Annotated in this window: 48 protein-coding genes, 1 tRNA gene and 1 riboswitch (2 of these 50 only partly in view); of the genes, 20 read left to right on the top strand and 29 right to left on the bottom strand. The window is 45.3% G+C overall.

The genetic code is table 11. The features are described from left to right. Positions 1 to 138: the 3' portion of a tRNA dihydrouridine synthase DusB gene (gene dusB / locus FN124_RS09345; protein ID WP_142684463.1), read on the top strand. Its footprint begins 930 nt before the window's first position; 138 of the gene's 1,068 nt are visible here — the last part of the coding sequence; the start codon falls outside the window, past its left edge; it ends in the stop codon at positions 136 to 138. A gap of 44 nt (positions 139 to 182) precedes the next feature. Continuing rightward, positions 183 to 752 (top strand): NUMOD4 domain-containing protein, encoded by a 570-nt coding sequence (locus FN124_RS09340; RefSeq protein WP_142684462.1) that lies wholly within the window; start codon positions 183 to 185, stop codon positions 750 to 752. 109 nt (positions 753 to 861) lie between these two features. On the opposite strand, the gene FN124_RS09335 is transcribed toward FN124_RS09340, so the two are convergent. Then, positions 862 to 4,152, bottom strand: coding sequence for an AAA domain-containing protein (locus tag FN124_RS09335; protein WP_142684461.1), 3,291 nt, complete (start codon positions 4,150 to 4,152; stop codon positions 862 to 864). Between the two features lie 87 nt (positions 4,153 to 4,239). Between FN124_RS09335 and proC the strand changes: the two genes are divergently transcribed. Next, positions 4,240 to 5,037 (top strand): pyrroline-5-carboxylate reductase, encoded by a 798-nt coding sequence (gene proC, locus FN124_RS09330; RefSeq protein ID WP_142684460.1) that lies wholly within the window; start codon positions 4,240 to 4,242, stop codon positions 5,035 to 5,037. On the opposite strand, the gene FN124_RS09325 is transcribed toward proC, so the two are convergent. From FN124_RS09325 to rimP, 6 genes are all read right to left on the bottom strand, one after another. After that, positions 5,034 to 5,528 (bottom strand): SixA phosphatase family protein, encoded by a 495-nt coding sequence (locus tag FN124_RS09325; protein WP_142684459.1) that lies wholly within the window; start codon positions 5,526 to 5,528, stop codon positions 5,034 to 5,036. The two genes, proC and FN124_RS09325, sit on opposite strands and share 4 nt — an antisense overlap. Before the next feature lie 210 nt (positions 5,529 to 5,738). Beyond that, the gene (locus FN124_RS09320) at positions 5,739 to 7,466 is read right to left on the bottom strand and encodes an amidophosphoribosyltransferase (protein WP_260607380.1); all 1,728 of its coding nucleotides are present in this window, start codon (positions 7,464 to 7,466) and stop codon (positions 5,739 to 5,741) included. A gap of 277 nt (positions 7,467 to 7,743) precedes the next feature. Beyond that, the gene (locus FN124_RS09315; protein ID WP_185937140.1) at positions 7,744 to 9,129 is read right to left on the bottom strand and encodes a peptidylprolyl isomerase; all 1,386 of its coding nucleotides are present in this window, start codon (positions 9,127 to 9,129) and stop codon (positions 7,744 to 7,746) included. A gap of 217 nt (positions 9,130 to 9,346) precedes the next feature. Beyond that, entirely contained in the window at positions 9,347 to 13,114 is a 3,768-nt protein-coding gene (infB, locus tag FN124_RS09310) for a translation initiation factor IF-2 (RefSeq protein ID WP_260607379.1), read from the bottom strand. Continuing rightward, on the bottom strand, positions 13,101 to 14,348 hold the full coding sequence (nusA, locus tag FN124_RS09305) for a transcription termination factor NusA (protein WP_142684456.1): 1,248 nt from the start codon (positions 14,346 to 14,348) through the stop codon (positions 13,101 to 13,103). Before nusA ends, infB begins: the two co-directional genes overlap by 14 nt. Positions 14,349 to 14,364: 16 nt before the next feature. Then, positions 14,365 to 14,829 (bottom strand): ribosome maturation factor RimP, encoded by a 465-nt coding sequence (rimP, locus tag FN124_RS09300; protein ID WP_260607378.1) that lies wholly within the window; start codon positions 14,827 to 14,829, stop codon positions 14,365 to 14,367. 166 nt (positions 14,830 to 14,995) lie between these two features. Between rimP and FN124_RS09295 the strand changes: the two genes are divergently transcribed. The 3 genes from FN124_RS09295 to FN124_RS09285 all read left to right on the top strand — a co-directional run bounded on the left by FN124_RS09295 (position 14,996) and on the right by FN124_RS09285 (position 15,979). Continuing rightward, complete coding sequence (locus FN124_RS09295) at positions 14,996 to 15,292, top strand: DUF2752 domain-containing protein (protein ID WP_185937139.1); 297 nt, start codon at positions 14,996 to 14,998, stop codon at positions 15,290 to 15,292. Positions 15,293 to 15,302: 10 nt separating this feature from the next. Beyond that, complete coding sequence (locus FN124_RS09290; protein WP_142684453.1) at positions 15,303 to 15,653, top strand: TM2 domain-containing protein; 351 nt, start codon at positions 15,303 to 15,305, stop codon at positions 15,651 to 15,653. An 83-nt stretch (positions 15,654 to 15,736) separates the two neighbouring features. Continuing rightward, a complete protein-coding gene (locus tag FN124_RS09285) occupies positions 15,737 to 15,979 on the top strand; it encodes a hypothetical protein (protein WP_142684452.1) in 243 nt (80 codons plus the stop codon). 28 nt (positions 15,980 to 16,007) lie between these two features. Here the strand turns inward: FN124_RS09285 and FN124_RS09280 are convergent, their stop codons facing one another. After that, entirely contained in the window at positions 16,008 to 16,637 is a 630-nt protein-coding gene (locus tag FN124_RS09280) for an HAD family hydrolase (RefSeq protein WP_142684451.1), read from the bottom strand. 101 nt (positions 16,638 to 16,738) lie between these two features. Between FN124_RS09280 and FN124_RS09275 the strand changes: the two genes are divergently transcribed. The 7 genes from FN124_RS09275 to FN124_RS09245 all read left to right on the top strand — a co-directional run bounded on the left by FN124_RS09275 (position 16,739) and on the right by FN124_RS09245 (position 23,735). After that, positions 16,739 to 16,812: transfer RNA gene (locus FN124_RS09275), tRNA-Ile, on the top strand. Between the two features lie 152 nt (positions 16,813 to 16,964). Continuing rightward, the gene (locus FN124_RS09270) at positions 16,965 to 17,261 is read left to right on the top strand and encodes an Arm DNA-binding domain-containing protein (protein ID WP_142684450.1); all 297 of its coding nucleotides are present in this window, start codon (positions 16,965 to 16,967) and stop codon (positions 17,259 to 17,261) included. Positions 17,262 to 17,394: 133 nt separating this feature from the next. Next, positions 17,395 to 18,222 (top strand): tyrosine-type recombinase/integrase, encoded by an 828-nt coding sequence (locus FN124_RS09265; RefSeq protein WP_142684449.1) that lies wholly within the window; start codon positions 17,395 to 17,397, stop codon positions 18,220 to 18,222. Positions 18,223 to 18,439: 217 nt separating this feature from the next. Next, positions 18,440 to 20,818 (top strand): DEAD/DEAH box helicase family protein, encoded by a 2,379-nt coding sequence (locus tag FN124_RS09260; RefSeq protein ID WP_142684448.1) that lies wholly within the window; start codon positions 18,440 to 18,442, stop codon positions 20,816 to 20,818. A gap of 453 nt (positions 20,819 to 21,271) precedes the next feature. Then, positions 21,272 to 21,592, top strand: a complete 321-nt coding sequence (locus tag FN124_RS09255) for a hypothetical protein (protein ID WP_142684447.1) — start codon at positions 21,272 to 21,274, stop codon at positions 21,590 to 21,592. Positions 21,593 to 21,639: 47 nt separating this feature from the next. After that, a complete protein-coding gene (locus FN124_RS09250) occupies positions 21,640 to 22,152 on the top strand; it encodes a hypothetical protein (RefSeq protein WP_142684446.1) in 513 nt (170 codons plus the stop codon). 386 nt (positions 22,153 to 22,538) lie between these two features. After that, positions 22,539 to 23,735, top strand: coding sequence for an IS256 family transposase (locus FN124_RS09245; RefSeq protein WP_142684445.1), 1,197 nt, complete (start codon positions 22,539 to 22,541; stop codon positions 23,733 to 23,735). Positions 23,736 to 23,997: 262 nt separating this feature from the next. Here FN124_RS09245 and FN124_RS09240 read toward each other — a convergent pair whose 3' ends face one another. The 3 genes from FN124_RS09240 to FN124_RS09230 all read right to left on the bottom strand — a co-directional run bounded on the left by FN124_RS09240 (position 23,998) and on the right by FN124_RS09230 (position 25,720). After that, on the bottom strand, positions 23,998 to 24,669 hold the full coding sequence (locus FN124_RS09240; RefSeq protein ID WP_142684444.1) for a DNA-3-methyladenine glycosylase family protein: 672 nt from the start codon (positions 24,667 to 24,669) through the stop codon (positions 23,998 to 24,000). A gap of 51 nt (positions 24,670 to 24,720) precedes the next feature. Beyond that, a complete protein-coding gene (locus tag FN124_RS09235) occupies positions 24,721 to 25,221 on the bottom strand; it encodes a methylated-DNA--[protein]-cysteine S-methyltransferase (RefSeq protein ID WP_260607377.1) in 501 nt (166 codons plus the stop codon). A gap of 94 nt (positions 25,222 to 25,315) precedes the next feature. After that, positions 25,316 to 25,720, bottom strand: a complete 405-nt coding sequence (locus FN124_RS09230) for a hypothetical protein (RefSeq protein ID WP_260607376.1) — start codon at positions 25,718 to 25,720, stop codon at positions 25,316 to 25,318. Positions 25,721 to 26,169: 449 nt separating this feature from the next. Here FN124_RS09230 and FN124_RS09225 point away from each other — a divergent pair, with 449 nt between their 5' ends. The 3 genes from FN124_RS09225 to FN124_RS09215 are packed head-to-tail and all read left to right on the top strand — an operon-like array spanning position 26,170 to position 31,593. Beyond that, complete coding sequence (locus tag FN124_RS09225; RefSeq protein WP_142684442.1) at positions 26,170 to 26,901, top strand: ImuA family protein; 732 nt, start codon at positions 26,170 to 26,172, stop codon at positions 26,899 to 26,901. A gap of 1 nt (position 26,902) precedes the next feature. After that, positions 26,903 to 28,405 (top strand): Y-family DNA polymerase, encoded by a 1,503-nt coding sequence (locus FN124_RS09220; protein ID WP_142684441.1) that lies wholly within the window; start codon positions 26,903 to 26,905, stop codon positions 28,403 to 28,405. 14 nt (positions 28,406 to 28,419) lie between these two features. Further along, positions 28,420 to 31,593, top strand: a complete 3,174-nt coding sequence (locus FN124_RS09215; RefSeq protein ID WP_142684440.1) for an error-prone DNA polymerase — start codon at positions 28,420 to 28,422, stop codon at positions 31,591 to 31,593. Positions 31,594 to 31,609: 16 nt separating this feature from the next. Here the strand turns inward: FN124_RS09215 and FN124_RS09210 are convergent, their stop codons facing one another. The 8 genes from FN124_RS09210 to FN124_RS09175 form a co-directional block, all read right to left on the bottom strand. Beyond that, entirely contained in the window at positions 31,610 to 33,091 is a 1,482-nt protein-coding gene (locus tag FN124_RS09210) for an FAD-binding oxidoreductase (RefSeq protein ID WP_142684439.1), read from the bottom strand. A 308-nt stretch (positions 33,092 to 33,399) separates the two neighbouring features. Continuing rightward, positions 33,400 to 35,859: a glycoside hydrolase family 31 protein gene (locus FN124_RS09205; RefSeq protein ID WP_142684438.1), complete on the bottom strand. Its 2,460-nt coding sequence runs from the start codon at positions 35,857 to 35,859 to the stop codon at positions 33,400 to 33,402. 140 nt (positions 35,860 to 35,999) lie between these two features. After that, the gene (locus FN124_RS09200) at positions 36,000 to 37,538 is read right to left on the bottom strand and encodes a RagB/SusD family nutrient uptake outer membrane protein (RefSeq protein WP_142684437.1); all 1,539 of its coding nucleotides are present in this window, start codon (positions 37,536 to 37,538) and stop codon (positions 36,000 to 36,002) included. Positions 37,539 to 37,561: 23 nt separating this feature from the next. After that, positions 37,562 to 40,513: a SusC/RagA family TonB-linked outer membrane protein gene (locus FN124_RS09195; protein ID WP_142684436.1), complete on the bottom strand. Its 2,952-nt coding sequence runs from the start codon at positions 40,511 to 40,513 to the stop codon at positions 37,562 to 37,564. A 393-nt stretch (positions 40,514 to 40,906) separates the two neighbouring features. Then, a complete protein-coding gene (gene susR, locus FN124_RS09190; protein ID WP_260607375.1) occupies positions 40,907 to 42,508 on the bottom strand; it encodes a SusR family glycan utilization regulator in 1,602 nt (533 codons plus the stop codon). A 192-nt stretch (positions 42,509 to 42,700) separates the two neighbouring features. After that, on the bottom strand, positions 42,701 to 43,144 hold the full coding sequence (locus tag FN124_RS09185) for a copper resistance protein NlpE (protein WP_142684435.1): 444 nt from the start codon (positions 43,142 to 43,144) through the stop codon (positions 42,701 to 42,703). Between the two features lie 34 nt (positions 43,145 to 43,178). Next, positions 43,179 to 44,333 carry an esterase-like activity of phytase family protein gene (locus FN124_RS09180; protein ID WP_142684434.1) on the bottom strand — a complete coding sequence of 385 codons (1,155 nt, stop codon included), beginning with the start codon at positions 44,331 to 44,333 and terminating at the stop codon, positions 43,179 to 43,181. Positions 44,334 to 44,593: 260 nt separating this feature from the next. After that, positions 44,594 to 44,746: a lmo0937 family membrane protein gene (locus FN124_RS09175; RefSeq protein ID WP_142684433.1), complete on the bottom strand. Its 153-nt coding sequence runs from the start codon at positions 44,744 to 44,746 to the stop codon at positions 44,594 to 44,596. 258 nt (positions 44,747 to 45,004) lie between these two features. On the opposite strand from FN124_RS09175, the gene FN124_RS09170 reads away from it, so the two are divergent. Continuing rightward, on the top strand, positions 45,005 to 45,460 hold the full coding sequence (locus tag FN124_RS09170; protein WP_142684432.1) for a ferritin-like domain-containing protein: 456 nt from the start codon (positions 45,005 to 45,007) through the stop codon (positions 45,458 to 45,460). 401 nt (positions 45,461 to 45,861) lie between these two features. Here the strand turns inward: FN124_RS09170 and thiH are convergent, their stop codons facing one another. The 7 genes from thiH to thiS all read right to left on the bottom strand — a co-directional run bounded on the left by thiH (position 45,862) and on the right by thiS (position 52,011). After that, on the bottom strand, positions 45,862 to 46,992 hold the full coding sequence (gene thiH / locus FN124_RS09165) for a 2-iminoacetate synthase ThiH (protein ID WP_142684431.1): 1,131 nt from the start codon (positions 46,990 to 46,992) through the stop codon (positions 45,862 to 45,864). Between the two features lie 30 nt (positions 46,993 to 47,022). Beyond that, positions 47,023 to 47,796, bottom strand: a complete 774-nt coding sequence (locus tag FN124_RS09160; RefSeq protein WP_142684430.1) for a thiazole synthase — start codon at positions 47,794 to 47,796, stop codon at positions 47,023 to 47,025. Then, a complete protein-coding gene (locus FN124_RS09155; RefSeq protein WP_142684429.1) occupies positions 47,784 to 48,416 on the bottom strand; it encodes a thiamine phosphate synthase in 633 nt (210 codons plus the stop codon). Before FN124_RS09155 ends, FN124_RS09160 begins: the two co-directional genes overlap by 13 nt. Further along, positions 48,413 to 49,165: a hydroxymethylpyrimidine/phosphomethylpyrimidine kinase gene (locus FN124_RS09150; RefSeq protein ID WP_142684428.1), complete on the bottom strand. Its 753-nt coding sequence runs from the start codon at positions 49,163 to 49,165 to the stop codon at positions 48,413 to 48,415. Before FN124_RS09150 ends, FN124_RS09155 begins: the two co-directional genes overlap by 4 nt. Continuing rightward, complete coding sequence (locus FN124_RS09145; RefSeq protein ID WP_142684427.1) at positions 49,141 to 49,830, bottom strand: thiamine phosphate synthase; 690 nt, start codon at positions 49,828 to 49,830, stop codon at positions 49,141 to 49,143. The genes FN124_RS09150 and FN124_RS09145 overlap by 25 nt, the downstream gene beginning before the upstream one ends. Positions 49,831 to 49,868: 38 nt before the next feature. Continuing rightward, entirely contained in the window at positions 49,869 to 51,725 is a 1,857-nt protein-coding gene (gene thiC / locus FN124_RS09140; RefSeq protein WP_142684426.1) for a phosphomethylpyrimidine synthase ThiC, read from the bottom strand. 82 nt (positions 51,726 to 51,807) lie between these two features. Continuing rightward, the gene (gene thiS, locus FN124_RS09135; protein WP_142684425.1) at positions 51,808 to 52,011 is read right to left on the bottom strand and encodes a sulfur carrier protein ThiS; all 204 of its coding nucleotides are present in this window, start codon (positions 52,009 to 52,011) and stop codon (positions 51,808 to 51,810) included. A gap of 51 nt (positions 52,012 to 52,062) precedes the next feature. Continuing rightward, a riboswitch (TPP riboswitch) is annotated at positions 52,063 to 52,173 on the bottom strand. A gap of 63 nt (positions 52,174 to 52,236) precedes the next feature. Here thiS and FN124_RS09130 point away from each other — a divergent pair. Next, positions 52,237 to 52,713 carry a lipocalin-like domain-containing protein gene (locus FN124_RS09130; RefSeq protein WP_142684424.1) on the top strand — a complete coding sequence of 159 codons (477 nt, stop codon included), beginning with the start codon at positions 52,237 to 52,239 and terminating at the stop codon, positions 52,711 to 52,713. Here FN124_RS09130 and FN124_RS09125 read toward each other — a convergent pair. From FN124_RS09125 to dnaN, 3 genes are all read right to left on the bottom strand, one after another. Further along, positions 52,710 to 52,961, bottom strand: a complete 252-nt coding sequence (locus FN124_RS09125) for a hypothetical protein (protein WP_142684423.1) — start codon at positions 52,959 to 52,961, stop codon at positions 52,710 to 52,712. The two genes, FN124_RS09130 and FN124_RS09125, sit on opposite strands and share 4 nt — an antisense overlap. Before the next feature lie 55 nt (positions 52,962 to 53,016). Beyond that, a complete protein-coding gene (locus FN124_RS09120) occupies positions 53,017 to 53,850 on the bottom strand; it encodes a sterol desaturase family protein (protein WP_142684422.1) in 834 nt (277 codons plus the stop codon). A 335-nt stretch (positions 53,851 to 54,185) separates the two neighbouring features. Continuing rightward, positions 54,186 to 55,304, bottom strand: coding sequence for a DNA polymerase III subunit beta (gene dnaN, locus FN124_RS09115; protein ID WP_142684421.1), 1,119 nt, complete (start codon positions 55,302 to 55,304; stop codon positions 54,186 to 54,188). Positions 55,305 to 55,690: 386 nt separating this feature from the next. Here dnaN and FN124_RS09110 point away from each other — a divergent pair, with 386 nt between their 5' ends. Further along, positions 55,691 to 56,950, top strand: coding sequence for a pyridoxal phosphate-dependent aminotransferase (locus FN124_RS09110; protein ID WP_142684420.1), 1,260 nt, complete (start codon positions 55,691 to 55,693; stop codon positions 56,948 to 56,950). Between the two features lie 553 nt (positions 56,951 to 57,503). Next, a protein-coding gene (locus FN124_RS09105) for a TetR/AcrR family transcriptional regulator (RefSeq protein ID WP_185937137.1) crosses the window boundary here: on the top strand, positions 57,504 to 57,671 show its 5' portion. It continues 438 nt past the right edge of the window; only the first 168 of its 606 coding nucleotides appear in the window; it begins with the start codon at positions 57,504 to 57,506; its stop codon lies beyond the right edge, outside the window.

Genomic DNA, 57,671 nt, shown 5'->3' with positions numbered 1-57,671 from the left:
GCTGAGATTGAGGAAGTACTAGACGCGGTTGTGTTACAATACAAGGACCATATATTCGAAAGGGCTGCTCCACAGTTAGCTGCACACGATTTTCTGCCGGCTGATAATGAAATGGCCGGTTGTAACGTTTACGGATAAACGGATGAACCCCGGGATATAAAAAAATAAAAAATTACTTTCACATGACCACAATTAAAAATCTGAAAAATGAAGTCTGGAAAGACTTACAGATTAAAAACAAATCTGCCCTGCGTAAAAAATACGCTGTTTCAAACATGGGGAGAGTGATCAGTTATCATGAAAGTACCGAAGATGGTAAGCTGCTCACGGGGTCTACCGTGGAAGGCTATACGGTATTAAACGTAAAGCCGGCAGATAGCTACCAGTCACTCTACCTGCACCGGGAAGTGGCCAAACTTTTCAGTAAAAAAGGAGGACGGGCACATAAGTATGTGATTCACCTGGACTATGATAAAAAGAACAATAAAGCCTCCAACCTCCAATGGGCCACCAAGGAGGAAATGGAAGAGCATCAGCAAAAGAGCCCGGCTAAGCTGGCCTACAAGGAAAAGCAGCGTAATCGTGTAAAAGGGCTGAAATTAAACGTTACTAAAGTTAAGAGTATCAAACGCCTGCTCAGTAAACCTGGCAAGAAAACAATGAAGCAGATCGCCGAACAGTTCGATATCAGCGAAATGCAGCTCTACCGTATCAAAAGCGGGGAAAACTGGGGGCACGTAACACTGGATTAAAGCCTGGTTTGCCAGGACTGATCATATATGATGTTGTCTGACAATGGCCATACTAATCGTATGGCCATTGTTACTTGGCTTAAGCCGGCTTTACGTATAGCAGCTCCCGTTAGAGTGCTCCCCGTATCATTTCTCCTAACACTTTCCGGTAATGTATGCTATCCTGCAGTACTGGTTCATAACCCAGCAGTATCACCTGTTTTCGTGCACGCGATAACGTTACCAGCAGCTTCCTGTCTACCTCTATATCCTCTTCCTCCCATTGAAACTGCCCCAGGCATTGCAGTGTTTGCACCTGCGCAGCATGATATACTGCCAGCGATACAATGATAATATCGTTTTCGGAGCCCTGGAACCGCTCTACAGTATCAATATTAATATCCTGCAGCACTTCATCATCTGCAATCAGCTCCCGGATAAGGCTGATCTGTGTGCGCCAGGGCGTTACTACCCCTACGGTGTCTTTACTGAAGCCCGCGCCGTAACGGGCTTTCAGGTGATGCAGCAGGGAAGCTACCCACTTTGCTTCGGTTCTATTCATTTTGGAGCTTGCCTCGTATGGGCTGCCAATAAATATTTTTCTTCCTAAAGACAGGATCCGCTCCCAGCCCAGGTGTTCATGAACGGGAAACGGGTCAAAACCGGCTTTCTGTTCATCCTTGCCGGAAGATAGTTGTCCTGCGTAATAATGATTGACCAATGCCGCAATGCTGTCGTGCATCCGGAAGTGCGTGTTTAGCATGCCCCAGGCATGACGCCAGTGGCTTGTTTTGCAGCGTTGTATCAGTCGCTCAAAAATAGATGTCCGCAGATCACGGATGCCCAGCTCCTGCAAACAAGGGGCTTTCACCTGGCAAAACCAGGCTTCCTGCGTTACAACCGGGGGTAACTGGTTCTGATCACCTATCAGGATAAATTTCCGGAAAGGCATCAGCAGTCCCAGCAACTGCGGCTCTGTTAACTGAGAGGCTTCATCCACAATTAAGGTATCGGGAGGAATCCCCATCATCGTGAGTTGCTCCAGCCGTGTAGCCATAGTAGCCACAGTGGCTACAAATACCCGGTGCCCCGTGATATAATTCCTGGCATCGTCCAGTGATCCTTCCATGCAATATTGCCGCAACATAAGCGCAGCATCGGAATTTCGCCCGCCCATACGCAGGTGCCTGATATCTTTTGCCGCCAGTTTATGGCATATTTCTTCTACTGCCTTGTTGGTAAAGGCAACAATGATCACATAGTGATCCCGTTTTACCATCTCTCCTACTATGGTAGTAAGCATGGAAGATGTTTTACCGGTACCTGGTGGTCCCTGCAACAGGTAATAATCCTGCGCCTCCAGGGCCTGTTTCACAATCTGTTCCTGGTTAGCGTTAAACATGGCCGGTGTGGGGTGCTGCAGAGGGTACCATCGTGGCGTGGTAAGTCCCAGCAGCATATTGGTACGCTCCCGGTACAACGGGGAGATCACATGAAAAAGCGATGCTGTGGCTGTCCAGTAGTTGGATTCATAAATGTCGTGTTCAATGATCCATTCATCAAATTGCCGGAAGAAATCGAGGGTCATCTGACGGTTATTCAGGGAAAATGCCAGCTGGTTTTTTCCCAGATCCTCAATCCTGCCTTTCAGCAGCTGTTGTTGTAAAGGTTGTAATTCTGAGCTGGTACGCGGATAAATAATAGCCGTATCTCCCTTGCGGAAATTGTGGCTAACGGGCACGACTATATCAAAAAGCACGGAGCTGTTAACCGAATCAAATTCCCGGAACCGCAGCCCGGGGATGATATTGAAGCGCGACAGCTTATCTTTTTCCTGTTGCAGCCACAGCGCAGCAAAACCGTCGGCATCTTCCTCCCGGTTAATCTCTGAAAACATGCCACACTTTGCCTGCAGGTATTCCCTTAACATAAAAGCAAGGAACTCGTGGTAATAAGCTTTGGCTACGGGCGGTGCTGTTTGCCATGCCTGTTCAAAGGTGGTGAAATGAGCTGCACTGAAGGAAGGCAGGCCCTGCGCAGCTGCCGTAGTAATAGCGGAAAGTACTTCAAACTCCCCTCCTGCAAGTCGCAGCAGCATGGCTACTACCTCATTGCGTAACAGCAGCAGGTCGTTTTCCGTATGGTGTGTACTGCTTACATTACGTAATGGAGAGGTGGTTGCGGCGGAGTACAGGATGGCTGAACCGCCCTTCCGATGCCGTCCAAAGGCTGAACGCAGCAGTAGGTTATACCCTACCACCTGCATTTCATGATTCTTCCATGTATTGAAATCGGGACATTTCCCGCTTTTCAGCTCAAAAATTTCCTTCCGGTATTCGTCGCTATCGTCTTCTGCCATCAGGTCCAGTCGCCCTTGTAATCCGTATTGGGCGGAGAAGAAGGTGGGTTCTATTCTCACCGGTTTATCCTGCAGCTCCTTTACCGTATTGTGCAGGTTACCCCAGTGTAGCTGCCGGATATCGCGGAACATTTCATTGATCTTCTCCCGGCCGTAGGCGGCTGCCTGTAGTACGTTTTCAGCCACTGCCTCTACAAATGAGCTTTTGAAATCTATGTCCCGGTTGCGGAGCATTTCGTCCAGCAGGGCATTTACCAGGTTCCCCTTGAATGCTGCGGGGCTGGAGGCCTGGGGAGTAAGTTTTTTAACAAGATATAATAACCGGTTGGGTCCTTTATGGGTAAAGCACTCGGCCAGGTCGCTGATGTCTATGAGGAGGTCGGGTTCCAGGACCACCTGGCTTTCGCTGGTAGTCGTATATTCGTGACCGTTAATACCCTGCCGGCAGTGAAGTACATGAATGGTGTCGTATGGGCGCAGTAAGCCATGCAGGGATACAACCGCAGCAGGATCCATGTGTTCCAGCAGGAGCTGGAAATCGCCCTGTTCATCATTTTTAACATCCAGCAACAGGGTATATTTACCCAATGTATTGGTATTGAGCGCGCCAACGGCAGTTACCATGCATTTCAGCAGGGTGAGGCTGCCCGGGCGGTGCTGCCAGGCAAGCGATAGTTTGTGTGAGCCCGCAGGGGCATATAATGCAGTAAGTTCAGGCGGCGGAGTGGCCTGGTAACACCATGCTACAGATTCCGTAAGGGCTTTGATACACAACAGGTGTTCTGCCTCCTGCAGGGGAAACATTCCCCTTGTAGCTTTGTTGGTGAGTATACGGAGTGCAGTCAGCTGCTGGTGGATATCCGGGGGAACAGTTTGCCGGTCGAAATAAAACTGCATGCGTGCAAACAGGTTCCCGAAAGAACGGGTCTCTTTCCGGGTCAGATCCCGGAAAAGGATTTCCAGGATCTGTTTATAATGACGGGTCTTATCTTCCGTATCTGCTAAACTATGGGCTTCTTTTATCCTCGCGTAAAACGCAGCTGCTGTGTGTAATGCCTGCATGCTGCAAGATAATGAATCGTTGCCGTTTGCATGGATGCGGCATTTGTTATACCTTTCTTACGATTTATAATGTAATCTTCATTTTTTATGTCAGCCAAAAAAATAGCCATTATAGGTGGAGGAAATCTGGGCTCGGCCATTGCCCGTGGATTGCTGAAGAGCGGATTTTCAAAGGCCGGCGATATCATTGTTACCAAGCGTAACACCACTACCCTTACAGATCTGCGTGACGCAGGTGTGCAGATAGAAACGGATAATGATATTGCCATCCGCGGAGCGGAAATAATTGTGGTAGCGTTAAAGCCCTACAATGTGCGGGAAATATTGCAGGAGTTCAAAGGTTCCTTTGACCCGGCAAAGCATATACTGATCAGCGTGGTGACCGGTGTAAGCATCGACGATCTGGAGCATGTGGTGCCCGGTATGCCGGTGGTAAGAGCCATGCCTAATACGGCTATAGCCATACAGGAATCCATCACCTGTATTTCTCATAAGCATGCCACAGAAGAACAGATCCGGTATGTGAAAACCATGTTCGACCAGCTGGGAGCTACGGTAATGATAGATGAGAAGCTGATGGATGCTGCCACCGTGCTGGGCGCCTGTGGTATTGCCTTTGCGCTTCGCTTTATCCGTGCAAATATCCAGGGAGGTATTGAAATAGGTTTTGATGTGCGCACCGCCAGTTTAATTGCTGCGCAAACAGTAAAAGGGGCAGCGGAACTGCTGATCCGGGAAAACCGTCATCCTGAAGAGGAAATTGATAAGGTAACTACACCCAAAGGCTGTACTATTGCCGGTTTGAACGAAATGGAACATCAAGGCTTCAGTTCTTCCCTTATAAAAGGAATAACAGCATCTTACGATAAAATTGTAAAAGACTAGTCTTTACGGGGGTACTCGAAGAAGAGGAACTTCTTCTTTGCCAGGTCAAAATCTTTCCAGTTATCGGTATCTGCCTGGATGCCAAAGATGCCGGTAGTAGGTACATTGTCGATCCTGATCTCTTCAGTGAGGTAATTGGCAAAATCGGTGATGCCGGGGTTATGGGCAAAGATGGCCACAGCGCTGAAGTCGTCGTCAATTTTGGTGATTACCTTGAGGAAAGTGGCAGCATAGCAGAGATAAAGTTCTTCTTCTAGCAGGATAGCCTGTTTGGGATAGTGCCATTCACTGGCCATTATTTTAGCGGTAGACCTGGCTCTTTTTGCAGGGCTGGAAATAATCAGTTCCGGCACCATACCCCTTGTAATGAGGCGTTGTGCCATTTCGGGCGCATTTGCTTTTCCCCGTTTATTGAGGGGCCTGTCAAAATCATCCATGTCCGGATCGGTCCAGCTGGATTTAGCATGACGTATAAGTAGTAATGTTTTCATGGGCTGAAAACCTATAATTAACTATAACGAAAATACAGATTTTACAGGAAGTTAACTTGTTAGACTTATACTGTCGGAATGGGTGGGGTTATTTAAGATAAAATTAACATGAAAACAAATAGTCATTCAAATAATAAGAGATCTGATCGTCCGGTTCAAAAGATAGATTTTTTGAATGCCGGATGACCAGATCCCTGGCTATTTACACGATTAATATCCTCTTTCGTTCTTGCCTTCCATATAGTTCATGAATGCTTTATTCACAACACGGTTACCGCCCGGGGTAGGGTAATTACCGGTAAAGTACCAGTCGCCCAGGTTATTCGGACAAGCTTCATGGAGGCTTTCGATAGATTGGTAGATTACTTCTATTTCCGCTTTAATACCGCCCGGATTAAGGATTTCGGCAATTTTAGCAGAAATCTGTTCCGGAGTAAATGGCTTATAAATGTTCTTCACTACGTTTTGCGCGTGAAGGGTATTGGTGCGTTGCAGTTCTTTGCAGAGGCCGTAGGCTTCATTCAGGATATGTTCCTTACCATGATCTTTCAGGAGGCCGATGGCAGCCTGGAAGGCCACAAAATCACCCATTTTGCTCATATCTATACCATAGCAGTCAGGGTAGCGGATCTGTGGAGCTGATGATACAATGATGATCTTTTTGGGGCCCAGGCGATCCAGCATCTTCACAATACTTTCCTTCAGGGTGGTACCGCGAACAATTGAATCATCTATCACTACCAGAGAATCAATGCCTGGCCTTACCTTACCATAAGTAATATCGTACACGTGCTGTACCATTTCGTTACGGCTGGAGTCTTCAGTGATGAACGTGCGCATTTTCACATCCTTGGTGGCAATCTTATCGATACGGATACGGCGGTTCACCATTTCGGAAAGCTTTTCCTCATCGAAATCGTTACCCCAGGAGAGGATACGCTCTACTTTTATTTTGTTGAGATAAGCTTCCAGTCCTTTTAACAGGCCATAGAAGGCTACTTCAGCGGTGTTGGGAATAAAAGAGAAGATGGTATTTTTGAGGTCATTGTCGATGGCCTTCAATACGGTGCCGGATAAGTGCCTGCCCAGATCAGTACGTTCCCTGTATATTTTTTCATCATTGCCACGGGAGAAGTAAATCCTTTCAAAGCTGCAGGCTTTACGTTCTTTGGGTTCGAGGATCTGCTCAATACTGTAGTCGCCGTTGTTTTTCACGATCAGCGCTGTACCGGGCATCAGCTCCAGCACTTCATTTTCACCTACGTTAAAAGTGGTGCGGATGGCAGCCCTCTCAGAGGCGGCCACGATCACATCATCATTAATATAATAGTAGGAAGGGCGGATACCATGCGCATCACGGATCACGAAAGCGTCTCCCGAGCCGATCAGGCCGCAGGTGTGATAGCCGCCATCGAACATTGAAAACGACTGTTGCAGGATCTTTTTGATATCCAGGTCGTCGCTGCCTTCATTGTCTTCTTTGGCGAGGAAGTGATGCACTACTTCCAGCATAGCCGCCAGATCGCTGTTTTTATGTACTTCTCCGGGTTGAGCCTTGGAGAATTCAAACAGCTCATCCGTGTTTATCAGGTTAAAATTCCCTGCCATAGCCAGGTTGCGGGCAGGAATGGTATTGTAACGTACAAATGGGTGGCAAAGTTCTACGTTGTTTTTACCCTGGGTGGCGTAGCGGATATGACCCATCATGAGCTCACCGAGGAAACGTACATGGCCTTTCATCAGGCCGGGGTATTTGGTGATTTCCGGTTGATATTTTTCTATCTCCTGGATCTCATCCCGCACTTTCCCGAAAATATCCCCGATAGCCTGGGGAGCCGCACTGCGGATACGGTGCATAAAGGGAACGCCGGGCTCGGTGTTCAGTTTCACGGTAGCTAAACCAGCGCCATCCTGGCCCCTGTTGTGTTGTTTTTCCATGAGCAGGTATAGTTTGTTCAGCCCATAGAAAACACTCCCATATTTTTGTTGGTAGTAGGAAAACGGTTTTCTTAACCTTATAAATGCCAGACCGCATTCATGTTTGATCGCATCACTCATGGCAGAAAATTGAAGTCGCAAAGGTACGCCAAAAAAGGAGAAAACCAGAAAGCTATTGGTAAAGCTATCAGCCTTTGCCTATTCTGTATCAGATCAAAAAAAACGGGGACAAAAGCTTTCGCCCTTCTCCCCGCTTTAATGAATAGCTTTATGATTATTATTGTTTGGCCAAGCCAGCCATCCATTGGCTGATGTGGTTACACTCTTTATATTGATCATCCACATGTACATAGAAAGTGGGGATCTTTTCGATGAGCCATTTGTTAATGGCTTCCGCGCGTTTGATATCCAGTGTTCTTTGCTGGATGCGCGAATAATCGTCGGTAAGATTTTCCCGGTGAGGCTGGGTGCGTGTTTTCAGGTAAACGATCCGTACTGCTGCACGGCCATTTTCGTCCGTAAACTGCACCGGTGCTGAAATCTGGCCTGGCTTCAGGGTATCCAGCATCATTACAATATCTCTTTCTGTAGGATCATCCAGCTGATCAATAGTGATCAGGGTGCTTCCATCTCCGGTTTTAGACTGCATCATGCCGCCGTCGAATTTGGCACTTGGCGCATCACTGTATTTTGCTACAGCTTCAGAAAAGGTGATTTTTCCCGCCAGGATACTTTTACGGATGGAATCCAGTTTAGCAGTATTGGCAGCCAGGTCCGATTTGGTTACAGCTGCTCTTACAAGGATATGCTGTACTGTAACATTATCGCCGGAGCGTTTCAGCATCATGATCAGGTGGTAGCCGTGCTGCGACTTCACAGGAGAAGACATTTCCCCTTCTTTCAAACGGAAAGCAGCTGCCAGGAAGTCGGGATCCCAGGTGTTTTTATCATTACGGTTCAGGGTGTATACGCCTTTGTTATCCTTTACGCCCGGATCTTCGGAGTACAGGATAGCCAGGGAGCCGAAATCTGATTCTTTATTCTGAACACGTTTTTTGAAATCGAGGATGCGATCTATGGCGTACTGGTCCATTTCTCGGGTAGCCTTTGGCTGTAATACCAGGGTACCTATTTCCAGTTCGGACTCGTAAAAATGGAGACTGTCTTTAGGAATAGCATCAAAGAAGCGTTTTACTTCTGAGGGTGTTACCTTAACCGGCTCAACGATCTTGTTGCGCATTGCCTGGGCCAGTAAACCTTCTTTAATAGGCTGGCGGAAGCGTTCGCGGAGCTGGTAAATGGAATAGCCGGTAATTTCCTTCATTTTCTCTTTACTGCCGTACATTGATTCAAAATACCGGATACGGTTTTCCATCTGGGCTTCCACATCGCCATCGCTCACGGGTAAGCTGTCTCTTTCCGCCTGTAACACCATCACTTTCTGGGAAATCAGCATTTCCAGTGTTCTGCAGGCTGCGTCCGGCGGCAGGTTGCCATCGGGCGAGTTATGCTGCTGGTCGCTGAGCGCTCCGTCCATATCGGATTTGAGGATAATTTTATCTCCTACAACGCCGATAATCTTGTCTGCCACCAGTTTTTGCTGGGCCGTAGAAGCCTGCCATAACAGCAAAGCGCCTGCGGATAATGCTAAAAGTTTCTTCATACAAAAGCGGTAAAAACCAAAAATAACCATTTAAAAGTCAGTAGTATAGGGAAAGTCGATGGATTTAACAAAAGTTTAGATAAGCTGCCGCCTTTTAGCCATAAGCATCTTAGCCAAAAAAAGCGAAGAAAATAACGATGCCAGGTTTTGCACGATGGATCATTATTTTCTTCGCTGTATGTTATCTTAAAGCGGGGTAGCAGAAGGCTACCAGCTTTTATAAAGTTCTCTTCACTTCTACTTCTTCGAACCCTTCGATGTAATCGTTAGGTCTCAGATCGCTGTATCCGCGCACGCTCAAACCGCACTCCATATTGGCGGCCACTTCCTTCACGTCATCTTTATAACGTTTCAGGGAGCCGAGTTCGCCGGTGTGAACCACGATACCGTCGCGCACCACGTTGATACGGGTGTTTCTTGTCAGCTTGCCATCAACAACGAAGCAACCTGCCACGGTAACCTTCTCGAATTTGTAAGTTTCGCGCACCTGTACGTTGCACACCACTTTCTTCTCGATTTTTGGTTCCAGCATACCTTCCATGGCGCTCTTGATTTCATCGATCGCGTCATAGATGATGGAGTAGTTACGGATCTCGATATTTTCTTTTTCCGCAAGCTTGGCTGCCTGGGAAGAAGGACGTACCTGGAATCCGAGGATGATAGCATCGGAGGCGGTTGCCAGCAATACGTCGGATTCTGTGATCTGACCTACTGCTTTGTGAACAATGCTGATCACGATTTCTTCGGTAGACAGTTTTTGCAGGGAGTCGCTCAATGCTTCCACGGAACCATCAAAATCGGCTTTGATGATGAGGTTCAGCTGTTTGAAGTTACCCAGTGCCAAACGGCGGCCGATTTCATCCAGGGTGATATGTTTCTTGGTACGGATACCTTGTTCACGAACGATTTGTGCCCTGCGGTTAGCTACTTCTTTAGCTTCGGACTCATCGGAGTACATCTTAAATTTCTCACCTGCCTGTGGCGCTCCATTCAAACCGAGTACCTGTACTGGCATGGATGGTCCTGCTTCTTCCATTTTCTGGCCGCGTTCGTTGAACATGGCTTTGATTTTTCCGAAGAAGGAACCGGATACGATGGTATCGCCCTGACGGAGGGTACCATTCTGTACCAGGAGGGAGGCAACGTAACCGCGGCCTTTATCCAGGGTAGCTTCCACGATACTTCCGGAGGCTTCACGGTCGGGATTGGCTTTCAATTCCAGCAGTTCTGCTTCCAGCAATATTTTTTCGAGGAGCACATCGATATTTAACCCGCTTTTCGCAGATATTTCCTGGCTCTGGTATTTACCGCCCCAGTCTTCCACCAGGAGGTTCATGCCGGCCAGCTGTTCTTTGATCCGTTCCGGATTTGATCCTTCCTTATCCACTTTATTGATAGCGAATACCATTGGCAGACCGGCAGCCTGTGAATGGGAGATGGCTTCTTTGGTTTGTGGCATGATGGCGTCATCAGCAGCGATCACGATAACAGCGATATCCGCTGCTTTGGCACCACGGGCACGCATCGCGGTAAACGCTTCGTGACCGGGAGTATCGAGGAAGGTGATCTTTTTACCGCTGGCTGTTGTTACCTGGTATGCACCGATGTGTTGGGTGATACCACCGGCTTCACCGGCTACCACATTCGCACTGCGGATATAATCGAGCAAGGAGGTTTTACCGTGATCGACGTGACCCATGATAGTTACAATCGGTGCACGTGGAACCAGGTCTGCAGGATCATCTACTTCATCTTCATCATCAGTTTCCTCTGCATCTTCCAGACCAATGAATTCAACTTCATATCCGAATTCGCCGGCAACCAGTTCTATTACTTCCGCATCGAGGCGTTGGTTGATAGATACCATGATACCGAGGCCCATACATTTAGAGATTACTTCTGCGAAGCTTACATCCATCAGGTTGGCCAGTTCGGATACAGAAACGAATTCTGTTACCTGGAGTTTGCTTTCTCCGTCGCCCTGGTTAATTTTCTGATTGGCTCTTTCCTCGCGTTTTTCCCTGCGGTGTTTGGCTTTCACGTTTTTACCGCGACCGCCGCCACCGAGTTTGGCCATTGTTTCCTTGATCTTATTCTGGATCTCGTTCTTATCGATTTCTTTTTCTTCGGTAGTACGCTTATCCTCGCCGCGGTGCTGACCTGGTCTGTTGAAGTTGCCGCCCTGACCTGGCCTGTTATAGCCACCGCCTTGTCCGGGTCTGTTACCTCCACCTTGTCCGCCGCCCGGACGATTGTAACCGCCGCCCTGACCGGCAGGTCTGTTAGCACCACCTGGACCACCTTGTCCGGCAGACCTGTTATAGCCTCCGCCCTGGCCCTGTCCGGCAGGTCTGTTGTAGCCACCGCCGCCGGTACCTGTGTTGGCACCACCGCCTGGCCGGTTGTGGGTCCGGTTATCGCCCTGAGGACGATTACCGCCCTGGTGTCCGCCGCCGCGGTTATCATGGTGGGGGCGGTTGCCGCCTTGTCCGCCATGCTGATGCGGGCGATGTTCGCCGGGAGCGCCGCCTTCTTTGCGGTCGCCTTCTTTAAAGTCTTTAGGCTGAACAGGTTCAGGTTTCTTTTCTACGATGATACGCTTGCGTTTGCGTTTCTCGTCCCTGCTAAAGTTGCTGTTCTTATTATTATCGCGTCTGTCAGACTGAACTGGCAGCTCAATTTTGCCGATTACTTTAGGGCCGGTTAATTTTTCGGCCTGAATATTTTCAATCACAGCAGCACCTGAAGCCTCGTCCTGTCCCTGTGAGGCGGCCGGAGGGGGTGTAGGTGGGATGTTTTCGGCAGTAGAGGGTTTGCGATTTTCCGGTTTTACAACATTTTTAACAGGAATTTGCGCCGGTTCTTTGACTGCAGCGGGTTTTGCCTCTTGTAATACTTCTTCCACTTTTTTAACTACAGGTTTATCTTCAACCGGTGCGGCTTTTTCCGTTTTGTCTGTCGTATCGGTTTTGTCTGTTTTCGCTACTTTCTCTGCCGGTGTAGTGGTTTCGGCTCTAGGGGCCTGTTCCACTTTATCAGCCTTGTCAACTGTTTTTTCAGTTGGCGCTGCAGTTGCCTCTTGTGCAGGAGCAGGTTTAGGTTCCGGTTTTTCAGCAACTGGAGGAGCAGGGGTAACCGCAGGTTTTTCTTCTTTTACCGTAGGTTTTTCTGCTGCCTGTTGCGGAGCCGGGGTTTCTTCCTGGTCCTTTTTGGCAACTGGTTTTTTATTGCGGTTTAATGCGTCCAGATCGATAGTGGTGATTACTTTAGGGCCGTTTATTTTCGGCGACTCAGCTTTCTTCACTGTGTCTGGTTCTGCCGGAGGAGGCGTTGCCGGCGCTTTGGGAACTTCCGCAACAGGGGGAGCTGTAACAACGGGTGGTTCAGGCTTCGGTTCAGCTTTTTCCTTTGCGGGTGGCGGAGTTGCCGGGGCAACGTTCGCCTGTGGTTGTGGTTCCGGTTTAGGGGTTTCCTTAGCCGGTTCCGGTTTAGTTTCAGGCTTTGCTTCCTGTTTGGGAGCAGCAGCCGTCTCTTCTTTTTCTTTAGTGGTATTCTTTTTAGCCGCCGCTTCCGCTTCCTCTTTTTCTTTCTTCTTCATCGTTTCTAACACGCTTCCTTTAGGCAGGGCTATCTGGTCGCTTTTGCGCTTGTTAGCCTTGTCCTGCTGGAACTCCGACTGCAGTGCTGTGTACATAACAGCCGTAAGACGGGCATTTGGAGAACCAAAGCCGTCCATATCAAAGCCTTTATTGCCAAGGAAATCGATGAGGGTTTCCTTACCAATATTAAACTCTTTGGCTGCAGCCAGCAATCGTGGTGTGTTGTTTGTTGTTTCAGGCATATCGTATTTCGGGCCTCCCCTGTTTCCCGTTTCTTCAAAACGGGATGTTTTTTTACGTTTAAACAATAACTCGAAAAAATCAATTCCCTTTCTAATAAGGCCTTTACCTGGGAAGGGTTGTGGCTCGGCTTTATTCTTTGTCAAACTCTTCCTGTAATATTCTTCTTACATCCTGCACTGTCTCTTCTTCCAGATCGGAACGGCGAACCAGTTCTTCAACGGTCAGCTCTAATACGCTGCGGGCAGTGTCACAACCTATTCGTTTAAGCTCATCTATTATCCATTCTTCGATTTCATCCGAGAATTCTTCCAGATCGATATCAAATTCTGACTGTTCCTGTGCTTCATCACGGAATACATCAATTTCAAAGCCAGTCAGTTCGCAAGCCAGCTTTATGTTTACTCCTTTTTTACCGATAGCCAGTGATACCTGGTCGGGATTAAGGTAAACGGAAGCGTATTTGTTCTCATTATCCACTTCCATGCGGCTGATCCGGGCAGGTGTTAACGAACGCTGGATCAACAATTGAATGTTGGTGGTAAAGTTAATGATATCTATGTTTTCATTTCTCAGTTCGCGTACGATTCCGTGTATGCGGCTTCCTTTCATACCCACGCAAGCCCCAACCGGGTCTATACGGTCATCGTAGGATTCAACAGCCACTTTGGCTCTTTCACCCGGTTCGCGAACAATTTTCTTGATAACAATCAGCCCGTCAAAGATCTCAGGCACCTCAATTTCCAGCAATTTAGCCAGGAAGGATGGATGTGTACGGGAGAGAATGATGAGTGGCGCGTTGTTTTTCATTTCAACTTTCTTCACCACTGCTCTTACGTTCTCCCCTTTCTTGAAATAATCTGTGGGGATCTGTTCAGATTTAGGCAAAATTAACTCATTCCCCTCATCATCAAGCAATAAAACTTCTTTTTTCCAAACCTGGTATACTTCGCCATTTACAATTTCACCTGCTTTATCAGCATATTTCTTTACCAGGATGTTCTTTTTGAGGTCGCCGATACGGGCAGATAAAGTTTGCTTTGCCGCCAGGATAGCCCTGCGGCCAAAGTCCATGATCTCTACTTCCTCATATAAATCCTCTCCTACCTGGTAATCCGGCTCTACCAGGATTGCTTCAGAATAGGCGATCTGAGCGTTGTCATCTTCTACTTCCCCATCATTTACAATGGTTCGACGGCGTAATATTTCAAGGTCACCTTTTTCGGTATTTACAATCACGTCAAAATTCTCATCTGAGCCATATTTTTTCCGCAGAAGCGTTTTGAACACATCCTCCAGGACCTTCATCAACGTAGGACGGTCAATGTTTTCCGCCTCCTTGAACTCAGTAAATGACTCAATCAGGTTAATACTAGCCATGTTTAGTTGTTATATTTTAAAACACGATGCACACCTTTGTGTGCTTTATTTCATTAAGTTTTAAATCAGTTGACTTTTTTTCTTTCTTCTTCCCGATCAGTTCCTCGATGTTAATAGCATCCTCGGTAACCGTTTGCAGGGTACCTTCCTTTACGGAGCCATCCAGCAGGGTAACTTCCACTTTCCGACCAATATTTTTAAGGTATTGTCTGTGCAGTTTGAGCGGTTCATCCAGGCCTGCGGACGAAACTTCCAGGGAGAAATCATTATTCGGGAACAGCTCAGCCGCTTCCAGCAAAGGATATAACTGGCGGTTGAATGATACCAGCGTAGCCACCGGCACCCCTTTATCCCCGTCTAAAAAGAGCTTGATATTGTTAGTGGGCTTAATTCTGATGTCTACCAAAAAATTGTCGGGATCATTCACCAGCAGTCCTTCTGCCATTTCCCGGATCGTTTTTATCACGTGTTCGTTTGCCATACAAAAAGCGCGAAGGGGACAATATCTCGTCCCCTTCGTTTGAATCATTTTTCCTCATACAAAAGTAGGATTTTATTTTGATTGAAAAACTATTTCTTTAACTTGTATTTAAATATTTATGGGAGATGCACCACCATCTTTCATATATGTTTTAAAAATATCTGACGTGGCAACCCCTTTCTGGCGAAAAATAAATATTGAGCTGCTGGCATGGCCCCTGGGCCTCACCCTTCTGTATTTGATGACTCCTGATGAAAATGCCGGCAGTTTATGTCTGTTTAAAAATATCGGGATCCCCATTTGCCCTGGCTGTGGATTAGGCCATGGGATCCATTATTTTTTACATGGGCAGTGGAGCGCTTCCATCCATCATCATTGGTTTGCTCCCCTGGCAGTAGCTGTGCTGCTGTACCGCATAGTACAACTGGCAAGGGATCAATATGCTGATTTCAAACAATTATAAACCCAACACTATGAACGATTTTTCATTTGCGATGCTCCCCGGGATCGAAACCGAGGAAATGATGTGGCTACAGGAGCTTACCAAGAGCTACTCTGCGGAGAACAAACAAAGATTCCTGGCAGTATACCAGGGCAGACGCAAAGATCCACAAACGATTCTTATCTGCAGCCTTATCGGCTTCCTGGGCTTTGCGGGTGTTCAACGCTTCTTGCTGGACCAGATCGCCATGGGAATTGTATACTTTATCACCCTTGGTTTTTGCGGTATCGGTACTATTATAGATGCCATCAACGCCCGAAAAATGGCGTGGCAGTTCAATAAGAAAGAAGCCCTGGCATCCGCGGCCCTGCTCGGACTTTAATCTCCTCCCGAAAGTTAAAAAAACCTTAAAATGAGGTGATTTTCAGGAAGTCGGAATGTATATTCCGCTACCTTCGTGTCATTATGTTAAGATTTTTTGTTTCTATATTTCTGGCCTGGCTGCTCTACAAACTGGTATTCGACCTGATCATACCAGGCTACAGGGTTACCAAGCAGGTACGCAGACAAATGAGCGATATGCAGGATCATATGCGCCAGCAGTATGAACAGCAAAATGGCGGGCAATCCGGCACTCCGCCCCCTCCTCCTCAGCAACCAAAAAAATCTGATAAAGGGGATTACATCGATTTCGAAGAAATTAAATAGAAAAGGGCCGGTAGATCACCGGCCCTTTTTATAAAGCCTTTTGGGGCTGAAAAATATCCATGATCGTCCGCGGCGCCTGCAGGTGGATGGTTTGTAATCCGACTGCCTTCGCCCCTTCTATATTCGGTAACGTATCATCTATAAATAACGTTTCCTCCGGCAACAGCCCGTTTTCCTCCATTACCATGAGGTATGATTCCTTATCCGGTTTGCGGTGACCCATCAGATGGGAATAGTAAGCCTTATCGAAAAAGCTGCCCAGCGAAGGAATGCTCCTGCTCTCCTGCAATAACCGGTTGAAAGCTTCCAGGTGGATGGCATTGGTATTACTCAACAGATACAAATTATAATGCTGCCGCAATTGTTGCAGTAACTGCAGTCGCTGTAAAGGAAAATCCAGTAACATAGCATTCCATGCTGCTATTATCTGTTCGTGGGTACCCCCCTCAGGTACATGCTGCTGCATTTGGGCCAGAAATTCTTCCACTGAAACATGCCCTGTTTCCAGGCTGTTAAATAAGCTGGAGCCATGAAACTGTGAATACAGCTCATTAAAATTCTTTACTCCCAACTGAGTAAATGCCTCACTGGTAAGCTGGTAATTGATGTTCAGGATAACGCCTCCCAAATCGAAAATAATATTCTTTATGCCTTGCATGGCACAAATTTATTAATGATAGCTGAAATTTTTTTAGGTTAATTCAATAAAATAATTAATTTTGCCGTCCCCTGAAAAGGGGAATTTAGTTTTTCGGAACGGGTCCTATAGCTCAGTTGGTTAGAGCACCTGACTCATAATCAGGGGGTCCCAGGATCATGCCCTGGTGGGACCACTTAAAAAGGTAGCTGAAAAGCTACCTTTTTTTATGCCCTGAAATCTCTGCCAGTAGGCATTTTACAGCATTACAACTTTTGCAGAATCCTATATTTCATATTATAAGATGATACCATAAAAGTGACCTGAATTTTCAATTTGGGTTTCAAAATGGGTATCAAACCAAAATCCCCAAGAGGGGAAATTAATATAGAAAACTACAGGGGTAGAATAAGATTAAGATGGAGGTACAATGGAAAAAGATACCTATTGAACCTGCCTTATGCCTATTCTCCTGAAAATATGCACCATGCTACAGTTAAAGTAGCAGAAATTGAGCTGGATATTATGAAGGGCTGTTTTGATACTTCTTTGGAGAAGTATAAGCCCCAAAAAATTAAGCCAGTAACAGTATTACCTGAAAAAAAAGACAACCCTTCCTACCCCTGCTATAGCCTACCTTCATGAGTTATCAGATAAATTTAAAGACTGGACAAAGAATATCAGGAATATCAATATTGACCATTCTGTTGATTATTATGGGGTTTACAAGGTGCTGTTAAGGTGGGTAAATATTCCATTGGGAGAAATCGCAGTCACCATGAATGTAGAGAAGTGGTCTGTATCCACTTACAACAGGAGGCTAAATATGCTTTCTGCATTTTTCACATGGTTGAAGGATTCAGGAATAATTGCCAGCAACCCACTTTTGTATGTAAGTAGCAGAAGGGTTAATGGACAGGAAAAACAACAGAACAAGAAGAATGAAAGGAGAATCCCATTATCAGAGGAAGAAATAGCTGTTTTTCTGGAAGCAATCAGGCTGGATACCCATTGTCATAAATGTTCTCCTATTAAACACTCATTTTATTACCCTTTTCTGAAATTCATTTTTTTAACTGGGGTAAGGAATGCAGAAGCAGTAGGGTTAAAAGTAAAACACATCAACTTTGACCTCAATACCATAGAAATATCAGAAGCCTTTGCCAGAACAAATAAAGGTACACACCATGCAGCAAGGATAAGCAAGGATACTAAAGCAGGGAATGTGAGGTATCTCCCTATGACTGATGAACTAAGAGAGTTGTTGTTAACACAGGTGAAGGGCAAAAATCCTGATGATTTTGTATTCCCTTCTCCTAAAGGGTTATCCATTGATGACAGAATGTTGCAGAGAAGGGTTATTAAGCCTTTGTTAGTACAACTGAAATTTGGAAATAGGGATTTATATGTAGCAAGGCATTGTTTTGGAACCAGAGCAGTACAGCAAGGAATGCCATTAACAGATGTGGCTTATCTGATGGGGCATACCACCATTAAAACAGCAATTAATAACTATGTTGATGTAAGTAAGCCTGCTGTAGCGCTGCCTAAAACCTCCTTTAAGTCTCCTGATGATTTAAAAATTATGGCAAATGGAGATAGTTAGTATCATTTTGAGTATTCCATTATTGCTGCTTATCTGTTGGGGATTGGGTGCATTGTTGGGTGTAGTAATACCTGATTTAGAACAAAGTCCTGTGGAACAGATTGTAGCAGGGTTTATTATTCTAATCTTGATGGGGTTAATTATTAGCCTATAGTTGTAAATCAAAGTTTTAAGTATATTGGGTGCTAATTTTATTATCCTAGTACCCGATATACTTATGGAAACTACCAATAGCCCTGTGCATTCAAATAAATTAGTAAAGAATCATTTCCGAAATCAGGCATTAACCTTCGACTTAAAAAATACACCAATAGACTATTTTAAACTGGAAAAAGACCTTTTCAACCATGAGGCAGATAATTTCACTGTTTCAGTAGAAAAGGTGAATTTTGGCACTGACAGGTATTTAGAAGTGGATAAACACCTTGAACCATTCGACTATACAGGCAAAGACACTACAGTTTTTAACTTTCAAACTGGCAGAGGGAAAAGCAGTAATTTTTATGACCTCATTGAGAAATATGTTGAAGGTGGCTATTATGTTATTGTCTGTAGCCCCTTCCAAAAGCTGGTTGAAAAAGACTATACAGCATTAAAAGCAAGGTTATCAGAGAATAATGTTTTTAATTACCTGCTATTGAACAATGATGAAAACCTGACAGAGAATGATTTTAGGCCAATTGTATCAAAGAAAGTACAGGTTATGACTATAAATTGCCTGTTACAAAACCCCGGTAAGAATATACAAGATCAAGCACTTGTAAAAAGGAACTACCTAAAGCATATAAAGCAATACCTCACAGACCTTGACAAGAAAGTAGTTTTATTCTTCGATGAGTTACATGATTCTATAGAGCATTTCAAAAATGAGTTCCTTCGTAACCTATTTAGCTGGAAAGACTTGATACACAAATGTTTCGTTTCAAGTGCTACTTATAATTTCGCATCTATACCTGTCATTCAATATCTTTCAGTTCTCACTGATTGCAAGATTAAAATTTATGAAGCAGACAGGCAGCAGATTGCACCTCTTGCTAACCTTCATTTGCATATTACTTCTGTACCATATGGGAGTAAATACCTATCCCCTCTGAATTATATCAAAACCTGTGTAGATCAGTATAAGAAGCAAGGCAGGAAGATCAACATACTGACTGGCCACAAAACACTTATCACAGAGTTACTTAACACCAAGAATGATGATGGGTTAGCAGTTGAAATCAGGGCTTTATCCCCTAATATTCTTACAGGAGAAACCAATAACAGTTTTAGCACCCATAGCCATAACATAGGCACTGCATTTAAGACAGGTATTGATTTGAGAGAAAAAAATTCTGTGTTAATAGTCGTCTTACCTGCTGTTAAGGGAGATAATAAGGCTAGTTATGGCATTTTCACAGATGGGGCTTCTGCACTTATTCAGGCAATATCAAGGGTAAGGAATGGAGGGGATATACACATTTTCATGTATGAACCTCCTGTAATAATTGATATAGAAAACCATAAGAACAGTATTTCCCCCATACTTATAAACGACAAAGCAAGTGTTTTACCCTACACCTGCAATGCTGTTCTTGATAAGCTAATAGAAGCAGAGGATTTTAAAGGTAAGAGAGCAGTTGAAGGTGATAGCTTACTAGATCAGATAAGGCAGGTAGCACCAGAAATTGGGCTTTCTGCTTATACGATTAATAATTATCTACTGGATAACAGTACATTACATGCAGTAAATAAATATCCTTCTATTGGTAAGTTTCTTTCTCCTTATGTTTTATGGGCTGCAATTAATAACCAATTTGGGAATGCCCAATTACGAAGTATAACCTATCAAACAAGGCACTATCGTGAAATTAGGCTTAATGAGAAACATAAGGTAGCTGGTTTAATGGCATTACTGGATGCTGATAAAATGGCTCATCTAAAAAAGTTGTCCTATTCAGATGGATTAAAGGCATTGCCCAAGTGCCTTGAGGCCAGTGTGGTAAAAGAAAAGAACAGTGAAGGAATACGGGCAGAGGTCTATTTTATTAATCAAATATATCATGGCAGCAAACTTTGTAGCATATCAACCTTTGGCACTTATTACAGTAATAGGAATTTATACTTCCAAACACTTCATTTCATTAAAACTGGCAGTACTGCTGAAATAGAGAAGGATGAATACATAAGAACATGTGTTGCGAATGCTGCAAATTCCAATGGCAAAGGGGAATTACTTGAACTTTTGGGCCTTTATAAACAACTGGCAGAAGTTAAGAACAGATTTATTGAGTTTGTAAGGAGCCAGCTAATACAACATTCAGGGGAGTTTCTATTACATAAAGATTATGACCAACAGCTACCAGATGACCTTTACCATCAATCAAAGGAACTTATGGCTTCTCTAAAAAGTATTGATCAGGTATTAGCTAGATGTTTTAACTTTTATCAGACCAAAACTACGCCCACAAAGAAGTCTATTGCAATGATACTTGAAATGTTTACTAATATCACAGGTACTCAAAAATCATACAATGGGGAGAAAGGGAAATATTATTTGGTCAATGAACCTGTAAGCAATGATAGTTTTTTGAAAGGCATTAATTTTCTTGTATAGGTATAAAAGTTTAGACAGGTTTATTACTAACTATAAGATTGACCTATCATAACCCCTGTAAAATAGCTATAGTATTGGTTTGGCATAAAATTTCTGCAATACACTATATAGAATATTGTAGTTTTTTTAAGCCAGTCTGGCTGTCAGTCTGAAAAGAATAGAGTTTTAAGCCTGATTTGAATATTGAATTTACCTGTCTTGGGTATAAGTTGTTACGGGAGGGTACGCTTTTAACTTATGGTGTAAGACAGTCAGACAGAAAATATATAGGGGATTGACTGCCTACTATTTGTTTCTTATTACTTTTAGCAACAGAAGTTGTAAAAGTTCATGTATGGCTGATCTTCACAACTTCTGCCTTAAAACATATAAAATACATTGGAAAGCAACAAAAGTTGTAGTGGTGACCCTAAAGGATATTACACATAATTTACTTACTATAAAACAATACCTATGAGCAAAGAAACTATTGGAGCATTTACATTCAGAAATGAAGGTGATGGGTGCTTGACTTCAAAATACCTTGAACACGCAGAGGCTACACCTTATACAGAATGTTGCAAGAGAGAAAAAGGTTCAAACGATGTATTTGAAGGTGAATATAAAACTACATGGCTGCAAATTGATGGAAACTATACAGCTAAATTGTCTATCAATAGGTCAGGTGATGTTTATCATCTTTATTGGTCAGATTTAAATAGTGGCTCAATAGTATATGAAGGCACTGCCATGCTATTTGAAGGTAGCCTAGTGGGCACTTATTGGAATCCTTGACCTTAGTATATAACTTTTATAAGAATTACTTAAATCCTAAAATCGCTATGAAAATTAAAATTTCTCCTGAACATTGGGTAGATAGGTTTATACGATCTGCAACTAATGGAAGAAGCGTATCAGGTAAAGCAAGAAGGATGGTAGTAGTCCTTCTCTTACTGATCTGTTTTGGAGGGTTAATTTATTCTCTCCTTTGTACTTATACAGGAATTATTGCAATCCCCAAATATAAAAAGGCTAAGGAACTGTTAGAGTTATCCCAAAGATTAGATCACAATTCCTATGAGTACCATTCCATTTTTGGATGCTATCCAATGCGAGAAGGAACAGAAGTAGTTAGCTTCGATGCAAAACTATGGGAAGAGTTGGGTATTAATAATCCAAGCTCTTTAGACTGTGGAGTTGAAGAGGTAGCTTATGTCAAACAAAAAGGGCAGCTATTGAAGTTAACAACACTACCAATACTGGTTATATCTACAGTTGTACTATTTGCATGTATCTGGATAGTACTGAAAATAGCATTTTGGGTAATTAACGCTGATAAAGTAAAAGAAGGATAGTGAAAGAAGTAAAAAAATGTCAACCAGAAAGCATAAAGTGTATGTGACTGGTTGACTATATTCCTCGTGAGACTGTAAAATAAACTGTATTAAAGGTCTGAAATTATTTTTAACCTTTGACACAGTTCATTTTACAGTCTCGGATCGTATTAAGGTTAGTTACCCTACAAAATTCCTATCTAATTGCATTACCTAAATGAAGTTCCTGTTGAAGGAAAAGCAACCAGTAAATTCAACTTCAAATTGGTTGATATGATCTCTATGTTGGCTGCACAAATAATAAGAACCGGTAATTGCATAATCTTAGACACTATCTCATAAACTGTGTAAATATTAAAAATCGGGGTTTAGCTCTGATTTTTTAATTTTAAAGCATATACAGTTTTATGAAGACAGAAGATTTTTTATCAGACGACTTTCTGAAGCAGTTTAAAACAGCAGATCAGCTAAACGATTTTCTTGCCCAGATTCAGAAGCGGGGTATTGAAAAGATGTTGGAGGGAGAGCTAGATAGCCATTTGGGCTATGACAAGCATGAACATAATGATAGTGCCAATAGCCGTAATGGCTATGGTAAGAAGAAGATTAAGACCAGCTATGGTGAATCTGAGATAAAAGTTCCCAGAGATCGTGATGCTAGCTTTAATCCTATGATCATCCCTAAACGCGAAGGGATGGCTCAGGGCCTGGAAGAGGTAATTGTGTCCTTTTATGCCAAGGGAATGAGTGTGTCCGACATCGAAGAGCAAATAAGAGAAGTATATAAATTTGACGTTTCCACGGCCACGATCAGCCGCATCACCAGCCGGGTGACAGAAGATATTGTCGCCTGGCAAAACCGGCCATTAGAACCGGTTTATCTCATAGTCTGGATGGATGGCATTGTGTTCAAGGTACGGGAGAACAGCAAAGTGGTGAATAAAACCGTCTATATCGCTGTCGGCCTAAAGCGGGATGGCCTCAAAGAAGTCCTGGGAATGTGGCTGGGTAAGAATGAATCAGCTGCCTATTGGATGACTGTACTTACAGATCTGAAGGCCCGTGGCCTGGAAGATATTCTAATTACAGCCACGGATAATCTTAATGGCTTCACTCAGACTATCAAATCGGTGTTCCCTCAGTCTGCAACTCAGGTTTGTGTCGTACACCAGATACGTAACAGCTGCCGCTATGTAGTCTGGAAAGATAAAAAGGAGTTTACCACCGATATGAAGGATGTTTATGCTGCACCAACCAGACAGGCTGCCATGGCTGCTCTTGACGCCCTGGATGTTAAATGGAGTACAAAGTATGCATACGCCATCAAAAGCTGGCGCGAAAACTGGGAAGACCTGACTGTCTTTTTTGACTTTCCCATGGAGATCAGACAGATCATCTACACGACCAATCTCATCGAAAATCTGAACGGTAAAATTAGAAAATATACCAAAAACAAACTATCCTTCCCTACTGATGAAGCTGTCCTTAAATCAGTATACCTGGCTTTACGGGAAGTATCAAAAAAATGGACCATGCCCATTAGAAACTGGGGCATGGTCCTAAATCAGTTTTTAACTATTTTTGATAAAAGAGTGAGAATCTAATTATTAATTTGATCCCCGATTTTTAAGTTTACACACTTATTGAAATAGTCCCTAATCTTACTTAGTAATCTTACTCTATTACAGTAGATTCTTTCTGGAATATTAATTACTTAAGATATTGCCCAATACGTTTTCTGGACTTTTAATAAGAGCTTTAGATTAAAGCTTATCCAACAGATCCCCATATTATCTTCTACAGTGCTGCGTCATAGTTTATAGCTTTTGACAGTGTTTATTAACAGCGTAGAAAGCCATTAGAAATTTACATTACCACCGCTTTCTTTATTTTCTCCACTTCAGCATTATAATCTTTCACACGCAACGACAGGTAATAGTGCCACAGTATCATTGTAGCAACGGTACGGTAAGGCTGCCACGATGCTGATATTTTAAGCAATTGTTCCGGGGCAGTGTCTTTAGGTAGTTTTTTTACTTTCTTAAGTGCATTTACGGCTGCCAGGTCTCCGATAGGAAAAACATCTGCCCGCTGGAGTACGAACATCAGGTAAACATCGGCGGTCCAGTTGCCGATCCCTTTCAGGGCCACCAGGTTTTTACGCACTTCTTCATCAGGAAGGGTTTCCATCGCCGGAGGACTGAATTCCCGGCTTTGAATGGCCTGGGCTAAGGAACGGGCATACAACATTTTCTGGCGACTGAAATAACATGCCTTTAGTTCCTCATCTGTTAGTTTAAGTAGGTTGACAGGTGTTATTTTAGTGAGCTTTTCCCGTAATTTATTAAGTGCCGCCAAGGCGGAGGCCAGAGATACCTGTTGCTCCAGTATGATATGTACCAGGCTTTCGAATGTATTAGACCTTGTCCACATTGGTGGGTAGCCATACGTTTTTACTATAAAGGCTAATTCCGGATCCTGCCGGCATAGCTCATCACAGATGGAGTGAAAGTTTTCCGTTGAAAAAGTATGCAACACTTGTATTGGGTTTCCGGAAAGATAGTATAAACTCCGAACCTCAGCAAGTAACTAGAATAATGTTGGGTTGACTTTATTTTCTAACTGAAGTAAAAGATTCTTGTTAGCCAGTCCTCCCGCAAACCCGGTTAATTTCCCTGAAGCTCCTATTACGCGGTGACAGGGAGCAATAATAGAAATTGGATTTTTGTTGGCAGCGCCTCCCACAGCACGCACAGCTTTCGGATCGCCAATTTGTTTTGCGATCTGCCCATAAGTTCTCGTTTCACCGAAAGGTATTGTTAACAGTGCCTGCCATATCTTTTTTTGAAATTCAGTTCCCGAAAAATCCAGTTCAATGGAAAAGGAAGTACGTTTCTGCGCAAAATATTCATTGAGTTGTTCTTCTGCCTGGCAGAGCACAGGGTGATGTATATCAGGTATGCTGTTGCTGATTGGTACACGGCCTGGAAGATCATTTTCCCACAACACCGCTGCCAGGCCTTTATCACCCGCTATCAGGGTTAGCTGTCCTACAGGGGATGCCATTGTTTTATGATAATATGTCATCATTTTATTTTTTTTAGTGAGATAGATATCGCTCTTGTTCAGTGCACAAATTTACTGTCAATGTGTACGTAAAAGAACCCGTTTCTTGCGCCTCTGCCTAAATCGCCATCTGGGGAATATACCCTGCTCTGAAAGTATTTACTATAGATGGTGGCGTTAAAACAGATAATTTGCCGCCTTCAGGCAAATGCATTTCTGTTGCATAACCAAAAGGAGACCATAAATAAAGTAATCCTTTCTTAAGAAGATAGGGAGCTCCTTCTATACTCACAAAAGTACCATCAGGCAATGCCTGCGGGTTTTCTTTATAAGTAACTTTTAAATTATGTTTATCTATCCGTTCTGTATGAAGTATTTTATCTATTTCCCCGATCAGTGTTTTTTCATTCAAACCTTTACCAGGATTGCCTTGAAGCCACAGTGATTTAAACTGTTGAGCAGCCGCTTTGCGACATTCAAAACAAGGCCGGTGGCCTGCTGCAAAAGAGGTGGCCTCATCCATAAAGAAAAGCTCTGTATACCTGTTGGGAGCCATTACTGTTCTCCTTCTGTTTTTAAATGCCAGTACGCAGGTGATCCAGGTTTTTATTTTATAAGAACGGATAATTTCCTGATGCTCATTATGTAAAAGCCCCCGGTTGCCCATGAAAAGGCCCCTGGCTGCTGTTTTAATGATATTACCAAATGGATCAACTCTGTTTTGTAACATAATGATGTGCTTTTTCTGATCGGGTAATAAATTACATTTTTCGAAACGAATAAAATAAAGCGATACAGTAATTACTAACGTTAACGACGATACGAAATATCTTCTGCTGCTTCCTGCTATTGGTTATTAAAATCGTTACTATTATTTAATTGCGCATTGCTGGAAATAATATCACCAAATTACTAATTATTTTAGTAATATTGCTAAATAAATTAGTTTTAATATTAAAACAGCTGTTGACTATGCCCGCAGAAAGAGCAGCTATCATTGCTGGCCTGCAAAAGGATATTCTCCTTTTACAAGGCTTTAAACAAGCCAATAGTACGAGTGTGGATATGGGGCTTGGGCGGATCACAGCAGCTTTTCCAAATGAAACATTTCCAACCGGTGTGATACATGAGTTTGTGAATACTGAAGCAGAACATGTTGCTGCTACCGCAGGATTTATAAGCGGATTGCTGAATACATTAATGAAAAGTGGCGGCGCCTGCATATGGATCAGTACCTGCCGTACACTTTTCCCTCCGGCATTGAAAGCTTTTGGTATAGCGCCTGAACGGATCATTTTTGTAGACCTGGAACGTGAAAAAGATATATTATGGGCAATGGAAGAAGCATTGAAATGTGAAGGATTGGCGGCTGTTATCGGAGAGGTAAAAGAAATCAGTTTTACCGCTTCCAGGCGCTTGCAGCTGGCCGTAGAGCAAAGCAGGGTTACAGGATTTATCCTTCGCAGGAAAGCTGCTGCTTTGAATACCACCACCTGCGTTGCCCGCTGGCGTATTACACCATTGGCAAGCGAGCCGGAAGGCGGCATGCCTGGTGTAGGATTTCCCCGGTGGAATGTGGAGTTGCTGAAGATCCGTAATGGTAAACCAGGCGAATGGCAGATAGAATGGTTTTCCGGCAGGTTCAGGTTTGCAGATGAACAATTGCCAATAGTACAGCCAGTGTTGATCCGTAAAATCGGGTAGTATGTCGAGGCGCTTTATCTCTATATGGTTCCCCCACCTGATGACGGACTGGTTAATCCGTTGCCGGCCGGCTTTGAGGGATCAGGTTTTTGTGCTGGCCCTGCCAGATCATGGGCGCATGATTGTTACAGCAGCCAGTATGGCTGCCCAGGCACAGGGGATTACCAAAGGAATGGCGGTGGCAGATGCCCGGGCAATTATAGGCAGCCTGCAGGTAATTGATGATAAGCAAGGACAATCAGGCCGTATCCTGAATGCTCTCGGGGAGTGGGCTATCCGTTTTACACCTGTAGCGGCAGCAGATCTTCCCGATGGGCTTATACTGGATGCTACAGGCTGCGCACATCTTTGGGGTGGCGAACAGTTATATATGGAAGATATAGTGAGCAGGCTTACTCGCATCGGGTACCAGGTACGTGCAGGAATGGCCGATACCATAGGAGCCGCATGGGCGGTGGCCCGGTTTGGGTCAATACCTGCAATAGTTCCTGCCGGAGAACAATCCTCGGTATTAATGGAAATGCCTCCTGCGGCATTACGACTGGAGCCAGGCATCTGTGAACGATTGATAAAATTAGGGCTATGTCAGGCAGGAAGTTTTGCAGGAATGCCACGCGCTGTGCTGCGCCGCCGCTTTGGCCAGGAGCTACTGATGCGTCTTGATCAGTTTACAGGACTGGAAAATGAAGTGATTCAGCCCTTGCTGCCGGTTGAACCTTACCAGGAGCGACTGCCATGCCTGGAACCTATTGTTACCCGTACAGGAATTGAAATAGCGCTTGGCCGGTTATTGGAAACCCTTTGCCAGCGTCTTTGCCAGGAAGAAAAAGGGCTACGTCGCGCTCAGTTTAAATGCTATAAGGTAGATGGTGGTGTTGAACAACTGGACATCGGTACAGGACATCCATCACATAATGTGAACCACCTGTTCAGGCTGTTTGAACTCAGTATAGCAGCGATTAAACCAGATCTTGGGATTGAACTGTTTATACTCGAAGCTCCTGTAGTGGAAGATGTGCGCCCGTTACAAGAAACATTCTGGAATGCTGCAGGAGGACTGGAAGATGTAAACATTGCTGAGCTGATCGACCGGTTAGAGAGTAAAACCGGTAAAGGAACAGTTCACCGCTACCTGCCTGCTGAACATCACTGGCCGGAATGGTCTGTTAAACCAGTGAGCAGTCTTAATGAAAAAACAACAGCTTTATGGAAAACAGGCCGCCCCCGCCCTATTCAGCTGCTTCCTGAGCCCGAACCTATAGAAGTAGCGGCGCCCATACCTGACTATCCGCCTATGCATTTCCGTTATAAAAACAAAGTGCATAAAGTGAAGAAAGCAGACGGGCCTGAGCGGATTGAAAGTGAGTGGTGGTTACGGGAAGGGCAGCACCGGGATTATTATGTAGTGGAAGATGAAGCGGGCAGCCGTTACTGGCTCTTCAGGCTGGGGCATTATACCGGGCATAAATCTTATACCTGGTTTATACATGGTTTTTTTGCGTGAGAAAATGAGGAGATATGAGTTATACGGAATTGCAGGTTACCACTAACTTCAGCTTTTTAAGAGGTGCTTCACATCCGGAAGAATTGGTGGAACAGGCTGCAATACTGGGTTACAAGGAAATAGCCATCACCGACCGAAATAGTCTGGCGGGTATTGTTCGTGCCCACGCTGCAGCAAAGATCAAGGGTATACGTATTATACCTGCATGCAGGTTGGATTTGCTGGATGGACCATCATTACTGGCTTATCCTACAGATGTGCAGGCGTATGGGCGCCTTTCCACGTTACTTACCAAAGGCAACCTGAGAGCAGAAAAAGGTTCGTGCCATTTGTATAAAGCAGATGTATTTGAACATGCTGCCGGAATGAAATTTATTGCCCTGCCCCCTACTACGCTGGATGAACGGTTTGAATTCGATATTTCTTTTATTCGGGCCATGAAAGAATATAAGAAGGCGTTGGGAACAGATCTGTATATTTCGGCAACCCGCTCTTACCAGGGAGATGATTTTAAAAAACTATATCGCCTGTCACAGTTATGCTCAAAGTATAACATTCCTTTAGTGGCTACAGGCGATGTGCATTATCATATCCCTGAGCGCCGGCAGCTGCAGGATATTGTAACCTGCATAAGAGAAAAATGCACCATTTATACAGCAGGTTACCGGTTGCATGAAAACGCTGAAAGATATTTAAAGCCTCAGCAGGAAATGATACGGCTCTTCCGGCAATATCCTGATGCCATTTTACGTACAACAGAGATAGCAGAGAGTTGCCGGTTTTCACTTGATTCACTTAAATATATTTACCCAGAAGAAATCACCAGCGATGGCCGTACCCCGCAGGAGGAACTTACTCATTTGGCATGGCAGGGAGCCAGGGAATACTTCGGGGATGATATCCCCGAAAAAATCAGCAAGGCTATTATTCATGAACTTTCGTTCATAGAAGAGATGAATTATGCCTCTTACTTCTTAACCGTATATGATATTGTACGATTTGCCCGGCAGCAGGGAATCCTTTGCCAGGGCCGGGGCTCAGCAGCAAATTCTACAGTATGTTATTGCCTGGGCATTACAGCTGTGAACCCTACAAAAATTGATTTGCTGTTTGAACGTTTTATTTCATCAGCCCGGAATGAACCACCCGATATTGATGTGGATTTTGAACATGAGCGGCGTGAGGAAGTGATTCAATATATTTACGAAAAGTATGGCCGTGACCGTGCTGCTATTGTGGCTACCGTTACCCAGCAACGGCAAAAAGGCGCTATCCGTGATGTAGGTAAAGCAATGGGATTATCTGTAGACACCATTAGCCGTCTTTCCGGTTCAGTATGGGAGTTTACAGATGAGCCGGACGCGGAAGCTTTGTCTGAACAGGGATTTGATCCACGTGATCCGCACCTTCAGAAAATGCTGGAGCTCACACGGCAGTTTATCGGGTTTCCCCGTCAGCTGGGGCAGCATACCGGTGGATTTGTTATTACAAAGGGAGCACTCTCTAGCCTGTGCCCTATCCTGAATGCACGAATGGAAAACAGGACCTGTATTGAATGGAACAAAGATGATATAGATGTACTTGGATTTCTTAAGATAGATGTGCTGGCATTGGGAATGCTTACCTGTATCCGCAAAGCCTTTGATCTGGTAAAGACACATTACGGTCGCCCTCTTACATTGGCAACAGTCCCGGAAGATGATGAGAAGGTATATGAAATGATAGGCCATGCAGATACCATTGGTGTATTCCAGATCGAAAGCCGTGCACAGCAATCCATGCTGCCACGGTTAAAGCCTAAAAAGTTTTACGACCTGGTCATTGAAGTGGCTATTGTACGCCCCGGGCCTATCCAGGGAGATATGGTGCATCCTTATCTCCGACGCCGTAATGAGGAAGAGAAACCGGATTATCCTTCTCCGGAGCTGGAGGAAATTTTAAAAAGAACATTGGGCGTCCCATTGTTCCAGGAACAGGCCATGCAGATAGCCATCGTTGCTGCCGGGTTCTCTCCTGCAGAAGCCGATGAGCTCCGCAGAAGTATGGCCACCTTCAAAGCGCCTGGCCAGGTAAGCCGGCTTCGTGATAAACTGGTAAACGGTATGGTGGCCAAAGGATATGAAGCGGAATTTGCCCAGCGTGTTTTTAAACAGCTGGAAGGTTTTGGCAGCTATGGTTTTCCTGAAAGTCATGCTGCCAGTTTTGCCCTGCTGGTATATGTTTCCAGCTGGCTCAAATGTCACTACCCCGATGTTTTTGCATGCGCTTTGCTTAACAGTTTGCCAATGGGTTTTTACCAACCTGCACAAATTGTTACCGATGCACGGAAACATGGAGTAGATGTAAAACCTGTAGATGTAAATCTTTCCCTCTGGGATAATACACTGGAAGAAAAAACTGGCGATTATTGCCCCCTGCGCCTTGGCTTTCGCCACATAAAAGGAATCAGACAGGAAGATGTAGAGCAACTTATAGCCTGCCGCAATACCGGCTACACTACCATAGAGGCATTGAGAGAGGCAGGGGTTACCCTCACCACCCTGGAAAAACTGGCGGATGCAGACGCTTTCCGGTCTATGGGGCTTGATCGCCGTAAAGCCCTCTGGGAGGTTTCTGCACTTCATGACCGTCCTATTGGTATTTTCACTGGTCAACCATCTGAAAGTGCTGTAGAAGACCAGGTACAGCTACCTGAAATGTCTGTTTCAGAACATGTAGTACAGGATTACAGTACTACTTCCTTATCTTTAAAAGCGCACCCCGTAAGCTTTGTAAGAGAAAAATTACAATTGTTGCATATCCTTTCTGCAAAAGAGCTGGAAGGCGTAGGGAATGGCATGGCTGTAAAGATAGCTGGCCTTGTGCTGGTTCGCCAAAGACCCGGTACTGCAAAGGGTGTTTGCTTTATTACTATCGAAGATGAAACAGGCTGCAGTAACCTGGTGGTGTTTCAACAGCAGTTCACCAGGTATCGCAAGGAAATCCTGCAGGCCAGGCTCCTGATGGTGGAAGGCACGCTGCAACGGGAAGGAGAAGTGGTTCATGTTATTGTAACGTGCTGCTACGATCTGTCTAAATTCCTGCGCCAGCTATTGCCTTCCAAAGCAACTGGCATGGCAATGCAACCACCTTCAAAAACAGATGAAATAGCAGCAACGCTCTTTTCTGAAGCAAGAAATTTCAAGTAAAATTTGTATGGCCCTATTAGGCTCCCTCCACACTCAACGCATGCCGGAATATCCCGAGCGGATCCCATTTCCCCTTTACGCGTTGCAGCCGTTTGTAATTATCCTGGTAATAGAATACATGCCATGGCACCCCTGATTTATTGAATTGCTCATCGGCCAGATCCGCGTCAGGATGGGCAATCAGGCATCCGCCTGCCTGTCCGCCCGGTATAGGCAATCCACCTGTTTCGGCAAACAGTTCCTGGTATACGCCCCGTGTCCATGCTAACGATTTGGCTTCATCAGCCGGATCAATCCACCCTGCATTACAAGCGGTAGCCATAATGGAATCCCGTTGAGGAAATGCTGTAGCATCTGTTGTTACCGCATTCATTTTGCCACCGAAAGTAGCCAGGCCTACAGCGCCTCCAGGTACATCATTATGTGTTGTCAGATAACGGTATATAATTCCCGTTTGTGCCGGTGTATAAGGCGTCCGCAACAATGCATCCTTAACCTTAAAGGCCGCCCGCTGTTCTACAAAAATATCCGGAAACGGCTGTAATGCAAATTCCAGCCAACGCATGGGTTTTCGTATGGCCCTGCCAGTTATACCAAGATTAGCAGAGATCGTAGCCGCAAATTCTTCTGCTATTTCTTCCGAGCAATCAGATAGTACGGCTTTCAGCATAATTTTACCGGTTACTTTGTTAAGCAGGTATAGTGTCGCAAACAGGTTGGCTGCTTCTGTGTCTGCACCGCTATGCGTTTTACTCCACTCCCCGAAATTGTCGAGCAGTTGTTTAAATATCCGTTCATCTATCTGCTCCCAGTTCCACTCCATTTCCATTGTCTCCAGTATTTCCGGCGATTTAGGCAATAACAGCGAGGGATCGCGCTCCTGCACACCGGCAGCGCGAAACCAGTACCGGGTCACAATTCCGAAGTTGCCGGTACCTCCACCGGTATGCGCCCACCAAAGTTCGCGGTTCGGATCATTCTCTTCTCTTGTGGCAATCACTTTCTCTACCTGTCGCTTATTATTCACCCAAAGTATTTCCACTGCATACAAATAATCTGCTGCCAGCCCATGCTGGCGGTGGAGAAACCCAAAAGCACCTCCGGATATATGTCCGCCTATACCAATAGCCGGATGCTGCCCAGCCGGCAACAGGATTCCCCACTGTCGGTCCAGTGTTTCAAGTACTTCTCCTACTGTTGAGCCTGCGGTTACTTCAATCGCGTTCATTTCTTCATCATAGCGTATACCTTTCATCGGGGAAATATCAATCACTATCTCAACAGCCGGATCCACTACAAAATTTTCAAGGCAGTGACCGCCGCCACGGACCACTACACGCTTATCATTGTCTACTGTATATTGCAGGGCTTCTTTCAGTTCTTCTGTAGTACTTACAGGAATAATTCCGGAAGGATGGCCCTTCCATCTCAGGTTAGCACCACGGTTGTTCCACTCTTCATATCGGGCATCTGCAGGAGTAATGATATTAATGTTCATAATGAAGGTTTAAGATGGTCGTGAAGACAGGGAGCAGGACATCTCAAATATAACAGTTAAAAAATTCCGGTAAAAAGAAACGCTGATTTTTATTCCGGGGGAGAGGTAGCTATTATAGGAGATGGTAATCATCGTATGCTGTTGCAATGGCATCTTTCGAAGCCACATACATGGCCGACGGCCGCTATGGGAATGCTATAACCAGGTACTTTTGATCAGCACGCCACCGGCATCGCCCAATTCTTCTGCCGGTTTCGTTTCAAATGAAAAAAAGACCCCCTGGAAAATCCAGGAGGCCGTTCCTATTATTACAAATCCACGTTAATTAGCTGATTACCGTTATCAAAGGTTGCCTGTTGAACTGTGCAACTTTCTGCGGGAATCGAGGATCCTTGCGGATCAAAACGTGATATAGGTGAAAGGAAAGAATAACCGGTTGATGCTAATGGTACCATACTACCGTTGACGGTTATACGTTTTTGGTCCCCAAATCCGTGGAGTAATAATTTAATGTGATGAAACCGGGAAACATAACTGCCATCAGCTTTCTCCAGGATAATTTTTTTATCGGCAGGATGATAGCTGATCTTCCGCTGATAATACACTCCTTTCTCATTATCAAAACTTTCCCCGTCATCTTCATAATAAACAAAGGAATTTTGCTGATCTCCTTTATAGATGTGCAGAAAAAGTGTGTCTGCTGGCTTTTCAGAAGTATTCTGTATTAATGATTGCATAGGAATAATGCTGCTTTCTTTTACATATACCGGCAGCGTTTTTATATCCAGGGGTATAATCACCGTTTGTTTACCTGTAGTAGTGCTGTCATTATAAAGGTTATACCATTTCCCTTCGGGGAAATAAATCGAACCAAATTCCTTTGTACTCTCAAAAGGCGCTATCATAAAGGCATTTCCGTAGCCATATTGGTTCTGGAAACGCGTATCATAAACGTTGTTGTCGAAAGTATGGGTGAGCGCCAGGGTGCGCATAATGGGCATACCTGTACGGGTAGCTTCATACATGGAGCTGTATAGATAAGGCAGCAAACGGTAACGCAGGTTAATGTAATTGCGGGAAATTTCCAGTACTTCTTCCCCGTATGCCCATGGCTCCGACGATTTGGTATTTACACCTGTGTGATTACGGTAATACGGAATGAATGCTCCTATCTGCATCCAGCGGGCATACAGGCTCACGGTGGGGTTCCCGGTAAAGCCGCCAATGTCCATACCGGAGAAAGGCATACCGCTGATACCCAGGCTGTTCAATAAACGAACACCCAGCAGCATATGGTCTTCTTCGGCCCTGTTATCGCCGGTCCAGATGGCGCTGTAACGTTGAGAGCCTGCATAAGCCGCCCTGGTTAACAGGAACGGGCGTTTCTTTAATTCTTCCCTGGCGCCTTCATAACTGGCGCGCACCATTTCCAGGCCGTATACATTGTGTGCCTGCTGGTGTGTTACGGGGTGTCCTTCATAATCAAAGATCACATTATTGGGCATTTTCTGCCCCCAGGTTGCTATTTCATTCATATCATTCCATATACCACGTACCCCATTCTGCAGGTATGATTTTATTTGTCCTTTCCACCAGCTGCGGCCTTTTACACTGGTAAAGTCAGGGAAGTGGCACCAGCCGGGCCATACCTGGCCGGTATAGTTTTGTCCGTCATTGTATTTTATGAAGATGTTTTCTTTCTTCCCGCTTTCGTAAGCTGCATACCCTTCTTCTACTTTTACTCCGGGGTCTACGATCACCGTCATTTTAAAGCCCATGTCACCGAGCTGCTTTGTTAGCTGTTGTGGATTAGGGAAACGGTCTTTGTTCCAGGTGAACAGTTTGTAGGCATCCATGTAGTGGATATCGAGTGTAATGCCATCTGCCGGGATCTTTTTCTCCCGCAGGGTTTGTGCTATCCGCAATACTTCAGTGTCGGGATAATAGCTGTACCGGTTCTGCTGGTAGCCAAGGCTCCATAATGGAGGCATAGGCATGCGGCCGGTGAGTGAAGTATAGGAAGTAATGATATCCGCCATTTGCGGATGATAAATGAAATAATAATTCATCTCTCCTCCCCGGGCGCCGAAAGAAGAAAAGCGGTTGTTGCTGGCGCCGAAGTTAAAGTCGCTCTGGAAGGTATTATCGAAGAAAATGCCGTAATTAAGATGGTGATGTATACCCACATAAAAAGGGATGGTGGCATAAATCGGGTCCTGGTTGGTGGCATAGCCGAATTTATCCGAGTTCCAGTTCGTATAGCCTTCACCTTTACGATCGAGGTTACCGGTTTTTTCACCAAGACCAATAAACCGTTCTCCATCCTGCATCTTTTTGTAGGTGGTTACCTCATCGCCGATCCATGATGTGGTTAATCCTTCTTCATCTTCATTAATAACTTCTCCCGAAGGGGTAAGAAAATGAAGGGCAAAAGGATTTTTGGAGATGCGTAGTTGCAGGGAATCGGTGATTATATTGATCTCGCTGTTGTTTTGTGTAGTTTGTAGGTGGGTGGTAGCAGGTTTTGCTGTCACTGCGTAAGAAAAATCTGCGGTAAGCGGGTGCTGATCCATTCTTACACGAATTACAGAAGGGCTATATACAGTGATTTCCGCGAAGGCATTTTCTGCACTGATTTTTACTTGTTGCCCTGAGATGCTGATCGTGTTTACTTTACCGATCTTTTTTACCTGGTTTTGTGCCTGGGCCGTCAGGCAGGAAAGCATTAACAGCCATCCTGAGCGCCTTAGCAGAGCTTTTGTATACATAAGAAAGATTGATTGGCTACGCAAAGAACTCCCCTGTCGCATTAGCAGTGTAATGCGGAGCAGATACAGATATCAACAGGGAGTGGGTTTTGCTGCGGGGCAGGGCTGGTTAAACCCTGCCCGCAACAAAAGAATAATTATCAGTAACCCGGGTTTTGTACCAGGTTTGGATTTACAGCAAGATCGCTGGTGGGAATCGGGAACAGCAGGTATTTCGGATCGCTGGCGCTTTTCAGCTGCCATGCATCCAGGTATTTACCAAAGCGGATCAGGTCTTGTCTTCTCCAGCCTTCCCAATACAACTCACGACCTCTTTCTGCCAGCATTTTGGTAAGATCCATTGTTAACAATGGAGTAGCGCCGCGTTTAACACGAAGATCATTTACTATCAGAAGCGCTGCAGGAGCATTACCGGTTCTGATAAGGGCCTCCGCTTTCATGAGCAAGGCATCAGCATAGCGGAAAAATACAAAGTCGTTGGTTGCTTCACTTCCGCTGGAACCCATATCAGGAGGATATTTTACCACCCTGATACCAGACATTTCCACCTGGTCGCCGGTAGCCCTGAGCTCTACTTCACGGGTAAAAATGAGCGGGCGCTTGCTCCTGTCGAGGATCTTTTCTCCGTTCTGGTTGTATTGCTGACCAATCAGGAAGCCTACTTTTAAACCAGAAACATTGGTTACACCCGGATAGTCGCCACCCCTGCGGGTATCCGTTGCTTCAAATGAATCATAGAAGTCAGACAAAGTGGTAAACCCGTTCCATCCGCTTGGGTTCTGGCTGTAGTGAAGGGTACACATCCAGCGGCAGTATACGTTATTGCCGTTACGGATATTGCTGATACCCGGGCCATTCTGTTGGGTAAAAATATTTTCTTTGGATTTCGCATCGTTGTCCTTTGCGAAATTATCAAAGTAGTTAGTTGTAATAGTATAGCCGCTGGCGGTCAGTTCATCTGCCAGTGTGATCACTTTTTGCATATCTGCTGCATCAAAGGTGGGTGCTTTCCTGTTCAGGAAGGCGCCTTTGTTCAGGTATATTTTCATCAGCAGGAAGCGTGCTGCATCCTTACTTGCCACAAAAGCGTCTTTGGCAGTAACCCTGTCTGGCAGATTGGGCAGGATGGCATTCAGTTCTGATATAATGAAATCCAGTCCGTCTGCTGTCTTAAATACTTTAGGTGGTTTCAGCAGGTTCTCGCCCGGTTCACGGTAAGGCACCTGGCCGTAAAGGTCAATCACCGCATACATGGAGAAGGCGCGCAAGAAACGTGCTTCTGCCTCCTGCCTGGGCGTAGGATGGAAATTCAATACGTTGGTGGCACTGAACTGTTCCAGCAGCAGGGCGCTGAAAGTGTTCTGGATATGTGCGTGATCAGGAGTCCATTGATGTTGGTGCAGGGCGCGCCAAACGCCGTTGTCGTCCCAGTCGCCGCCGCGGGTGGGGCCTACGGCTTCATCGGTACTGATCTCACACATGCCCCACGTTTGGGAGAAGTCCTGGTAGGCGTTCTGCAGGTTATCATAAGCGGTTCCCAGCAATTGGGATGCTTTGATAAGTGAGTCGGCCTGTTCCTGGTTCAGGTTACTCCCAAGGTCTTCATTCAGGCTGCAGGCCGTAAAACCAACGGTGCAGGCTACTACTATTGCTGTTTTAATGATATGTCGAGTCGTCATTGTGATCTTTTTTAAGAAGTAGATTATAAGGTAAACTGTACACCGAGCATAAAGGTCCTGGCAGTTGGATACGGAGAGTATTCAATACCGAAGGAGCTTACGCCATTAATGTTTTTATCTGTATTTACTTCCGGATCAAATCCTGTATACTTTGTAATAACGAAGAGGTTCTGGCCGGTCACTGATACGGTGGCAGCTCTGAACACTTTTCCTACCGGGCCCAGGTTGTAGGCGATGGTGAGGTTATCCAGTTTAAGGAAGTTACCGTTTTCAAGATAACGGGAAGAAGCAGCAGGCGAATTCGTTTGGGCTTCTCCGTTACCTACCAGGGCTTTGGCAATATTCCTGGAGCCCAGGTTACCAATGGGTAATACAGTGTTGGCGGTGTTGTTATATACCTGGAAGCCGAAGGCGCCATGTGAGCTGGCTGCAAGGCTCCATTTTTTATAGGCTACTGATGTATTGATACCCAGTAATACTTTCGGATTAGGGTTGGTCATGTAATAAAGGGTGTTTCCATTATCTGAATACACACTCATCCCTTTATCATCAAAACCTTCAAATCTGCGGAGATAGAAAGTGTTCAGCGGGTAACCGTTGGCCAGGCGCTGTGAAGTTACACCGGATACGCCTTGACCGTCGATAGAACCTGTATTAACAGTAGGGCCGGAATAACCCGACATTTCATTTTTCAGCCAGGTAGCGTTTACGCCCAGGCTCCACAACCAGTTTTTCGATTGGATGATATCGCCTCTTACAGACAGTTCCACGCCGGTATTCATTACTTTACCCGGTAAGTTGATCCAGTAGCTGGAGGCCGGGGCCGGTTGGATGGCAGGGAAGCTGAACAACAGGTTGGTGGTGTTTTTCAGGAAGTAATCCACAGTACCGCTTAACCGGCCTTTGAGGAATCCGAAGTCCAATCCAACGTTCAGCTGTTTGGATTCTTCCCATTTCAGGTCGGGGTTAGGTACGTTGATCAGGCTGGCTTTACCACCGGAAGCAAGAAAATACTGGGCCTGTGCGGCGCCGGCAGGAAATTCCTGGTTACCGGTGATACCATAACCAGCTCTCAATGCGAGGTTGCTGAAGAGGTTGCCGCCTTTCATGAACTCTTCACTGGAAATATTCCACTTGGCAGCAAAGGATGGGAAGTATCCATAGCGGTTGTTAACCCCAAATTTGCTGGAACCATCCGCTCTCATGGTGGCTGTGAGGAGATATTTGTCTTTTGCGTTCACGGTTACCCTGCCGAAGAAGGATTGCAGCTCAGAGCTTGGATTACGGAATGAGTTGATATTGGTATTCACCTGTGTAGGAGTCTGGAAGATGTCTGTATAATCTACGGCATTGGTGGGAAAGCCTTTGGCACCTATGCCCACGCCGGAGTATGCGAACTTCTGGTATTCATAACCCACCATGGCATTCAGGTTCCAGCCACCGGAAAATTCCTTGGTATAATTTAATGTGTTGTTGAATAATTGCGTAGTCAGCTCAGCGGTGTTGTAGGCAGCTATACCTACGCCTAATACCTGGTCGATGTTAATAGAGGAATCCAGGGATGCCCTTCTTTGTCCTACCTGGTGATTTACGCTGTACATCATGCGGTATTCCCAGTTGTCGTTGAATTTGAAATAAGGAGAGATGCTGGCAAGTATATAACTGATGTTAGCTTTATCGTTGTATCCCTCCGACATGTTCATTGGATTGATCGCCTGGTTTTTAGCAAGGATGTTCAATGAGCCGTCGGGTTTGGTTAATGGAACTGTTGGGTTCCATTGCAGGGCCTGACCGATCAGGCTTCCGGTGAAACCGGCGTTATTGGAAATGGGAGCCAGTTGTTCGCTGGTTTGCGCCGCCATAATGCCGTAATCGATACCCAGTTGTTTGCTTTCCAGGAATTTATTCTGTCCACTGAGGGAAGCGGTATATTTCTTCATGCCAGTTTTCTTCACAATACCCTGTTGGTCCTGCATACCGAAGGAAGCCCTGTAGCGGCTGGTTTCATTACCCCCGCTCATAGCCACCTGTACGTTTTGGGTAACGCCGGTTCTGAGAATGGAGCCAAGTCCATCGGAGTTACCGCCGCCATCGCCGGTGAGGTTGTATTCCTTTAAGGCAGCACGGTATTCATCTCCATTCAATACATCAAGTTTCCTCATTATGTTGCTCATGCCTACGGAGTAGTTAACATCTACCACGGTAGGACCGGCTGTTCCTTTTTTGGTATTGATAATGATTACGCCGTTTGAGCCGCGGGAACCATAAATGGCGGTGGCGGAAGCGTCTTTCAATACTTCCATGGTGGCAATATCGTTACTGTTGATAAAGTTAAGCGGGTTAGCATCCGGTGTTTGTCCTAATCCTGTGAGATTCAGGGAAGGGCGTGCCACGCGGCCATCCAGCGGAACTCCATCCACCACATACAGTGGCTGGTTGCCGGTACGAACAGAAGATACGCCCCTGATCCTTACTGTAGCCGAGGCGCCGGGAGCGCCGTTATTATTTAATATCATTAAGCCTGATACCTTACCCTGGATCAGCTGATCCGGGGCGGAGGTGATACCCTTATTGAAATCGGCGGCTTTCACCTGGGCAATAGCGCCGGTAATGTCCTTTTTACGGGAGGTACCATAACCTACTACCACTACATCCGTAAGGGTTGTATTTTCCTGAGCCAGTTGTACGTTTACACTTGTTTTGCCGGTAATGCTCACTTCCTGGGCGGTATACCCGATGAAACTGACGATCAGCGCGGTAGCTTCCGGAGGCACGGATACTTTAAAAGCCCCCTCGGCATCAGCAGAAGTACCGCTTTTAGTGCCTTTTATCTGAATAGTGGCGCCCGGGATAGCCACCCCGTTCTTGTCTGTGATCTTACCGGTAATGGTCTTATTCTGCGCGGCGGCAATACCTTGTATTGCCAAAAGTAATGTGCACAAAAAAAGATGCTTGATGGATCTTGTTTTAAACATAAAGTGGATTTTTTGGGCAGTCGTGTATACTGCTTCCGTGGATTAAATGTTTTTCATTAAATTTTTTGTGAACGGAAAATAAGGCGTTGCTTGCCGGGTATGCCCGGCAGTTTTGTCAACGTGGATAATCTTTGTTTTTTGAACCGACCCTGGTCGTTCTGTCTTCTTTTAGTGGTTTTTAGTTCTCCAGTTAGAATTTAGAGTTTTGGTATTATCATTCTACTGATCCAAAGTAAAAAATGAATCAGCAGGGCAACAAGTTTTACAGTCAAAATATAGAAAATAAAGGCGAATAATCCAAAATTATCTGCTAAATAATATTGATTATCAGTTGTTTATGTTAATATATAAATATTTAATATATTAATGGCATGAGACGGTTTTCAGCGTTTTTTACAGGGCTTTAATGTTCATAATATGCGCTTCGAACTCTTCACTGGGGATCCGTGCGCGCTTTTTGATCCGGGTTTTATAAGCATAAATAGTATTTACTGAATACTCAAGTATGCGGGCAATTTTTTCATTATCACTGATACCGATCCGGATCAGTGCAAAAATCCGTATGTCAGTATTCAACAGTTCGTTTTCTTTCAGCACTACCTGGTTTTCTTTATCAAAAAGTGTATTAAACTCTGCCACGAAGTGTGGAAATATTTTAAGGAAGACCCGGTCGAAATTGGTGAAAAGCTCGTCCCTTTCCTGGCGGATGTTAATATTATTTACAAGAAACCTCAGTTCTGCCGGTTTATTGTCGGTTAACTTCTGCTCAAGGTTCTGTTTCAGTTTCTCTATTTTTCCAATGTAGGTAGCATTAATGTTAAAGCAATAACCTACATACTCCTCCTTAATTTTATTGGCCTCCAGCAATTGGCTGTTGATTTCCTGCTGCTTCAGGTTAGCTGCGGTAATAATGCGTTGTGCGGTTTTGAGTTTTTGTACCTGCCGGAATACAGTGATGGCTAATATTACCAATGCCACCAGCAACAGGGTAACAATAGCGGCATAAATGAGTAATGACCTGGTTCTTTCTTCTGCTGTATTGATCCGTTCATGCTCAATAATGGGCAAAATACTACTTACCATTACTTTTCTTTGCCGGGCGCCATAAAACACGGCTTCCGAAATAGCCCTTTCAATACAATGGGAGGCGTTCTTTACATCGCCCTTTTCAAAAAGCAGGGTAGCCAGGCTGTAGGCCGCCATGGTTTCTTTCGTGGAGGTCAGGATATCCGCAATGGCGGATCTGATCATCAGGCAAATGGCGGTATCCTTGTTACCGGCGGCATCATATATGGAGCCCAGGGTACAGGCCGATATAGCCAGTTGCCGCCCTGAAAGCCCCGGCTGGTCCAGGTTGGGAAAAATGGCCAAAGCGCCCGGGATATCCCCCAGTTTGAATAACTGCAACCCTTTGTTATACTTATACTCAAATGAACTGGGCGCCATCAGGTGAAGCGCGGAATCAACATATATGCTGGCCTGTTTAATATAAGCAGGGGTATAATACTTATCCTGGTTATAATCCGCCAGGTCAAAATACAGGCGGCTCTTCATCAGGAAAAATTCAACCCGGATACTATCCGGTGCTCCGGCGGGATCAATGGTATTAATAAAGGCGAGTGTTTCGGTAAACATGCCTGACGACAATAAAACATATCCCAGCTTGATCCGCGCATCTGTTATCAGTACCGGGTCGTGCAACTGCTCCGCCAGTACCTGCAGCTGCCGGGCATATGTAAATGCAGAATCGAAGTTGAATACCTTGTAGGCGGTGTAAAGTTGCCTGCAGATAAGATATTGCCGTGCAATATCATTGCCTGCCGCCTGCCGGGTGCTTTTTATACTGTCAATTCCACGGAGTTTGATGGAATCATAAACAGCCGATTTTGCCATCGTCCTGTTCAGTTCCTTCAGCAGGCTGTCGGCCGGTGCTTTACCATAGGCATTTATAGAAAAGAGTAAGCATAAAATCAGATAGCCCGGAATGCGATTCATAATAAGTCAGAATGATAAAAGGTCACAGGTCACCGCTAAATTTAAGCGACTTTTTTGATATAATACCCGGGAGCTGACTAAAAAGTAAAATGAAGGCTTGGGGAATCGCTTAAATAATAAGAAGCCTTATATAAACCGGACGGACCACCACTTCCAGGGCGGCCTTCTCACTCCTTTTATCCTCTTTTAATACTAAAGCACCTTTTTCAGAGTATAATTATGTCCGCTTTGTATAGTTTTCTGATCGGCATCCAGCAATAGCAATTCGTTATTATTTACCTGCTGGTAATAACGTTGAAGGTTTCTGTCCTTATCAGGATTCAGATGGATCACAGTAGCTCCGGGATCAGCCGGAGTTCCGTGCACAATTGTGTAGGTGCCCTCGCTGGGAAATGTCTGGTTTTTCCCCTGGTAGGTTTCTTTCAGGGTGAAATGGTTCTCCGGCAGCCTTTGCAGCGTAAGTTCTGTTACAATACCTTCACAGTCTGCACATGGGAGGGTGCCTGAATAGGTAACGGCTGTTGCGGTGTCTGGAGCGGGGTTCACTGCTGTATTATCCGACTGGCCGGCTGTTGTACCGGAACTCTGGCAGGCGGCAAAGACTACAGGCAGTAACAATAATGGCAAGTATTTCATAGAGCAGTTTTATGATCATAACAACAGATGGCCGTTATTGTTTTTTAGGGATGACCTCGAAGAGGAAAAACTGGTTTTCTTCTTTCTCAGAAAAATTATTATCTGCAACAAATATCAGGCTCCGGTGCCCGTTAGGCAATACAGGGCCGAAAGTAGCGCCTTCAATGTTATCTATATATTTTCCCAGGCTTACGAAGTCCAGCAACAAAGTTTTGGTGGCCGCCTTAAAACGGGTATCTGTCTGCAGGGAATTAATATTGCTTATATCAGTGGCATTATGAAGGTCCGTGATATACACCTTGATAGTACAATCCCTTACACCACTGGAAAAGGATCTTTCAATAGTTAATAATTTATTATCTCCCAATACCAGGATATCCGAAATGCCATTCACTTTAAACGCATTTTCCGGAATTGCAGGATATGCTACAGGTTCCAGTTTATACGCATATTGCGCTACCGGCTGCAGTGTATTGTTATCAAATTTGAGGATACGGGTATAAGCGCCCTGCCCTGGCTCTGCTCTTGGTCCGTCTTCATAACGGGGTTCTTCCAGGCTTACATACAGGTGTTTGTACCCTGGTGTAAATCCCAGGCCTTCAAATACGCCATTTCGCCGTGGCCCGTTATCAGTAGCCTGCATCCTGAACTGGGGCGGCAGTGCAAATGAGTCGATGTATTGTCCTTTCATACTGATCTCATAAATACCGGGATTGGTAAGAATGGTATCTTTCTCAGTTACAATGCGTTCCCCTTCACTGCTCCATACCAGCAGTTGTTTTTGGGCGTTGTAACGCATGGCTTCCGGATCAGGAGTAAGCCGTGGATCGGTTTTGGTATCGGGATAGGGTTGCCCTCCGGCCTGCAGTAAAGTGGTTACGGCGGTAAATTTCACACTGTCGAACGATTGATCGGAGAAATAAAGCCGGGCTGTATAAAAACGTGCAGGACTCAGTGCAGAGCGGTCGTCGCAAATAAGATAATACTGCTCTGCTGTGACATCATAGTCTATACCGGATAAACCGCCGGTAATGGTTCCATTGAAAGGAAAGTTATATGGGACGATATATTCGCCGATAAATTTTAACCGGCCAATGCCACCGGCATCAGTACCCGCCTTCCGGGTGGAGGAACAACTGAAGAAGCCCGCCAGCATAGGGAGGACCAGGAAAAGCAGGTGTTTTTTCATGGGGGCAAGTTAGGAAATCTCCTGCATTCAGACGACCGCCTTGCATGAAGGATTTGTTATGTGCACGGGAAGACAGACCAGAAGAGCCAGCCTTGACCAACTACGTAGCGTACTTAAGATTTTATAAGCAAAGAAGCAACGGGCAATACCTGCGTAAAATATTTTAATGCAGTAAAGAGGGACATGATAAATAAAAAATTCCCTGTTCAACCAAAGACTTATCGCCGGTTAACCAGGGAATAATGAGTTGCAGCGTAATCCTATAAGGCCCTGCCTCTGATTATATTTACAAGGATAGCAATAATAGCCAGCACAAGCAAGGCATGTATTAAACCACCTGCTGAATAAACAAAGAATCCAAGTATCCATCCTATAATGAGAATTACGGCAATTAAATAAAGAAGGCTGTTCATGTCTTAAGGATTTGATTCAGTTTTTATACTAGAAAATTTATGCCAATAAGATAATGTCTTTATATACAGCTGTTTTTCGTTGCAGACGAGGCTCTGTTGTGGAACCTTCTCCACCATCCGAGAAAAAAAAGGACGGGAAATAGCAGGCTCTCCTTCCGGAAACACTTTATGACAAAGGGTTTTGAAGTATGGACACATTTTTGAAAATAAAACAGATATATCTCATACGACTATTTTTTTAACCATAAATTTTTGATCATGCTACAAGAGGAAAAGTTAGTCACACTTTTAAGCGATCTCGTAAAAATCAATAACGACCGGATAGAAGGATATAAGCAGGCACAAGACGCAAGTGATGATGCAGATGTGAAAGCGCTGTTTCAACATATGATCAATGACAGCTTGAAATATGTAGCAGAACTGAACCTGCTGCTAAGGGCACAGGGTGCAAATGAAGAAACAGATACTACTATCAGCGGAAAGTTATACCGTACCTGGATGGCCATAAAAACCACTTTTACGGGTACAGACAGGTATTCTCTTTTCTCTTCCTGTGAATATGGGGAAGATGCTGTGCAGCGGGCTTATTCAGATGCCCTGAGCATGGACGTGGCCATGCCCTACAGCATGAGAGAAATCATTGGTAATCAACAGGCAAATCTCAAGGAAGCGCATGACACTATTAAAAGCTACCGCGATGTGGTGAGCCAGTAATACTCTGTGCAGGCGGTAACGGCCTGTTCTTTTTGTTCAAATCAACACATTAAGCGGTTGTTCAGGATGGCCATATTATTTTTGAATTCATGAAATTCCAATCATACTTATATTGATAAGTAATATGGCAACTACGGGATTTTCGGTACAGGGCTGCTTCCTCATCGTTTGAAGCAGCCCTTTTTATATAATGAATATAGCAAATCCGGTTACTTCAGGGCCTTAAAAAGATCATATAAGCAACTGTTTTGTTCAACAGGAAGACGCCTGTTCATTTTGTTCAGTTTGTCCCGATCCTTTTGCAATTAAAAGATCTGTATTATTTTTGAGAGGATTGAGAGAAGTATCTCTTGTATTACTTTTAACCTCCCCATGAAAAACAACAATAACTATCAGGTGGCCTAACCAACCACCTTTTTTATTGCCCCTGAAAAAGAAGCATCCCAGTCTTTCCAAACCGGCTCAAATCCCCGTTCTTTCAGCATTTCAGCCACGTCTGCTGCGCTTCTGTCATCGGATATTTCAAATTGCTCCAGCGACTGCGGATCTACGGTATACCCACCGGGATTGGTTTTAGAGGCCGCGCTCATGGCTGTAATTCCCAGGTGTACAACATTGTTCCTGAACAGCTCTTCCTCCCGGGTAGATAAGCTCAGCTCAACTTCCTGGTTAAATAACCGGTAGGCGCAGATAAGCTGTACCAGCTCCCGGTCACTCATCACCACTTTGGGCGTTAGTCCACCGGAGAATGGCCGCAGCCGGGGAAAGGAAATGCTGTACCTCGTTGCCCAGTATTTTTTTTCCAGGTAGGCCAGGTGCAGCGCTGTAAAAAAACTGTCTGTACGCCAGTCTTCCAGCCCTATCAGCACTCCCAGCCCCATTTTATGAATACCCGCACGTCCCAGCCGGTCGGGGGTATCCAGCCGGTAGTCAAAATTGGATTTACGCCCCCTGGGATGGTGCTTTTTATAGTCGTCCCGGTGATACGTTTCCTGGTACACCAATACCGCATGCAGCCCCAGTTCCGCCAGTTCGCGGTAATCCTGTTCATCCATCGGCTGTACCTCCATCGATATATTGGCAAAATGTGGCCGGAGCAGCTGCAAGGTTTTTTTGAAATAGTCGGTACTTACCAGCTGATGGGCCTCCCCTGTTACCAGCAACACGTGCTCGAACCCCATCGCCTTGATGGCAGCCGTTTCCAGTAATATTTCCGCGGGACTAAGGGTTTTGCGCCGGATCTTATTATCAAGACTGAAGCCGCAATAGGTGCATATATTCTGGCATTCATTAGAGAGATACATGGGGATGTAAAGTTGCATCGTATTCCCAAACCGCTGCCGGGTAAGCACGTTACTGATAGCAGCCATCTGCCCCAGATAAGGCGCTGCTGCCGGCGAAATCAGCGCTGCGAAATCGTCCAGGGAACGGCGCTGGTTATGCAGGGCCTGTTCTACATCTCCGGCTGTTTTAGCATAAATACCGGCTTTTACCTCATTCCATTCATACTGATCAAATATGCTTTTAAACATAAGGAAGGTTTAATAAAATGATTAAATAGGTCAGGCTTCATCCAGGAATGCGATCAACGGGCTGGATGCCACCGCATGTTGACTGCTGACGGGCAGGCCGGCTTCATACGCCATACGCCCCGCCTCTACTCCTGCCTTAAAAGCAGCGGCCATTTGTACGGGGTTCCGGGCAATGGCAATGGCGGTATTTACCAATACCGCTGCAGCGCCCATTTCCATGGCCTGGGCGGCATGTGAAGGACTGCCAATGCCTGCATCCACTATCACTGGTATGTTGCTTTGTGCAATAATGATCTCCAGGAAGTCGAAGGTTTTCAATCCCTTGTTACTCCCGATAGGCGCACCAAGAGGCATTACGGCAGCAGTGCCTGCATCTTCCAGCCGCTTACAGAGCACGGGATCCGCGTGCACATAGGGAAGCACCACAAATCCCAGTTTTACCAGTTCTTCCGCCGCCATTAAAGTTTCTACCGGATCGGGCATCAGGTACCGGGGATCCGGATGGATTTCCAGTTTGATCCAGTTGGTTTCCAGGGCTTCACGGGCTAGCTCTGCAGCGTATACCGCTTCTTTGGCGGTGCGCACACCGGATGTATTGGGAAGCAGATGTATCCTTGAATGCGATAGATGACGCAGCATATTATCTGCCTTATTATCCATGTCCACCCGTTTCAGCGCTACGGTAACAAGCTCGCTGCCAGAGGCCAGCAGCGCGTTTTCCATCATCTCAGGGGAAGAAAATTTCCCGGTACCGGTAAATAAACGGGAATGAAATTCCCGTCCGGCAATAACTAATGGCTCCATGTGGATAATTGTTTTAACTGTTGGTGAATGAGATTAACAACGGCCTGTTTATCCGTTGCATGTGTAATCACTCCGCTGACTGCAATGCCATGAATGCCGGTTTCCATCAGCCTGGGAATATCTTCCGGCATAATACCGCCAATGGCAATAACGGGAATGGATATATGCTTTTCTTTCAGGGCTTGTAATATAGACTGGTAACCACTAAGTCCCAGTATGGGGCTTAAGTTTTGCTTGGTAGTGGTAAACCTGTACGGACCTACGCCTACATAACTGGCGCCGTCCTGCACATGCTGCAGGATATCTGTAAGAGTATTGGCGGTACCGCCAACAATCATATTGCTGCCGGTAATAGTACGGGCGGCAGCTACCGTCATATCCAGTTTCCCTACGTGTACGCCCGCCGCTTCTACCGCCACTGCCACCTGCGGATAATCATTGATGATAAGTGCGGCCTGGTAACGGTCGCAGATTTTTTTTGCGGCTTCTGCCACCGGCATTACTTTATCCGGCGTTTCGTTTTTAATACGGAGCTGAATCCATTTACAGCCTGCATCACAGGCTGCCTGTATATTATCTGTATGTGATGGTTGTGATATGTAATGTAAGTAGCTGATCATATGTGATGATATCCTGTTAATGATGAATGACTGGCTAATAATTTTTCCGTATATGCTTTGCCGTTAGCGCATGCTTCGGGCAATGATAGCCCCTTTGCCAGACCTGCAGTAATAGCGGCAGATAGTACGCAACCGGAGCCATGCTTGGGGAATACTTCCTTCAGTACCGGTGCAAGGGTGTGGATCACATCGCCGGTATAAAGTATATCATAACCCGGCTTGCTCTTATGGTGGCCTCCTTTTAGTAACACTGCACATCCTGCAGACAATTGCCGGGCTGCCGCTTCTCCGTCTGTAAGGCCAGACAGCAACAGCGCCTCGTCGTAGTTGGGCGTTAGCAGGTATATTTCGGAGAGCAATTCTTTCCAGGCCTGCTGATGAATACTGCTATGAAAAGAGAAGCCGGCAGATGCTTTCAATACCGGATCCACAATGATGCGGATGCCAGGGCATAATTGTTTTATCTGTCGTACCAGTTCAAGCAGCGACTGTATATCCGGCATGATCCCGATCTTGCAGTATTGCAGGCGGTTGTTGCACAACAATGGTTTCGCCTGGGCCAGTATATGCGTAACCGGTAGCCACTCTACCGATATAAACTGCTCCGGTGTCTGAACTGTGATGGCTGTGCAAACACCCATTCCGTTTACTATGTGTTGTTCAAATGTTTTGATATCTGCCAGTAAACCCGCACCACCGCTGGGATCCAGGCCGGCAAAGCTCATTACATTAGGTCGTTCCTGTTCCATATTTGTTGTATACGGCAGTAATTTTCCACGGCCTGCGCCGGTGTTTTCCAGATAGCCCCCAGCAACGCTGCGCCATCAAACTGCCGGGTTTTTAATAAGTGTATATTAGTATGATCCACACCGCCTAAAGCAAGTACCTGCCGGTTGTCTTTTTTCGTGAGCACTCCTTCCAGCCGGCCATGATAGCCAGGCTTGGAGATGCTGTTGAATACAGGGCTCAGCAATAATGTCCTGAAGCGTGTGTCCGTTAACGTTATCTCTTCTATGGAATGTATACCTGTGCTGTTTTCTTTGAAATTTTCAGGAGATGTATACCTGTGCTGTTGCTTCCCCGGGCCGGTAGCAGGAACCGCTTTCCCGGTGCCTGTATTTTCCCTTTCTGTTAACATTGCATCGCCACCGGAAATAAAGGGCTGCATCAGCCGGCGGGCAGCCCCGCTCCAATGCACACCAGCAAGTTTATACCTGTAAGCAAGCAGTGGCTCATCCCTGATCAGCAGCCGGTTGTAATATTCAGAAGGGATCGCCTCCAATAAGCCGACATACTGTTGGGTGGACCATCCGGGTTTCCTTAACAGTACACGTGAGGCGCCTGCCGCCAGCAACGCGCTAACGACAGACGCTTCTTCGTATATACGTTCAGGTGATGTGATAATCCAGATCAAGGCATTAATTTTCTTATGAAATTCCAGTGAGAAAGCATCTACAAATAGATCTCTCCTCCCTGTTCTGCAAAGGCAGCCGCTTTTTCTTTCATACCGGCGCTCATGGCGTCTTCTTCTTCCAGCCCTTTCTGCGCGGCAAAGTCACGTACTTCCTGCGTGATCTTCATAGAGCAGAAGTTAGGTCCGCACATAGAGCAGAAGTGCGCTATTTTGGCGCCGTCTGCCGGCAGGGTTTCGTCGTGGTATGAACGGGCCGTTTCAGGATCGAGAGCCAGGTTGAACTGGTCTTCCCAGCGGAATTCAAAGCGGGCCTTGCTAAGGGCGTTATCTCTGTGTTGCGCGCCGGGGTGGCCTTTGGCCAGATCCGCAGCATGGGCGGCAATTTTGTAGGTGATCACGCCTTGCCGTACATCTTCTTTATTTGGTAATCCCAGGTGTTCTTTAGGTGTTACATAGCATAGCATGGCGCAGCCAAACCAGCCTATCATAGCGGCGCCAATACCTGAGGTGATATGATCATAACCAGGTGCTATGTCGGTAGTTAAGGGGCCCAGCGTATAAAAAGGCGCTTCATGGCAATGCTCCAGTTGCTTGTCCATATTGGCTTTGATAAGGTGCATAGGCACATGTCCGGGGCCTTCAATCATCACTTGTACAGAATGCTTCCAGGCAATTTTGGTAAGTTCCCCGAGTGTTTCAAGTTCTGCAAACTGGGCGGCGTCGTTGGCATCGGCAATGCTGCCGGGGCGTAATCCATCTCCCAGGGAAAAGGAAACATCATACGCTTTCATGATCTCACAAATTTCTTCGAAATGTGTATACAGGAAATTTTCTTTATGATGCGCCAGGCACCATTTAGCCATGATGGAACCCCCGCGGGATACAATACCGGTTACGCGTTTAGCTGTTAATGGTATATACCTGAGCAATACGCCGGCGTGGATGGTGAAGTAGTCAACGCCCTGTTCGGCCTGTTCTATAAGTGTATCGCGGAAAATTTCCCAGGTGAGCGCTTCTGCTTTTCCATTCACTTTTTCCAATGCCTGGTAAATAGGTACGGTACCAATGGGCACAGGTGAGTTGCGGATGATCCATTCCCTGGTTTCATGGATGTTTTTGCCGGTGCTCAGGTCCATAATAGTGTCTGCGCCCCAGCGGCAGGCCCATACTGCTTTTTCCACTTCTTCTTCTATACTGGACGTTACAGCGGAGTTGCCGATGTTGGCATTTATTTTCACAAGAAAGTTGCGGCCAATGATCATTGGTTCACTTTCCGGGTGGTTGATATTGGAAGGAATAATGGCCCTGCCGGCGGCAATTTCCTGGCGCACAAATTCAGGGGTAATAAATTTCACAGGAGTATTGGCGCCGAAGCTCTGGCCTTTATGCTGATGCCAGAGGGCATTGTTTTGTTCAAACAGCTGGTCGGCCAACTGGTTTTCCCGGATGGCGATGTACTCCATTTCCGGTGTGATAATACCTTGTTGTGCATAATATAACTGGGTTACATTCTGCCCGGCTTTGGCGCGCAGGGGTTTATTGGTATGGCTCATCAATGGCATTTTACCGCCATCCTTCATCAGTTCCCTTACAAACGGGCTGGAATATTCGGGGAGTTGTTCCACATCTTTACGGCCGCTGATCCATGTTTCGCGGATACGGGGAATGCCGGTGCTGACATCTATATGGATATCCGGATCGGAGAAAGCGCCGCTGGTATCATATACTACTACCGGGTTGTTAGGAACAGCCTCACCTGTTTTTCCATGAATACGTGTATCCGTCAGCGTTATTTGCCGCATGGCTACTTTTACAGGGTGGATGGTTCCGTTTACATATATTTTCTGCGAGGCAGGAAATGGTGTGCGGCTGAGCGCCACAGGTTGATTATGCATGATGTCTGGTTTTTTAGAGATAGAAATACCTGTCCGTAATGTTGTATTACGGAAAAGACTATACGAAAAATAAATGCAGGGTTTAACCGCCCTGGGTAGCCCGGATAATAGTAATGTTATCGGCTGCGGACAGTGATTGGTTTTCCCACGATGATTTCGGTATCACCTGGTTGTTGACGGCTACTGCAATGCCTTTTTGAGCAGAGATCTGAATAAACTGTAAGAGTGCAGCAATGGTTGTCCCTGGCTGCACCGCATAAAGTTTATTGTTTACATGCACTTCCATGTTAATTGGAATTTAAGTGAAACAATAAACTTTAAGGATGTGGAAGATGAGAAAGGTTCAGTTACTTTTCCCTACGGCAGTATGAGCTGCTTCAGGTACTGAGGGTATCATCTCAGTTTATCCGTTTAAACTTATATCGGATAAACACCCCTAAAGTGTAGATGTAAAAGTAATGGAAATATTTAAAAATTGCATTACAAATGATGAATTGTGTATTTTTAAATTATGGTACGATTCAGTTTACTGTGTTTATTGGTACTGGCGGTTGCCTGTAAGGGGAGTAAGAAAGAGGTGGAGAAGGAAGAGTTACAGGACGACAGCAGCCTGGTTAGTATGATCGCAGACAGCAGTAATGCCGGCATTACTGACAGCATTGCTGCTGCTGCGGATACGCTGCATATTGATGCAGCTAAGCTCATAGGAAAGTGGATACAGCCCGTAGCGGGCCTGGATAGGGAAACTCAGGGGTTTCAGCTAAGAAAGAACGGAACTGCCAGATCCATTAATATGTACACACTTGTATACGAAAAATGGGTGCTGACACACGACACCTTATTGTTATGGAATCACTCCGAAGGCGTAAAAGACACCTCCACAATTGTGGACACAACTATTATAAAAGAACTTTCTGATACCTCACTGGTACTGTTTCCGGTGAAAGCCGCCGAAGGCTACGTGGAAAAATACCATAGAAGCAATTAGTTATAAAGCTGCCAGAGCCCTACCAGGCAGGCTACCACGGCCATAAACACGCCGGCAGCAGCCAGCTGCATGTCGTCAATATTTTTTCTTCCTATATACAGGGAAACAAGACCTATTACTATAGCTATTGAACCGGCGGTAACTGCATAGGAAGGAGTATGGGTACTGAAAGCGAATGCTGCCGACAGTACACCAATGATGAGCGCTGATATACAGGCCGTTTTTGTTAATGCTGTTGAATGTTGCATATGTATTCGAATTTTAAAAGACAGGTGAAGGAATAATTGTTTTGTAAACAGGTATCTATTTATGTTGACTACTGATCTTTTCCTTCATCACGTTATCATGTTCCCAGGGCACTTTTAACAGGGATCCTATTTCCTGGTAACGGGCGTCCTGGTATTCGTCCAGTCCGTATCTGATCGCCAGCGTATCCGGTACTTTTACAAAAGTGCCAAAGAGGCGATCCCATATAGAGAATATATTGGCATAATTAGCGTCTGTTTCCGGCTGGTAATGACTGTGGTGTACCTTATGCATATCAGGCGATACAATCACCCAACTAAGCGCATTATCCAGCCATTTGGGCAAATGGATATTGGCATGATTGAACTGCGACATAAAAGCCGACAGGCTTTGGTACAGCATTACCATCCAGAAGGGTACTCCGAGGATCATAATAGCGGCAAAAAGGGCTATTACTCTCAGGAGGCTTTCCACCGGGTGATGTCTCAGGGCGGTGGTGGCGTCTATCTGTGTATCTATATGATGGATCTTATGGAACTGCCACATCCAGGCTGTTTTGTGCTGTACCCAGTGTATGAGCCATGCCCCGATAAAATCCAGCAGTAATAGTGCCAGTATGGTGTGCAGCCACAACGGAAGCGGCTTCAGGTAAAGAAGGCCGAATTGCTGGCTGCTTGTCCACCTTGAGGCCTTAACAATCAGGAATGCCAGTCCGGTGTTTACAATCACCGTAGTTAATGTAAAAAAGAGATTGGTACCGGCATGCCGGTAGCGGTTGCTGCCGAAACGGAACCGGGGCGCCATACCCTCAATAATCCATAACAACAAGAGTCCGCTTACCAGGATGGCAGTACGGTATACTGATGGAATATTTTCAAAAAAACTTACCATGTGCTGGTAAAATATTTATAACGGTGTTTTACGCTCTGCTATGCGGTTCTCCTTAACCAGGCCAACAATATCTCTGCAGTGGATATGGGGAAAGTGGATTATTTATAATACACAGTAAAACATTTATACGTTACTGTTATTATCCTTGCGTTACTGTCCTGGATCTCCGATGGATCATTGATCCCGGATAAAAATTACGACTATTTGGGGAATATAAAAAGGGCTCTTTCAGGCCACAGACAAAGAAAAAAGCAACCTCTTTGTCAGAGATTGCTTTATGTATAAGATTTTAGCTATAAGTATTTGTCATTTTAGCATTTGCCTAACACCTGGTTTTAGTTGTTCAGCATGAGTGGCATTACCAGCATCAGGAGATCTTCATTTTCTTCTTTTTCGGAAGGCCTGAGGATACCTGCTTTGGTGGCAGTAGCCAGATCGATGGAGATCTCATCTCCTTCGGCTGCATTCAGCATTTCGATGAGGAACTTCGCATTAAAGGCAATCTGCATATCATCTCCGGTGTACTGGCAGTTCATGCGTTCGTTACCTTCAAAGGAGAAGTCTACATCCTGGGCAGACAACTGGAGCTCGCTGCCGGTGATGCTCAATGCCACCTGGTTAGTGCTTTTATTGGCGAAAACACCTACCCGTTTCAGGGCATTCTGGAAATCGCTTTTTACCACGGTGAGACGGTAAGGGTTATCTTTTGGTATTACTACCTTATAGTCCGGGAACCGGGCGTCAATGAGGCGGCAGATCATCTGTGCGCCTTCGTGCTGCACAAAGAAATGGTTCTGGCTATAGGCAACTTTAATTTCAGTATCGTTATCAGGCAGCGCTGCTTTCAGCAGGTTCAGCGGTTTTTTAGGTACGATGAAACTATCGGCCTGTGGGCATTTTGCGTCTGTTCTTACGTATTTTACCAGCCGGTGTGCATCGGTGGCAACAAAAGTAAGGCTGTCTGGCGCCAGTTCGAAGAATACGCCTGTCATAGCCGGGCGCAGGTCGTCGTTACTCACGGCGAACAGGGTTTTATTGATGGCAGTAACCAGGCCGGTAGCGGCCATTGTGAAAGAGGTAGTGTCATCGGCAGCCGGTTCTTTCGGGAAGTTTTCCGGGTTTTCCCCCATCACTTTGTATTTACCATTGTCTGAAGTGATTTCCACTGCGTAGGAGTTCAGGTCAATGTGGAAAGTCAGCGGCTGGTCGGGCAGATTTTTGAGAGAGTCCATCAGGATCTTCGCCGGGATACAGATCCGACCGCTTTCCTTGGCTTCCACCTCCAGCTTCACCCGCATAACAGTTTCCAGGTCAGTTGCAACTACAGTCAGTTCGTTTTTGTCAATCAGGAACATAAAGTCCTCCAGTATAGGCAATACCGTATTTGAATTGATAACCCCGCTGATCTGTTGTAATTGTTTTAATAAAGTAGAGGAAGAAACAATAAATTTCATGGTTTATATAAGTTTGCTTATCATTTTTTGTTGAAGGGTATAACCTTTAGGGCGTGCTGCCCTGATTTCACCTGTCCCTCACATAAAAGGTCAAATGTAATGTAAACAAAGATAGAAAGTTTTGTTGTTCTCCGTAATTTCATCACATCTTATACACTAAGATAACGTGGTTTTACACAACGATTTGCAGTCATTCATATATTTCTGTTTAATATAATACTAGATGGAAGTAATAAAAAACCCCCTCTTGATTAGATGGGATGCAATAACCTGTATCATTTATTAGCGGAAGTGAAAAGAATTTCCCTATTCTTTTAAATTATCTTCAAATCGGTTACTTTTGCCGCGCTGAAAAATTATTACAAACCAACAAAAAAAAGCAGGTTATGAAACTGTCTCATTTAGCCGAAACGTTGATTGGATCCGAAATCATCAAGTTAGCAGCTGAAATAAAGGAGAAACAGGCCAAGGGTGAGAAGATATACAACTTCACAATTGGGGATTTTGACCCGAAGGTATTTCCTATCCCGGTTGAATTTGAACAGGAAATCATAACAGCCTATAAGGAACATCTGACCAATTATCCTCCTGCCGATGGTATTGCGGAGTTAAGACAGGCAGTAGGTGGCTTTATAGCTGAGCGTGAGGGTCTCTCCTACGATCCTGCAAAGGAAATCGTTATTTCCTGTGGTGGTCGTCCCATCATTTATGCTACCTTCAGAACCATTGTTGACCGTGGCGAAAAGATAGTATATGCTACGCCATCCTGGAATAACAACCACTATACCCACTTCCTGGAAGCGGAGCATGTAGTGCTGGAAACCAAAGCGGAAAATTTCTTCATGCCTACAGCAGCTGAACTGAAGCCGCTTTTGAAAGGCGCAACACTCCTGGCTCTCTGCTCTCCGCAGAATCCAACGGGTACCGCTTTCGGTAAACAGCAGCTGGAAGAGATCTGTGACCTGGTACTGGCTGAAAACAAAAGCAGAGGCGCAGACGAAAAGCCCCTCTATGTGTTGTTCGACCAGATGTACTGGGTGCTCACTTTTGGTGAAACCCACCACCATAACCCGGTTAGCCTCCGTCCTGAAATGAGGGATTATACCGTGTTCATTGATGGTATGAGTAAGGCTTTTGCTGCTACTGGTGTCAGAGTTGGTTGGGCCCTGGGACCTGCCCATGTAATTGGTAAAATGAAATCCATCCTCTCCCACGTTGGGGCCTGGAGCCCGATGGCAGAACAGAAAGCTGCCGCCCGCTACCTGGTTCAGAAAGAGAATGTGGATAAATACCTGCAGCACTTTAAAGGTGAAATCGAAGAACGCCTGGTAAAGATCTACGAAGGCTTCGATAAACTGAAAACTGCCGGCCATAAAGTAGAAGCCATTGCTCCGCAGGCTGCTATTTATCTCACCGTTAAGTTTGACCTGGTAGGCAAACAAACGGCTGATGGTACTACTCTCGCGGATCAGGCTGCCGTGACCTCCTACATCCTGAATGAAGCTAAAATCGCCCTGGTGCCGTTTTATGCTTTCGGATCTGCTAAAAACTCTCCATGGTACCGCCTGAGCGTGGGCACCTGCGTGAAGGAAGAGATCTCTGGCATGTTTGAGAAATTGCAGGCAGCGCTCGAAAAACTGAAATAATTGCCGCGGACTTTGTCCTGAAGCATGATTATGCTGATTTAATCGAACTTCATTTAATATTCAGGGGAGATGGAAGTGAGGTATTCACTTCCATCTCCCCTTTTTTATAAAAATAACTTCTCCTGAAAAACTGGCGAAACCGGTATAGCCAGCCCGGTTCCGTCTTCCACTATTTTATACATCCGGAAAATAAAACCAGTACCGTTAGCTGGTGTATCTTCCGTTTATGATGCGATGGAGGTAAACCGTAATTAGCGTAATCAACTGATTCCGTCTTCCACAGTATCAAAAAAAGCAGCATAGTCTGCCGCTTTCATTCTCCCCTAAAACAACAAACCCATATAATCAATTGCTTACATCTCCCCTGATTCCCCGAAAATCAAATCAACATAATCATCAAAAAGACAACCACCGAAGACCATCCCTCCGCTCAATCCTGACTTTCTGACTTTTTTCTTCAAAAAGTTAAATGGATGTTAAAAGGTCAACTTTAGTTACTATTTCAAAAAAAGTCCCTAATTTTGACCTTGAAACTAAAAAAGTCAAAAAGTTAATGCATACAGAAGCTAAAGATGAAATGAGGGATAGGATCCTGGAGGCGGCTCTGAAGCGTTTTACTCATTATGGCGCTTCTAAAACTACGATGAACGAAATAGCAGATGATCTTCACTGCTCTAAAGCGTCGTTGTATTATTATTTCCCCGATAAAAAGGCAATGCAC

Origin of the sequence: Chitinophaga polysaccharea, from assembly GCF_902150045.1 — a bacterium.
In the GTDB taxonomy this organism is placed as follows: domain Bacteria; phylum Bacteroidota; class Bacteroidia; order Chitinophagales; family Chitinophagaceae; genus Chitinophaga; species Chitinophaga polysaccharea_A.
The sequence above is the reverse complement of the archived record's forward strand: the minus strand, read 5'-3'. Positions and strand labels throughout refer to the sequence as shown.

Coding starts and splice junctions, on each gene's coding strand:
- FN124_RS09340 (WP_142684462.1), top strand. CDS start 183: ATGACCACAATTAAAAATCTGAAAAATGAAGTCTGGAAAGACTTACAG.
- FN124_RS09335 (WP_142684461.1), bottom strand. CDS start 4,152: ATGCAGGCATTACACACAGCAGCTGCGTTTTACGCGAGGATAAAAGAA.
- proC (WP_142684460.1), top strand. CDS start 4,240: ATGTCAGCCAAAAAAATAGCCATTATAGGTGGAGGAAATCTGGGCTCG.
- FN124_RS09325 (WP_142684459.1), bottom strand. CDS start 5,528: ATGAAAACATTACTACTTATACGTCATGCTAAATCCAGCTGGACCGAT.
- FN124_RS09320 (WP_260607380.1), bottom strand. CDS start 7,466: ATGGAAAAACAACACAACAGGGGCCAGGATGGCGCTGGTTTAGCTACC.
- FN124_RS09315 (WP_185937140.1), bottom strand. CDS start 9,129: ATGAAGAAACTTTTAGCATTATCCGCAGGCGCTTTGCTGTTATGGCAG.
- nusA (WP_142684456.1), bottom strand. CDS start 14,348: ATGGCTAGTATTAACCTGATTGAGTCATTTACTGAGTTCAAGGAGGCG.
- rimP (WP_260607378.1), bottom strand. CDS start 14,829: ATGGCAAACGAACACGTGATAAAAACGATCCGGGAAATGGCAGAAGGA.
- FN124_RS09290 (WP_142684453.1), top strand. CDS start 15,303: ATGAACGATTTTTCATTTGCGATGCTCCCCGGGATCGAAACCGAGGAA.
- FN124_RS09285 (WP_142684452.1), top strand. CDS start 15,737: ATGTTAAGATTTTTTGTTTCTATATTTCTGGCCTGGCTGCTCTACAAA.
- FN124_RS09280 (WP_142684451.1), bottom strand. CDS start 16,637: ATGCAAGGCATAAAGAATATTATTTTCGATTTGGGAGGCGTTATCCTG.
- FN124_RS09270 (WP_142684450.1), top strand. CDS start 16,965: ATGGGTATCAAACCAAAATCCCCAAGAGGGGAAATTAATATAGAAAAC.
- FN124_RS09265 (WP_142684449.1), top strand. CDS start 17,395: ATGAATGTAGAGAAGTGGTCTGTATCCACTTACAACAGGAGGCTAAAT.
- FN124_RS09260 (WP_142684448.1), top strand. CDS start 18,440: ATGGAAACTACCAATAGCCCTGTGCATTCAAATAAATTAGTAAAGAAT.
- FN124_RS09255 (WP_142684447.1), top strand. CDS start 21,272: ATGAGCAAAGAAACTATTGGAGCATTTACATTCAGAAATGAAGGTGAT.
- FN124_RS09250 (WP_142684446.1), top strand. CDS start 21,640: ATGAAAATTAAAATTTCTCCTGAACATTGGGTAGATAGGTTTATACGA.
- FN124_RS09245 (WP_142684445.1), top strand. CDS start 22,539: ATGAAGACAGAAGATTTTTTATCAGACGACTTTCTGAAGCAGTTTAAA.
- FN124_RS09235 (WP_260607377.1), bottom strand. CDS start 25,221: ATGATGACATATTATCATAAAACAATGGCATCCCCTGTAGGACAGCTA.
- FN124_RS09230 (WP_260607376.1), bottom strand. CDS start 25,720: ATGGATGAGGCCACCTCTTTTGCAGCAGGCCACCGGCCTTGTTTTGAA.
- FN124_RS09225 (WP_142684442.1), top strand. CDS start 26,170: ATGCCCGCAGAAAGAGCAGCTATCATTGCTGGCCTGCAAAAGGATATT.
- FN124_RS09220 (WP_142684441.1), top strand. CDS start 26,903: ATGTCGAGGCGCTTTATCTCTATATGGTTCCCCCACCTGATGACGGAC.
- FN124_RS09215 (WP_142684440.1), top strand. CDS start 28,420: ATGAGTTATACGGAATTGCAGGTTACCACTAACTTCAGCTTTTTAAGA.
- FN124_RS09210 (WP_142684439.1), bottom strand. CDS start 33,091: ATGAACATTAATATCATTACTCCTGCAGATGCCCGATATGAAGAGTGG.
- FN124_RS09205 (WP_142684438.1), bottom strand. CDS start 35,859: ATGTATACAAAAGCTCTGCTAAGGCGCTCAGGATGGCTGTTAATGCTT.
- FN124_RS09200 (WP_142684437.1), bottom strand. CDS start 37,538: ATGACGACTCGACATATCATTAAAACAGCAATAGTAGTAGCCTGCACC.
- FN124_RS09195 (WP_142684436.1), bottom strand. CDS start 40,513: ATGTTTAAAACAAGATCCATCAAGCATCTTTTTTTGTGCACATTACTT.
- susR (WP_260607375.1), bottom strand. CDS start 42,508: ATGAATCGCATTCCGGGCTATCTGATTTTATGCTTACTCTTTTCTATA.
- FN124_RS09185 (WP_142684435.1), bottom strand. CDS start 43,144: ATGAAATACTTGCCATTATTGTTACTGCCTGTAGTCTTTGCCGCCTGC.
- FN124_RS09180 (WP_142684434.1), bottom strand. CDS start 44,333: ATGAAAAAACACCTGCTTTTCCTGGTCCTCCCTATGCTGGCGGGCTTC.
- FN124_RS09175 (WP_142684433.1), bottom strand. CDS start 44,746: ATGAACAGCCTTCTTTATTTAATTGCCGTAATTCTCATTATAGGATGG.
- FN124_RS09170 (WP_142684432.1), top strand. CDS start 45,005: ATGCTACAAGAGGAAAAGTTAGTCACACTTTTAAGCGATCTCGTAAAA.
- thiH (WP_142684431.1), bottom strand. CDS start 46,992: ATGTTTAAAAGCATATTTGATCAGTATGAATGGAATGAGGTAAAAGCC.
- FN124_RS09160 (WP_142684430.1), bottom strand. CDS start 47,796: ATGGAGCCATTAGTTATTGCCGGACGGGAATTTCATTCCCGTTTATTT.
- FN124_RS09155 (WP_142684429.1), bottom strand. CDS start 48,416: ATGATCAGCTACTTACATTACATATCACAACCATCACATACAGATAAT.
- FN124_RS09150 (WP_142684428.1), bottom strand. CDS start 49,165: ATGGAACAGGAACGACCTAATGTAATGAGCTTTGCCGGCCTGGATCCC.
- thiC (WP_142684426.1), bottom strand. CDS start 51,725: ATGCATAATCAACCTGTGGCGCTCAGCCGCACACCATTTCCTGCCTCG.
- thiS (WP_142684425.1), bottom strand. CDS start 52,011: ATGGAAGTGCATGTAAACAATAAACTTTATGCGGTGCAGCCAGGGACA.
- FN124_RS09130 (WP_142684424.1), top strand. CDS start 52,237: ATGGTACGATTCAGTTTACTGTGTTTATTGGTACTGGCGGTTGCCTGT.
- FN124_RS09125 (WP_142684423.1), bottom strand. CDS start 52,961: ATGCAACATTCAACAGCATTAACAAAAACGGCCTGTATATCAGCGCTC.
- FN124_RS09120 (WP_142684422.1), bottom strand. CDS start 53,850: ATGGTAAGTTTTTTTGAAAATATTCCATCAGTATACCGTACTGCCATC.
- dnaN (WP_142684421.1), bottom strand. CDS start 55,304: ATGAAATTTATTGTTTCTTCCTCTACTTTATTAAAACAATTACAACAG.
- FN124_RS09110 (WP_142684420.1), top strand. CDS start 55,691: ATGAAACTGTCTCATTTAGCCGAAACGTTGATTGGATCCGAAATCATC.